The 56,997-nt window shown below is 49.8% G+C and carries 56 protein-coding genes (2 of these 56 only partly in view); 20 read left to right on the forward strand and 36 right to left on the reverse strand.

All coding sequences use genetic code 11. The annotated features are described in order from the left end of the window. On the reverse strand, positions 1–127 hold the 5' portion of the coding sequence (locus HYT76_07540) for a hypothetical protein (protein ID MBI2083409.1). The gene continues 371 nt to the left of window position 1, outside the view; the window shows 127 of its 498 coding nt (coding positions 1–127); the start codon lies at positions 125–127; its stop codon lies off the left edge, out of view. A 109-nt stretch (positions 128–236) separates the two neighbouring features. On the opposite strand from HYT76_07540, the gene HYT76_07545 reads away from it, so the two are divergent. Both HYT76_07545 and HYT76_07550 read left to right on the forward strand, forming a co-directional pair. Further along, on the forward strand, positions 237–482 hold the full coding sequence (locus tag HYT76_07545) for a hypothetical protein (protein MBI2083410.1): 246 nt from the start codon (positions 237–239) through the stop codon (positions 480–482). Then, positions 479–829, forward strand: coding sequence for a type II toxin-antitoxin system PemK/MazF family toxin (locus HYT76_07550; GenBank protein ID MBI2083411.1), 351 nt, complete (start codon positions 479–481; stop codon positions 827–829). Before HYT76_07545 ends, HYT76_07550 begins: the two co-directional genes overlap by 4 nt. A gap of 2 nt (positions 830–831) precedes the next feature. On the opposite strand, the gene HYT76_07555 is transcribed toward HYT76_07550, so the two are convergent. From HYT76_07555 to HYT76_07565, 3 genes are all read right to left on the reverse strand, one after another. After that, positions 832–1,815, reverse strand: a complete 984-nt coding sequence (locus HYT76_07555; GenBank protein MBI2083412.1) for an NAD-dependent epimerase/dehydratase family protein — start codon at positions 1,813–1,815, stop codon at positions 832–834. Beyond that, the gene (locus HYT76_07560; protein ID MBI2083413.1) at positions 1,812–2,171 is read right to left on the reverse strand and encodes a hypothetical protein; all 360 of its coding nucleotides are present in this window, start codon (positions 2,169–2,171) and stop codon (positions 1,812–1,814) included. The genes HYT76_07555 and HYT76_07560 overlap by 4 nt, the downstream gene beginning before the upstream one ends. 113 nt (positions 2,172–2,284) lie before the next feature. Then, entirely contained in the window at positions 2,285–4,231 is a 1,947-nt protein-coding gene (locus HYT76_07565) for a 4Fe-4S dicluster domain-containing protein (protein MBI2083414.1), read from the reverse strand. Positions 4,232–4,320: 89 nt separating this feature from the next. Here HYT76_07565 and rplM point away from each other — a divergent pair, with 89 nt between their 5' ends. Genes rplM through HYT76_07580 form a run of 3 tightly spaced genes read left to right on the forward strand, consistent with a single transcriptional unit; the run spans position 4,321 to position 6,184 of the window. Next, positions 4,321–4,752: a 50S ribosomal protein L13 gene (gene rplM, locus HYT76_07570; GenBank protein ID MBI2083415.1), complete on the forward strand. Its 432-nt coding sequence runs from the start codon at positions 4,321–4,323 to the stop codon at positions 4,750–4,752. Between the two features lie 3 nt (positions 4,753–4,755). After that, on the forward strand, positions 4,756–5,160 hold the full coding sequence (gene rpsI / locus HYT76_07575; protein ID MBI2083416.1) for a 30S ribosomal protein S9: 405 nt from the start codon (positions 4,756–4,758) through the stop codon (positions 5,158–5,160). Between the two features lie 4 nt (positions 5,161–5,164). Continuing rightward, complete coding sequence (locus HYT76_07580) at positions 5,165–6,184, forward strand: N-acetyl-gamma-glutamyl-phosphate reductase (GenBank protein MBI2083417.1); 1,020 nt, start codon at positions 5,165–5,167, stop codon at positions 6,182–6,184. On the opposite strand, the gene HYT76_07585 is transcribed toward HYT76_07580, so the two are convergent. The 6 genes from HYT76_07585 to hemC all read right to left on the reverse strand — a co-directional run bounded on the left by HYT76_07585 (position 6,177) and on the right by hemC (position 12,355). After that, entirely contained in the window at positions 6,177–6,959 is a 783-nt protein-coding gene (locus HYT76_07585; GenBank protein ID MBI2083418.1) for a nucleotidyl transferase AbiEii/AbiGii toxin family protein, read from the reverse strand. The genes HYT76_07580 and HYT76_07585 overlap by 8 nt on opposite strands. Next, on the reverse strand, positions 6,932–7,366 hold the full coding sequence (locus HYT76_07590; protein ID MBI2083419.1) for a hypothetical protein: 435 nt from the start codon (positions 7,364–7,366) through the stop codon (positions 6,932–6,934). The genes HYT76_07585 and HYT76_07590 overlap by 28 nt, the downstream gene beginning before the upstream one ends. Positions 7,367–7,500: 134 nt before the next feature. Beyond that, positions 7,501–8,115 carry a hypothetical protein gene (locus HYT76_07595; GenBank protein MBI2083420.1) on the reverse strand — a complete coding sequence of 205 codons (615 nt, stop codon included), beginning with the start codon at positions 8,113–8,115 and terminating at the stop codon, positions 7,501–7,503. Positions 8,116–8,178: 63 nt separating this feature from the next. After that, positions 8,179–9,774, reverse strand: coding sequence for a DUF4215 domain-containing protein (locus tag HYT76_07600; GenBank protein MBI2083421.1), 1,596 nt, complete (start codon positions 9,772–9,774; stop codon positions 8,179–8,181). Between the two features lie 113 nt (positions 9,775–9,887). After that, positions 9,888–11,420 (reverse strand): uroporphyrinogen-III C-methyltransferase, encoded by a 1,533-nt coding sequence (gene cobA, locus HYT76_07605; protein MBI2083422.1) that lies wholly within the window; start codon positions 11,418–11,420, stop codon positions 9,888–9,890. Next, positions 11,417–12,355 (reverse strand): hydroxymethylbilane synthase, encoded by a 939-nt coding sequence (gene hemC / locus HYT76_07610; protein ID MBI2083423.1) that lies wholly within the window; start codon positions 12,353–12,355, stop codon positions 11,417–11,419. The genes cobA and hemC overlap by 4 nt, the downstream gene beginning before the upstream one ends. A 135-nt stretch (positions 12,356–12,490) precedes the next feature. Between hemC and HYT76_07615 the strand changes: the two genes are divergently transcribed. Then, positions 12,491–13,645, forward strand: coding sequence for a class I SAM-dependent rRNA methyltransferase (locus HYT76_07615; GenBank protein ID MBI2083424.1), 1,155 nt, complete (start codon positions 12,491–12,493; stop codon positions 13,643–13,645). Positions 13,646–13,670: 25 nt separating this feature from the next. On the opposite strand, the gene HYT76_07620 is transcribed toward HYT76_07615, so the two are convergent. From HYT76_07620 to thiL, 6 genes are all read right to left on the reverse strand, one after another. Continuing rightward, the gene (locus HYT76_07620; protein MBI2083425.1) at positions 13,671–13,892 is read right to left on the reverse strand and encodes a DUF2283 domain-containing protein; all 222 of its coding nucleotides are present in this window, start codon (positions 13,890–13,892) and stop codon (positions 13,671–13,673) included. Between the two features lie 231 nt (positions 13,893–14,123). After that, entirely contained in the window at positions 14,124–14,573 is a 450-nt protein-coding gene (locus HYT76_07625) for a DUF111 family protein (GenBank protein MBI2083426.1), read from the reverse strand. Beyond that, positions 14,570–15,319, reverse strand: coding sequence for a nickel pincer cofactor biosynthesis protein LarB (larB, locus tag HYT76_07630; GenBank protein MBI2083427.1), 750 nt, complete (start codon positions 15,317–15,319; stop codon positions 14,570–14,572). The genes HYT76_07625 and larB overlap by 4 nt, the downstream gene beginning before the upstream one ends. Beyond that, positions 15,320–16,564 carry an HlyC/CorC family transporter gene (locus HYT76_07635; GenBank protein ID MBI2083428.1) on the reverse strand — a complete coding sequence of 415 codons (1,245 nt, stop codon included), beginning with the start codon at positions 16,562–16,564 and terminating at the stop codon, positions 15,320–15,322. After that, the gene (locus HYT76_07640) at positions 16,565–17,533 is read right to left on the reverse strand and encodes an HlyC/CorC family transporter (protein ID MBI2083429.1); all 969 of its coding nucleotides are present in this window, start codon (positions 17,531–17,533) and stop codon (positions 16,565–16,567) included. Continuing rightward, entirely contained in the window at positions 17,533–18,438 is a 906-nt protein-coding gene (thiL, locus tag HYT76_07645) for a thiamine-phosphate kinase (protein ID MBI2083430.1), read from the reverse strand. The genes HYT76_07640 and thiL overlap by 1 nt, the downstream gene beginning before the upstream one ends. 66 nt (positions 18,439–18,504) lie before the next feature. Here thiL and HYT76_07650 point away from each other — a divergent pair, with 66 nt between their 5' ends. Further along, complete coding sequence (locus HYT76_07650) at positions 18,505–20,583, forward strand: hypothetical protein (protein ID MBI2083431.1); 2,079 nt, start codon at positions 18,505–18,507, stop codon at positions 20,581–20,583. Between the two features lie 3 nt (positions 20,584–20,586). Here HYT76_07650 and HYT76_07655 read toward each other — a convergent pair whose 3' ends face one another. Genes HYT76_07655 through HYT76_07665 form a run of 3 tightly spaced genes read right to left on the reverse strand, consistent with a single transcriptional unit; the run spans position 20,587 to position 24,025 of the window. Beyond that, the gene (locus HYT76_07655) at positions 20,587–22,494 is read right to left on the reverse strand and encodes a penicillin-binding protein activator (protein MBI2083432.1); all 1,908 of its coding nucleotides are present in this window, start codon (positions 22,492–22,494) and stop codon (positions 20,587–20,589) included. Further along, a complete protein-coding gene (locus HYT76_07660) occupies positions 22,491–23,015 on the reverse strand; it encodes a nucleotide exchange factor GrpE (protein ID MBI2083433.1) in 525 nt (174 codons plus the stop codon). The genes HYT76_07655 and HYT76_07660 overlap by 4 nt, the downstream gene beginning before the upstream one ends. Positions 23,016–23,059: 44 nt before the next feature. Beyond that, the gene (locus tag HYT76_07665) at positions 23,060–24,025 is read right to left on the reverse strand and encodes a hypothetical protein (protein MBI2083434.1); all 966 of its coding nucleotides are present in this window, start codon (positions 24,023–24,025) and stop codon (positions 23,060–23,062) included. 150 nt (positions 24,026–24,175) lie between these two features. Between HYT76_07665 and HYT76_07670 the strand changes: the two genes are divergently transcribed. Continuing rightward, positions 24,176–24,769 (forward strand): hypothetical protein, encoded by a 594-nt coding sequence (locus HYT76_07670; protein MBI2083435.1) that lies wholly within the window; start codon positions 24,176–24,178, stop codon positions 24,767–24,769. Here the strand turns inward: HYT76_07670 and hemW are convergent. Next, positions 24,766–25,953, reverse strand: coding sequence for a radical SAM family heme chaperone HemW (gene hemW, locus HYT76_07675; protein MBI2083436.1), 1,188 nt, complete (start codon positions 25,951–25,953; stop codon positions 24,766–24,768). The genes HYT76_07670 and hemW overlap by 4 nt on opposite strands. Continuing rightward, the gene (locus tag HYT76_07680; protein ID MBI2083437.1) at positions 25,953–27,014 is read right to left on the reverse strand and encodes an Lrp/AsnC family transcriptional regulator; all 1,062 of its coding nucleotides are present in this window, start codon (positions 27,012–27,014) and stop codon (positions 25,953–25,955) included. The genes hemW and HYT76_07680 overlap by 1 nt, the downstream gene beginning before the upstream one ends. 87 nt (positions 27,015–27,101) lie before the next feature. Here HYT76_07680 and HYT76_07685 point away from each other — a divergent pair, with 87 nt between their 5' ends. Then, positions 27,102–28,004 carry a ParA family protein gene (locus HYT76_07685; GenBank protein ID MBI2083438.1) on the forward strand — a complete coding sequence of 301 codons (903 nt, stop codon included), beginning with the start codon at positions 27,102–27,104 and terminating at the stop codon, positions 28,002–28,004. On the opposite strand, the gene nadC is transcribed toward HYT76_07685, so the two are convergent. After that, positions 27,958–28,806 carry a carboxylating nicotinate-nucleotide diphosphorylase gene (gene nadC, locus HYT76_07690; GenBank protein ID MBI2083439.1) on the reverse strand — a complete coding sequence of 283 codons (849 nt, stop codon included), beginning with the start codon at positions 28,804–28,806 and terminating at the stop codon, positions 27,958–27,960. The genes HYT76_07685 and nadC overlap by 47 nt on opposite strands. 198 nt (positions 28,807–29,004) lie before the next feature. Here nadC and HYT76_07695 point away from each other — a divergent pair, with 198 nt between their 5' ends. After that, positions 29,005–29,865: a hypothetical protein gene (locus HYT76_07695; protein ID MBI2083440.1), complete on the forward strand. Its 861-nt coding sequence runs from the start codon at positions 29,005–29,007 to the stop codon at positions 29,863–29,865. A gap of 8 nt (positions 29,866–29,873) precedes the next feature. On the opposite strand, the gene HYT76_07700 is transcribed toward HYT76_07695, so the two are convergent. Genes HYT76_07700 through HYT76_07710 form a run of 3 tightly spaced genes read right to left on the reverse strand, consistent with a single transcriptional unit; the run spans position 29,874 to position 33,688 of the window. Further along, on the reverse strand, positions 29,874–32,453 hold the full coding sequence (locus HYT76_07700; protein ID MBI2083441.1) for a valine--tRNA ligase: 2,580 nt from the start codon (positions 32,451–32,453) through the stop codon (positions 29,874–29,876). After that, the gene (locus HYT76_07705) at positions 32,443–33,159 is read right to left on the reverse strand and encodes a type III pantothenate kinase (protein ID MBI2083442.1); all 717 of its coding nucleotides are present in this window, start codon (positions 33,157–33,159) and stop codon (positions 32,443–32,445) included. Before HYT76_07705 ends, HYT76_07700 begins: the two co-directional genes overlap by 11 nt. Next, positions 33,137–33,688, reverse strand: a complete 552-nt coding sequence (locus tag HYT76_07710) for a biotin--[acetyl-CoA-carboxylase] ligase (protein ID MBI2083443.1) — start codon at positions 33,686–33,688, stop codon at positions 33,137–33,139. The genes HYT76_07705 and HYT76_07710 overlap by 23 nt, the downstream gene beginning before the upstream one ends. 25 nt (positions 33,689–33,713) lie before the next feature. On the opposite strand from HYT76_07710, the gene HYT76_07715 reads away from it, so the two are divergent. Together HYT76_07715 and HYT76_07720 are read left to right on the forward strand one after the other, a co-directional pair. Next, the gene (locus tag HYT76_07715) at positions 33,714–34,331 is read left to right on the forward strand and encodes a YbhB/YbcL family Raf kinase inhibitor-like protein (GenBank protein ID MBI2083444.1); all 618 of its coding nucleotides are present in this window, start codon (positions 33,714–33,716) and stop codon (positions 34,329–34,331) included. A gap of 2 nt (positions 34,332–34,333) precedes the next feature. Next, positions 34,334–34,519, forward strand: a complete 186-nt coding sequence (locus HYT76_07720) for a hypothetical protein (GenBank protein MBI2083445.1) — start codon at positions 34,334–34,336, stop codon at positions 34,517–34,519. On the opposite strand, the gene HYT76_07725 is transcribed toward HYT76_07720, so the two are convergent. The 7 genes from HYT76_07725 to HYT76_07755 all read right to left on the reverse strand — a co-directional run bounded on the left by HYT76_07725 (position 34,516) and on the right by HYT76_07755 (position 45,269). Further along, the gene (locus HYT76_07725) at positions 34,516–36,168 is read right to left on the reverse strand and encodes a Na/Pi cotransporter family protein (protein MBI2083446.1); all 1,653 of its coding nucleotides are present in this window, start codon (positions 36,166–36,168) and stop codon (positions 34,516–34,518) included. The genes HYT76_07720 and HYT76_07725 overlap by 4 nt on opposite strands. Before the next feature lie 6 nt (positions 36,169–36,174). Next, entirely contained in the window at positions 36,175–39,144 is a 2,970-nt protein-coding gene (locus HYT76_07730) for an AAA family ATPase (GenBank protein MBI2083447.1), read from the reverse strand. Positions 39,145–39,261: 117 nt separating this feature from the next. Continuing rightward, positions 39,262–39,693 carry a putative toxin-antitoxin system toxin component, PIN family gene (locus tag HYT76_07735; GenBank protein MBI2083448.1) on the reverse strand — a complete coding sequence of 144 codons (432 nt, stop codon included), beginning with the start codon at positions 39,691–39,693 and terminating at the stop codon, positions 39,262–39,264. Beyond that, positions 39,690–39,935: a ribbon-helix-helix protein, CopG family gene (locus tag HYT76_07740; GenBank protein ID MBI2083449.1), complete on the reverse strand. Its 246-nt coding sequence runs from the start codon at positions 39,933–39,935 to the stop codon at positions 39,690–39,692. The genes HYT76_07735 and HYT76_07740 overlap by 4 nt, the downstream gene beginning before the upstream one ends. 52 nt (positions 39,936–39,987) lie before the next feature. Next, positions 39,988–41,127, reverse strand: coding sequence for a hypothetical protein (locus tag HYT76_07745; protein ID MBI2083450.1), 1,140 nt, complete (start codon positions 41,125–41,127; stop codon positions 39,988–39,990). Then, positions 41,124–43,757 carry a pyruvate, phosphate dikinase gene (locus HYT76_07750; protein ID MBI2083451.1) on the reverse strand — a complete coding sequence of 878 codons (2,634 nt, stop codon included), beginning with the start codon at positions 43,755–43,757 and terminating at the stop codon, positions 41,124–41,126. Before HYT76_07750 ends, HYT76_07745 begins: the two co-directional genes overlap by 4 nt. 120 nt (positions 43,758–43,877) lie before the next feature. Then, a complete protein-coding gene (locus HYT76_07755) occupies positions 43,878–45,269 on the reverse strand; it encodes a glycine--tRNA ligase (GenBank protein MBI2083452.1) in 1,392 nt (463 codons plus the stop codon). Positions 45,270–45,342: 73 nt separating this feature from the next. Between HYT76_07755 and HYT76_07760 the strand changes: the two genes are divergently transcribed. Then, complete coding sequence (locus HYT76_07760) at positions 45,343–46,431, forward strand: efflux RND transporter periplasmic adaptor subunit (protein ID MBI2083453.1); 1,089 nt, start codon at positions 45,343–45,345, stop codon at positions 46,429–46,431. Beyond that, on the forward strand, positions 46,424–47,122 hold the full coding sequence (locus HYT76_07765) for a phosphodiester glycosidase family protein (protein ID MBI2083454.1): 699 nt from the start codon (positions 46,424–46,426) through the stop codon (positions 47,120–47,122). Before HYT76_07760 ends, HYT76_07765 begins: the two co-directional genes overlap by 8 nt. Here HYT76_07765 and rho read toward each other — a convergent pair. Further along, positions 47,119–48,366: a transcription termination factor Rho gene (gene rho / locus HYT76_07770; protein MBI2083455.1), complete on the reverse strand. Its 1,248-nt coding sequence runs from the start codon at positions 48,364–48,366 to the stop codon at positions 47,119–47,121. The genes HYT76_07765 and rho overlap by 4 nt on opposite strands. A 312-nt stretch (positions 48,367–48,678) precedes the next feature. Here rho and argH point away from each other — a divergent pair, with 312 nt between their 5' ends. The 3 genes from argH to HYT76_07785 are packed head-to-tail and all read left to right on the forward strand — an operon-like array spanning position 48,679 to position 52,145. After that, positions 48,679–50,055, forward strand: a complete 1,377-nt coding sequence (argH, locus tag HYT76_07775) for an argininosuccinate lyase (GenBank protein ID MBI2083456.1) — start codon at positions 48,679–48,681, stop codon at positions 50,053–50,055. After that, positions 50,055–51,311, forward strand: a complete 1,257-nt coding sequence (lysA, locus tag HYT76_07780) for a diaminopimelate decarboxylase (GenBank protein MBI2083457.1) — start codon at positions 50,055–50,057, stop codon at positions 51,309–51,311. Before argH ends, lysA begins: the two co-directional genes overlap by 1 nt. A gap of 15 nt (positions 51,312–51,326) precedes the next feature. Continuing rightward, positions 51,327–52,145 carry a diaminopimelate epimerase gene (locus HYT76_07785; protein ID MBI2083458.1) on the forward strand — a complete coding sequence of 273 codons (819 nt, stop codon included), beginning with the start codon at positions 51,327–51,329 and terminating at the stop codon, positions 52,143–52,145. Here HYT76_07785 and HYT76_07790 read toward each other — a convergent pair. Next, positions 52,142–52,846 (reverse strand): hypothetical protein, encoded by a 705-nt coding sequence (locus HYT76_07790; GenBank protein ID MBI2083459.1) that lies wholly within the window; start codon positions 52,844–52,846, stop codon positions 52,142–52,144. The genes HYT76_07785 and HYT76_07790 overlap by 4 nt on opposite strands. A 102-nt stretch (positions 52,847–52,948) precedes the next feature. Here HYT76_07790 and HYT76_07795 point away from each other — a divergent pair, with 102 nt between their 5' ends. Together HYT76_07795 and HYT76_07800 are read left to right on the forward strand one after the other, a co-directional pair. Further along, positions 52,949–53,176, forward strand: a complete 228-nt coding sequence (locus HYT76_07795; GenBank protein ID MBI2083460.1) for a type II toxin-antitoxin system HicB family antitoxin — start codon at positions 52,949–52,951, stop codon at positions 53,174–53,176. Beyond that, on the forward strand, positions 53,173–53,385 hold the full coding sequence (locus tag HYT76_07800; GenBank protein ID MBI2083461.1) for a type II toxin-antitoxin system HicA family toxin: 213 nt from the start codon (positions 53,173–53,175) through the stop codon (positions 53,383–53,385). The genes HYT76_07795 and HYT76_07800 overlap by 4 nt, the downstream gene beginning before the upstream one ends. 44 nt (positions 53,386–53,429) lie before the next feature. On the opposite strand, the gene HYT76_07805 is transcribed toward HYT76_07800, so the two are convergent. Further along, complete coding sequence (locus tag HYT76_07805) at positions 53,430–54,248, reverse strand: hypothetical protein (GenBank protein ID MBI2083462.1); 819 nt, start codon at positions 54,246–54,248, stop codon at positions 53,430–53,432. A gap of 81 nt (positions 54,249–54,329) precedes the next feature. Here HYT76_07805 and HYT76_07810 point away from each other — a divergent pair, with 81 nt between their 5' ends. After that, entirely contained in the window at positions 54,330–55,211 is an 882-nt protein-coding gene (locus HYT76_07810; GenBank protein MBI2083463.1) for a 4-hydroxy-tetrahydrodipicolinate synthase, read from the forward strand. A 1-nt stretch (position 55,212) separates the two neighbouring features. Here the strand turns inward: HYT76_07810 and HYT76_07815 are convergent, their stop codons facing one another. Continuing rightward, positions 55,213–56,997: the 3' portion of a hypothetical protein gene (locus tag HYT76_07815; protein MBI2083464.1), read on the reverse strand. It continues 333 nt past the right edge of the window; only the last 1,785 of its 2,118 coding nucleotides appear in the window; its start codon lies off the right edge, out of view; its stop codon occupies positions 55,213–55,215.

Consider the following 56,997-nt stretch of genomic DNA (forward strand, 5'->3'; position numbering starts at 1 on the left):
TCTCATCATCAACATCCCAACAAGTCCCAGGCTCATTTGGACAACCAAGAAATGCAGCACCGAGTGCTGCCGTTAGAAGCCCTAGGGATCGACCGTCTACAAGACGGCTAAATGGTGATAGGTTCATATAAGACAACCTCCTTAGCTTCTTCATCGCTGAAATAGCAAAATGGGTTGTCAGAAAAGAAGCAATGATATTGACAATTATTAAACCAATTGTTAATCTAATTGTCATCATGAAGGCGGTCACGACGATTCAAATGACATTAGAGGAAGATCGCGAAATTGCACACCTTAAAGAGGAGCTCGGGCTCTCCAGCAAGAAAGAGGTTGTGCGAGAGGGACTTCGAGCCTTACAGGGAATCCTGAAAGATCACAAACGAAGGCGCCAACTCCGAAATGCCTCGCTTTCAGTCCGCAAACAGTCGGAAAGAACCAACCGGGAATGGTCCCTTCTTTCCCCTGCTCTAAAACTACCGTGAGAATCCGCCGTTGGGGAGTCTACCTTGTTGACCTCAATCCCAGAATCGGCACGAAACCGGGCAAGCTTCGTCCATGCGTTGTCGTTCAAGATGATACTCTGAATGAAATTAATCATCCTTCGACCGTCATCCTTCCGATAACCTCAAAAAATGTGACAAAAGAACATTACCCATTGAGGGTCTTTTTACCTGAAGGAGAAGGTGGGCTTGAAACTGATTCTATGGTTTTAGTTGATCAGTTTCTCGCTTGGGATAACGCACGATTCAAAAAACAGTTGGGAGATCTTTCAGGAGACAAACGAGAAGAGCTCGAATCAGCCTGTCGAGATTTTTTTGGTTGGCTATAAGTTTAAACCCACCCGTTCTCACGGTACCACTTCGCTGTCTCGTCAAACCCTTCTTTGAGGGGGTGTGCCGGTTCATAACCGAGAATCCGCCTCGCCTTTGAGATATCGAGTGTCCATCTCTTCTGGATAAAATTACTCATGTTAGCACGACCAAACGGCATCGAACGGCCAGTGATTAGAGTCAGAAGCTCTCCGACGATACCGAGAAGATAGACGATCGGCTTGATTAAACGAATTTTGATCACCTTCTTTTTCAGTGCACGAATCAAGAGATCTCCCATATCCTCCCATTCGTAGTCCCGACGATCACCGATAAAAAAGGTCTCTCCGTTCGAGTTTGGATTCTCTGCAGCAAGAATAAGACCGGTCACGACATCCTGAACATGTGCGATGTTGAGCTGCCTCCCCTTCTCCCCTGGCAAGATCAAGATGCCTCGCCGCACCATCTTAAAATATTTGAGAAGCTGTTCATCCCTCGGCCCATAAATCGCCGGTGGTCGGATGATTGTGATCGGAAACCGATCCTTATATTGCAAAGCGACCTTTTCCTCTTCGAGCTTGCTCCAACCATAATCAGTTACCGGATGGCACGAATCTTCTTCCGTCACGGGTCGATCATCTCGTGCCGGGCCGTGTGCGGCGACACTAGTGACAACAATAACTTTCTTGATCGCAGGATTGACCTTTAAGACCGTTTCGAGAAGATTTCGTGCCCCTTCGACATTGACCTGCTCATAAATCTCCCGACGCGGCGCCCGGATAATCCCTGCCGCATGGAAACAAACATCAACCCCTCGAAGCCCCTCCTCCATCCCTTTCCGGTCTCCGGTCACATCCCCATAAAATATTTTAACGTTCTTTCCCTGAAGCCAGCGGAGATTCGAACTCTTCCGGGCCAGCACATGAACTTCCCATCCCTTTTCCAGGAGACGATCAACGAGGTGACTCCCAAGAAATCCGGTCGCACCGGTAATGAAGGCCTTCATTTAAAAACCTTCGTGGGGCCGTAACTGCGCCGAAATAATTTACTCTGTGAATGTGAACTCTGAACCGTCTGACGGCAATCGTCATGGATCTTGTAATAATCGGCACAGGTCAGGCAGAGCCATTTGGCGACAAGGCTCTGATTGCGATGTTCATAGTACTCGACATCCGGCGAGCTTTTTTTGCAGGCCTCACACTCCGTACGAAGATGGTGATGATGCTTTCCCTCAATAAAACCAGGTTTTTTGTCTCCGCTAGGTCTTCCTCTCTTTGGTGATTCTTGATTGGTCAGCTCCTCAACTTTTTTCTTGCTGACCAGCCCCGCCTTAATCATCGCCTGTTGAAGTGTTGTGGTCATATTATTGGGGGGCGACTTCGTCGACTTCCCCCCCACGCCCCCCGCAGGGATTCGCTCGCGCGAAGTGAATTCGACGCTCGCTCATGACAGAGGTTATACATAATGAGGTCGATTTACAGACTGTCGGCGAGAATTTCAACCACATCCTTTGTCTGGATCTTCTCCTCGACATGTTTATCCCGCGTCGCATCACGAAGCATCGTGATACAAAACGGACAAGCGCTCGCAATGATGTTCGGATTGGCCACCTGAAGGTCTTCGAGACGCTGATGATTGACCCGCTTCCCAACCCGCTCCTCCATCCACATCCGCCCTCCCCCCGCGCCACAGCAACGACCGTTGTCACGTGACTGTTCGACCTCCACAATCTCCGCTGCAGGGATTGATTTCAAGATCTCGCGTGGGGCATCGTAGATATTATTGTAACGCCCGAGATAACAGGAATCATGATAAACAACCTTCCTGAAAAGTGGGCGCACCGGCGTCAACTTCTGCTCTCGAATCAACTCAGCAATAAAATCAGTGTGATGAACGACCTCATAGTTTCCACCAAATTGGGGGTATTCGTTTTTGATCGTGTTGAAACAATGAGGACAGGCGGTGATCACCTTCTTGAACTGATATCTGGCCATTGTCTCAATATTTTTCTTCGCTAGCATCTGATAAAGGTACTCATTCCCAATCCGTCGTGCCGGATCACCGGTGCAGACCTCATCCTTTCCCAAGATCGCGAAATCAACCTTCGCCTTTTGCAATATTTTCACAAGGGCTGTCGCGATCTTCTTATTCCGATCATCAAAAGAACCGGCGCATCCGACAAAATAAAGATATTCCGCCTTCGGATGTTCCGCGAGCGTTCTGACACCAAGCTCCCGACACCAATCAGCACGGGAATCAGAACCGATCCCCCAAGGATTAAAATTAGTTTCCATGTTGCGGAAGGTCGTCTGCACCTCGGTCGGCATCACCCCTTGAGTCAGGACCATATGCCGTCTGGTTCCGACGATCCGATCGACAAACTCGATCCCGACCGGACAGGCCTCCTCACAGGCCCGGCAGGTGGTGCAGGACCAAAAAACTTCTGGATTGATAACATCAGGGGACAAAAGTGGGGCGGGTCCTGTCTGTCTATTTCTTAGATGCTCCCTCTCATCAATATTCAGCTGCTTCGGATTCAGAATTTTACCGGTATCGGTCGCGGGACAGACCGAGGAGCATCGACCACATTCCGTACAGGTCGCAATATCAAGGGTGTCCTTCCACGAGAGATCCTTGAGTGTCCCCATCCCGAATGAGGTCGCCTTTTCATCTTCCAGATTGAGATTGCGAAGTTGACCTAGGGGGGTTGTTCGCATGAAAAAAACATTCGGCAGGAAAGTGAGGATATGAAAATGCTTTCCATAGGGGAGAAAATTCAAGAACCAGAGGATCAAGATGATATGGAAGAAATAGAAAAAGTTGTGGGTGTATCCCAACCACAAATCAGGAAGCCCAAAGGCAAGAAAGAGATTCGCCACAATCCCCGAAACCGGCGCCCATTGGAGATTATCCATCCCCTCCCGTGCCAGTGTGGCACCGTCTATCAGGAAATCACTGATCATCAAAAGCGCGATCATCGCCAAGATCCGGAGCCCCTCAGCCGAAAGAGTGAGCCGCTTCGGTTTCACGACAATCCGACGATAGGCGGCATAACCAACCGCAAAAAGGACCATCAATTCAAAAACATTGAGACTCAGTGTATAAATCCGGCCAGGAAGTGAAGAGAGAAAGGTCGAACCAAAAGACTCATCAAAGCCAATCCCAAAAAGAATGATCGTCCGAAGGGAGATCACCAAAAACCCCCAGAAAATAATCGCATGCATCAGCCCCGCCTTGAAGTCGCGCCGAAGCATCTTGGACTGGCCAAAGGCGATGACGATCAAGTTTTTGAGCCGTTGTTTGTAGTCGTTGAATCGAGGGTCAGGTTGGGCCGACCGTAAAACCTTCCACCAGCGGGAAAGGGTATACCCGAAAAAGCCTAAGGCGAATAAAATCAAAATCCCGACTGGAATTGGGAACATAGATGATCCCCTCTAGCAATCACTGAAACAAAACTTCAATAAAAAACCGCTTGAAATCTCCTTTGTTTTCCAATAGGTATGGCGGCCTCATGCAGAAAACGACATTAGCAAATAAGGCCACGATTGCAAGGAATTGGGTTGTCGTCGACCTGAAGGACAAGATCCTTGGTCGAGCGGCGACGAAGATCGCCAATATCCTGCGTGGAAAAACCAAGGCAATTTACACACCTCATGAGGATACGGGCGATTTTGTGATCGCGATCAACGCCGCCCAGGTGAGGCTCACCGGAAATAAATGGAAACAAAAGAAATACTACCACCATAGCGGGTACCAGGGGGGGATTAAAGAGTTCACTGCAGAGAAACTCCTCGCCAGAGATCCGAGGAGATTGATCCAACGTGCCGTCCATGGGATGCTCCCAAAAAATAAAACCAACGAGCATCTGATGAAAAAGCTCCGTGTCTATGCTGGAGCCGAGCATCCTCATCAGGCACAGCAACCAAAACAGGTCGAGGTCTAAAAAATGGCAACAGCAAAAGCCCCAAGTCGTTATTCCTCCATCGGAAAGAGAAAGACCTCTATTGCGCGGATATGGCTCAAGCCGGGTGAGGGGCAAATCGAAATCAATGGCCGCCCGAGCAACAACTATTTTGGTCGAGAGGCATTGAGGATCATTATCCATCAGCCATTTGAGGTCACAGGAACTGTTGGAAAATTCAATGTCTCTGCCAACCTCATAGGCGGTGGGCTTAGCGGACAAGCCGATGCACTGAAACATGCCATCTCGAGGGCACTACTCTCTGTCAATTCAGACTACCGCAAACCACTTCGAAAGGCAGGGTTCCTGACACGAGATCCGCGAGAAGTGGAACGAAAGAAGTATGGGCATCGTGGGGCACGGCGTCGCTCACAATACTCCAAACGATAATATAATGACTATCAAAGCAGGCATTGTCGGAGCCACTGGCTACACCGGTGAGGAGCTCCTGCGTCTCCTTTCCCGTCATCCTGAGGTCCAGATCACTTTGGCAACCTCAACAAGCCAACCCGGGGAAAAAGTTTCCGAGATCTTTCCCGACTTGAAGACGCTTGACCTCATCTTCGAGACACTCCATGACGAGACGATCGGAGAGAAATGTTCGGTCCTTTTTTCCTGTCTCCCCCATTCCGAATCGATGCAGCATGTTCCCAACTGGTTAAGACAAGGGATAAAGGTCATCGATCTCTCTGCCGATTTTCGTTATCGAACCCCTCAAGCTTATGAAAAATCGTATGGAAGGCATACCTCCCCCGACCTTCTCGCCAAGGCGGTTTATGGTCTTCCCGAGATCTATCGAGAAAAAATCAAAAAGGCGTCACTCATCGGAAATCCAGGCTGCTATCCAACCTCTGCCCTTCTGGGACTTATTCCTCTCCTCAAAAACAAAATGATCTCGGAAGAAGGGATCATCATCGATTCGAAGTCGGGGATGAGCGGTGCTGGACGGTCAAAGGTCGAAGGGGGGTTGCGGGAGGATGTGCAAGATTCCTTCTACGCCTATAGTCTCGAGAAACACCGTCACGCCTCCGAAATCGAGCAGGAGATTTCACTCATTGCCGGAAAAGAGGTCTCTATCCGATTCACCCCTCACCTGCTTCCGATCGATCGAGGGATCCTTTCCACCATCTACGCAAGACCTAAGTGGAAATGTGACACCAAAAAACTCCTCAAAACATTTCAAGATTTTTATAAAGGAGAACCGTTTGTCCAGGTCCTGCCCGAAGGGAAATTCCCGAAGATCAAAGAGACAACGAAGACAAATAATATCCAGATCGGCGCCTTCTATGATGATCACAGCAAACTCGTCGTCATCATCACCGCCCTCGACAACCTCATGAAGGGGGCCTCCTCCCAGGCAGTGCAAAATATGAATCTGATCTGTGGATTTGAGGAAACGACGGGGCTTATCTGATTCTCTTCTGATCCTTAACTGCATCGGCCAACGCCTTGGTCTCCCGAGAAGGTGGTTGGCCCTGTTCATAATCGAGAAGCGCACGAATCAATTTCTTTTGAAGATCGACAATCCTCCGATAGGCCTCGCCGACCGCAGGGCTTGAATCGTCCAGCAAGAAATGACACGATTCCTGGCGTAAAGTGGCTCCCTGCAAACTGATCAGCATCCCTTCGACATTCATTCCGCCATCAACCAGAGTTCCCTTTTCAACAATCTCATCGATGTCAATCATTCCGACTTGATCAAAACACCAGGCGAGGTCGTACAGATCCTTTTCAGAACAACGGCTCAACAGGCAGGCAGCCTTCATGGCAAAAATACTGGGCAAGTCGGCGACAAACACACCATCATCACTCCTTATCGCTCGTCCTACACGATGTAAATTTTCATCCAGTACAACATCCACGGTAAATGCGTGCCCCTTGAGCTGCAGATGTCCTTTATAGAAATTTGGGGTCGATTTCTCCTTTTCAAAAATGACCCCGAGCTTTTTGAGACCTTTGACGGCAAGTACGGTTGCACGATGGGTATCGGAGTCGATGGCAAATAAATCCAGATCATCCGATCGCCGATGCTCGGCGTAATATCCAGCCAAGGCGGTTCCACCGACCAGCCAGAGTCCTTCAGGGACATCCGAAAAGATCTGTTTCAAGACCTGCCGAAGAGGAGCTGGAGTCACTTTTTCAGAAATGGTCTCCCTCGGCTTTATCTCTTCGAGGCGTAGAGCGGCCATAGGACCTCCAACTGTTTTCTGCGAATCGGCTGAATAAATTTCTTATATCGATCAAAAAGGGCGATCACTTTTTTACCGACCACACGAGAGGATTCGTAAAATCCAATCTGTTGAACCAGACGAGCCAAGGCAGGTGGGCGCTTCTGGACAAGCGCCTGAACAAAACCCTCCATAGAGGGGTAAAGCCGGTCCCATAAAAATTCAGTTTGATAGGGAGCTAAATCGGCCACCGGTTTAACCAAGCTTTCGACCGGCACACCCAAGCCAGAGGCCAACTGAAACAGAGTCCGGCTTTCAACATTCACCCACCCTTCCCGATTCACCTCCCGAAACCACTTCGTCACTGCCGCTCGAGAAACCCCCGCCAATCTGGCAACATCAGCCTTATGGTACGAGTTATTGTTCATTAAATTTTTAAGTACTTGTAAATACATATTATTTATAAATATTTGTTAATTATAGTAAATTATTATTCGGGAGAGATCAAGGCTAAAAAAGCGCAAAAATGGAATGATCCAAAAGGTGCACGGTTACTTTCTGGTCAGAGTCCCAACAATTGCTCGATCTCACTGTCGAGAGAGGAATCTTTTCTGGGTGGTGGAGGGGGAACTACTTTTTTCTTCCCCGCGAGTAGGAGCGCCCCTTCAAATACAGGTTTTTTAAGAAATCGCTCTCGATTGAGGTCATCTCTCAGAAGTAGGACATCCTGAATACCATCGCCTGTCAGATCCCCCACAAAAATATGTTCGCCATAGAAAAACGAATATTCCGGAAGGGTAATGGTTGCAAAAGGCTCTGTCACCCAATTCTGATCATCTCTATCCGGACGACATAGAATCCCAGAGTGGAAATGAATCGTCGTCTGGATGTATCGACCAAGGATCTGTCTTATCCCCGCCGGATTAACCTGTTCGAGCCGAAGATAGATATCCTCGCGCTCTGAGTCACGATCGATGTCTCGTTCGATATGATAGGTAGAGGTCGTTCTTAGGGCCTCACTATCCAGAATTGTTTTTTTCGCATGAAGCCCAACCGGTTCTGCAGTCTTGTAGAGGCCACCCGCATCTCTAATTCTTGACAGATCCTGTTCTGTTAATGGCCTTGCCGACTCAAAAGTAACCGTCTCTGTATAGCGACAGTGGTATTGGTAACCCATGATAAGCCTCCTCTTCTCACCTATTTCAAAACTCACTAACAGGATGTTGACAGACTGCTAAGATTATCGAACGAGAAGGGTACAACCTCCTCCTGATGTTGTGGGACTCGCAGAAGGATCAGTTGCTGGAGTTTCCGCAGTACTCGTTCCGCCTGGAGTTGTCGAACCACTACCAGCCCCCCCAGATGAACCACCACCTTCGACAGTCGACGCCTCCTTCTTACAAGAGCTATCACATCCATCCCCATTTGTTGTATTACTGTCGTCACACTCCTCATTTGGGCCAATGATCCCATCGCTACACTTTGCAAGCTGGCAGGAGTTCGTGCAAGAATCAGTAGCGACAGTGTTTGCATCGTCGCATCCCTCACCGGGACCTACAATTTCGTCGCCGCACCGGGCGTTCTGACAAGAGTTAGTGCAGGAATCGGTGTTAGTCGTATTTCCATCGTCACACTCCTCAGCCGCTCCGCTCTGAACGATGGAGTCCCCACAACCGACCTCGAGGGCACCTATGTCACACCGGGCAGTTCCATTGGCATCTCCATCCTTTGGCCGCAGAAAACCTCTCTGATCCGTGGAGGCACATACGCTGTTCCCCTGGGTTGCAGTACTCCCAGCATCAACTGCAGGACTACCTGATTGAAGTGTGTGCGTTCTTCCAAAACCTCCATTTCCGGCTAAAGGAGACAGCTTGGGATCTATAGGACTCGTCGCAGAACCAATGAGATTTATGTCGGGGAAGGAAGGGGAACAAGCATCACCAATCCCTATGAGACTGTAAATAGTACTGACAATGCGCACGCAATCAGGTGCGAAGGTCACACTGCCCGCATCTCCGTTATCCTTATCCGTATTACCCGCAACGATCGTGTTGTTCAGATTGATCCGGCTCCCTTGAGAGGCCCCATAAATTCCACCCCCATCCCCAACGTTATTCGCAGGATAATCATTATCAGCCGTATTATTCGTAACCGTCGCATGGTTGAGTGTGATCACGCCACCCCCGTAGAAGATACCACCTCCATCCCGATCGGCGGTGTTACCGCTGATCGTGCTGTTGGTGACGATCATGTTTCCCTGTTCAATATAAATACCCCCTCCATCTGTCCCTGCACTGTTCCCAGTGATTGTCACCCCCGTGAGTGAGGTCGTTCCTTCATTAAAAATCCCTCCCCCCGGCCCACTGCCAGCAGAGTTAGACTCAATCGAAGCATCTGCCAGATTCAAAGTATCCCCCGATCCAACGTAGATCCCTCCCCCCTCCAGTCCGCCGCTATCAGCGCCCTTTATGACGAGGCGTGACATGGTAACTGTCTGATCGTTTCCAGGGCTGTCGATAACGAAAACGCTTGCTGTTCTATTTGCGTCAACCGTCACAACGGTTGACTCAGGTCCCTCAACGCTGATTCCTTCGGTTATTGCGGGGAGCGCACTTTGAAGCGTTATCGTCGCCGCCGAAACCGAACCGAGGGCAAAACTGATTGTGTCGCTTCCCGAAGTGGAATTGGCATCCGTCAGGGCCTGTCGCAACGATCCCTCCCCCGAATCATTTATGTTCGTTACGGCGAAGGTTGCGGCTCGTGATGAAACTGGCACGAGCAAAAAGGCTAAGGTCAAGAGGATCGCGACGCTGGCAACGTAATTTTTAGTCTTCATGAAAACTCCTTTTTTAATTTCCAAGTTCAAATTGATTATCGTAATTGTGATTGTGACGTTGTGAAAATCAGACTGAAATGGGGCAAAAACTGTTTTCTGGAGAAAACGGGGAGTTATTTAAAATACTCAAGAACCGCTTGGACCAATGCCGGAATCGTGTATTTTTTTGGCTGAAGGATCACGTTGAGACCATGGGACTTGGCGGTCTTTGTCGTAATCGGCCCAATCGAGGCAACTGGAATTTTACAAACGAGATCATGTAGGGGCGACCGGCCGGTTGCCCCTACACCAACCATTTTCATAAAATTTTCGACCGTCGAAGAGCTTGCAAATGTCATCAGATCGATTTCGCCCTTTTGAATCAATTCTTGCAATCGATCAGCCCCCCCTTTGGGCCGGATCGTCCGGTAGGCCTCAACGACATCCACCTTCGCCCCGACTCGCTTTAGTTCTTCAACCAAAATCTCACGCGCCTCTTTGGCTCGCGGGATCAAGATTCTCTTTCCTCTGATCCTTTTGGCAGCCAAGATACGCACAAGCCCCTCGGCGCGATATTCTTCGGCAATCGAGTCAACCCGAATCCCCTTCTCTCGTATCGCCTCAGCGGTTGCAGGACCGATCGCGGCGATCTGGATCCCCTTCAGATCCCGGAGATCCCTCCCCTTTTTCTGAAGCCGTTCAAAAAAATGGGAGACCCCATTCACACTCGTAAAAATAATCCAGTGATACTTCTTCAAAGAAGCCAGAGCATGATCTATCCCCCTCCAGCTGGCAGGAGGCTTGATTTCAATCGTCGGGATCTCGGAAACCGAGGCCCCATATTCCTCCAAGTGATGACTCAGTTCACTGGCCTGTTCCCGCGTCCGTGTCACGAGGATCCGTTTTCCAAAAAGCGGTTTGTTTTCAAACCAGTTGAGTTGCTCTCTTAAACGGACGACATCCCCAACAACAATAATCGAAGGCGGTTTTAAATCGGCCCTCCTGACCTCTTCGGCCACTGTTTTCAAGGTGGCTGTAACAACACGTTGGGCAGGATGTGTCCCCCACCGGATCACCGCAACCGGTGTCTCCGGCGCCCGGCCGGCCTCAATCAATCGTTCCGAAATCTGTTCGGCATTTCCAACTCCCATCAGAAAAACAACGGTGCCGATTTTGGAAAGCGCCTCCCACGGGACTTCTCCTCCACTCCCGGTCTCCTTCTCATGCCCCGTCACAAACGCCACTGTGGATGTATAATCCCGGTGAGTGACCGGTATTCCAGCATAGGCCGGCGCTGCAATCGCCGAGGTGATACCAGGAACAATCTCAAAAGGGATTTTCTTCCGAGCCAAAACCTCGGCCTCTTCACCACCACGCCCAAAAACGAATGGATCTCCCCCCTTCAGACGGACAACGACCTTCCCATGAACCGCCTCTTCCACAATCAGATCATTGATCTCGTCCTGTTCCAGGGCATGTTGATTCCCCTTTTTCCCGGCATAGATGAAGGCAGCATTGGAACTTGCATAGGAAAGGAGCTGCTCATTCACGAGATAATCATAGATGATAACATCCGCTTTCCGAATGAGCTCGACCGCCTTCAGGGTCACCAGTCCCGGATCGCCGGGGCCGGCACCCACTAAATAGACCTTCCCTTGTTTCTTCATTTTTTACTGTGTTCAGATGCTGTGCGTAGTATTTCCCGTGCCCCCTGGGAAAAGAGCGATTTGGCAAGTTGTTTTCCCAAATCTTCCGCCTCTCTAAAATTTCCCTCTACCCGATCGCGAATAAGATCCCTGCCATCGGGTGATGCGACCATTCCTGTCAGCTTCAGCGTCATTCCATGGATCTCGGCAAAGGCAGCCACAGGGGCGCGGCAATCACCACCGATCTCTCTCATATAACTTCTTTCCGCCCCGAGGCAATAAGAGGTTTCCATGTCATTCAAAAATTCAATCGTCTTTGAGACCTCGGTATCTCCAGCTCGGATTTCAAGGCCAATCGCCCCTTGTCCTACGCCGGGAAGCATGAGCGTCGTCGGGAGATACTCTGTAATCTTATCCTGATACCCAAGACGAGTCAGCCCAGCGGCAGCCAAAACAATCGCTGGTGGGTCTCCCTTCATCACCTTCCTCAAACGTGTGTCAACATTCCCTCGGAGGGAAACCACCTCGAGATCCGGTCGAAAATTCCTGAGTTGGGACTCCCGACGAAGCGAGCTGGTCCCGATCTTCGTCTTTTTAGGGAGTTGAAGGAGCGAAGCATATTTTTTTGAAATAAAAACATCCCTCGGATCCTCCCTCTTCAGAATGGCCCCTATCGCCATCCCTTCCACCATCACCGCGGGGACATCTTTCATGCTATGAACCCCAATATCAACCTTTCGCGCCAGGATCGCCTCTTCAATCTCCTTCAAAAATAAATACTTACCACCAAATTCCGGCAACGGTTTGTCTTTTAATTTATCACCAGAGGTCTGAATGACCTTGAGATCAACCTTAAGTCCCTCGTATTCCTTTTCGAGGAGGTCTTTGACAAAATTGGCCTGCCAAAGCGCCAGCTTGCTCCCTCGTGTCCCCAGGATCAGGCTTTTTTTGGAAATAGGCAGGCTTTTTGGTGACATAATGAGGTGAGCCCCCTTCACCAGAAAGGTAACACAATAGAGATGTAAGTCAAGGAAAGCACTTGTAAATTCTTGAATATCCACTATCTAGGAGTCCCTAATTAAGGATTCCCAATGACCGGTAAAGTCACAATCAACAGGCATGGAACCGACAGGGTCCTGAACGGCCATCCCTGGGTCTTCAGATCGGATATTACGGAGACAGAAAAGGCAGAGGCAGGAGAAATTGTTGAAATCCTCTCCTTCAAGAGGCGTTTTCTCGGATATGCCTTTTATAACCCCCTCTCTCAGATCACGCTTCGCGTCCTGACTAAAAGGCGCGAGAAGGTGGATCAGGAATTCTGGAGAAGAAGGTTTGTGAAGGCGATCGATCGTCGTCACTCCGATCCGAATGGTGCCTCACGTCTGATCTTCAGCGAATCGGATCAACTGCCGGGACTCATCGTCGATCGATATCGCGACGTCATCGTTTTTCAAACCCTGTCGTTTGGAATGGATCGATTGAAGGGATTCTGGATTGACCTGATCGAAGAGGGCCTCAAACCATCGGCAATCGTCGAGAGGAACGAACCTGCCGTCCGGGAGAAAGAAGGTCTCACGAAGGAGCGGGGGATCGTTCGTGGAGGTCTCTCAAGTCCTCTCATGATCGAAGAGGCGGGTCGATCACTCTTTGTGGATCCCCTCGAAGGACACAAGACCGGTCTTTACCTTGACCAGTCAGAAAACCATATCGCAGCGGCCCGGTATGCCTCGGGTCGTGTCCTGGATCTCTTTTGTTACCAAGGCGGCTTTTCGGTCCCTGTTTCCAAAAATGCCGATGAGGTTGTCGCGGTTGACAGTTCCGTTCCAGCCCTCCAGATGACCCGTCAAAATCTTGATCAAAACAGGATCCAGAACGTTCAGCTTGTTGAGGCCAATGCCTTTGACACCCTCCGCTCCTATGACGAGAGGAGAGAGAAATTTCAGACAGTCATCCTGGATCCGCCACCGTTTGTTGCCACAAAAGAAGTTTCCGGGGCACGACGAGGCTATAAAGAGATCAACCTCCGTGCGATGAAGATCCTCTCAGAGGGGGGCATCCTGATCACCTGTTCCTGCTCCCAAAATTTTACTCCGCAAATGTTCTATGACATGCTCCTCGAAGCGGCTCATGATACACATAGGGAACTTCAACTGCTGGAAAGAAGGGGGGCAGCTTCCGATCACCCCGTTCTCCTCACATTTCCAGAATCGAACTATCTTCAGTGTTGGGTGTTGAGGGTGATTTGAGGGACAGGTGGTGCGGGTGGAAACGCTATTGATTCACAGCCCGGATATTTTCAAGAATAACTTGAGGAGACTTCTTATTCCCAAAAAGATGCTTTGAGGCTGAAAGGATCTCGATTCCGACGATTCGACCGTCCGGCGCATAATTGACAATGACATCCTCTGAAAGTTCATGAGCCGTCACCTCAAATTTGCCTTCTTCTAAGCGAATGTACGCGGCATCAACCTCTGCATCATAAGACAATTTCATAAAACCTCCTAGAAATAATATGATAGCACCGTTACGACAACAATACCACCTTCATCTTCCTGAGCGATGATGGGGACAACTTGCTTCGTCTTATTGACGACAGTTATGAGCTGCAATACCCATGCCACCAACTATTGTTTTAAAAAATAACATTTCTCATATTTTTCAATTGATTAGAAAATTCCAGCGCAAAAGAAAGGGGCATATCTTTATCATTCTGATAAAGTTTTCTCATTTTGAGAATTCCGCCTGCGCAAGACCGTAGATCCTTTTTATCGGAATTTTTCTTTTTCTCGCCACCTCCAAACACGACTGATATTCGGGGGCGACATTCATGATTTTACCGTCAGGGCCTTTGCCAATTTTTACTCGAACATTTCCGTAGGGAGTTTTTACAGATCGAACCTCACGCTGGAGCTCGTAACGATCCACGGGATAGGATCGAATTCCAAGGGTTGTCGTCTCCTCAAAAATAATCTGAAGGGCCGAGGTCTGCTTTTTGGGTTCGATCAAAACCTGCAGGAGGACTGCCGGACGCGATTTTTTCATCGAGATCGGTATCAGTGTCACATCGAGGGCACCGAACTTAAAAAGCCTCTCCGAGACGAACTCAAACCACTCGGGGTTCATGTTGTCGAGGTTGGTTTCGAGGATGATCAGCTTTCGTTTTAGAAATTTCATACCCGATTCATCAAATGTGCCGCTACCGCCGCCCCAACCCCATTGTCGATATTCACCACCGTAATCCCCGGCACACAGGAGTTCAGCATCGAGAGAAGGGCCGAAATCCCCTGTAACCCTGTTCCATAACCGACCGATGTTGGCACCGCAATAACCGGCCTTCCGACAAGTCCGGCAACCACCGAAGGAAGAGCCCCTTCCATACCAGCGATAGCAATGATGACCGACGCCTCTCGAAGCCGCGGAACCTCTGCCAGCAACCGATGAAGCCCGGCGATCCCGACATCATAGATCGCCTCAACGGGGCTTCCGAGTAATCGAGCCGTACATCCTGCCTCTTCCGCAACCGGAAGGTCAGCGGTTCCTGCAGCCAGGACGACGATCTTCCCCTTTTTCTCTTCCCGATCCTTTTTCTTGCCCATAGCAAAGATCCGGGCCACCGAATAAAATTCGCCCTCCGGAAATTTTTTGGCTAACTCCCTCCCTTTCTCCTCATCAATGCGCGTCACAATCACGACATCGCTTCTCTCCCTCAGCCGTTCCACAATCTTCACGATCTGCCCAATCTCTTTCTTTTCACCAAAGACGATTTCAGGAACGCCAGTTCGGAGTTCACGATGATGATCCAACCGGGCAAAACCTAAGTCTTCATACGGCAAGTCTTTCAGGTTTAAAAATGCTTCGTCCGGAGAAAGTCTCCCAGCAGAAACATCCTCCAATATTTTTTTTATCTTGTCTGGTGTCACTTAAGTCTTTTCTTCGATTTCAATAATGATTTCATCAACACTGCGTGGGGTAGCCTCCTTCACCATGAAAGTCAATTGGCCGTAGTGAAGAATATCCCCCTTTTGAGGAATGCGACCAAACTGATCAATCATAAACCCAGCCAAGGTTTCACAACGATTTTTTGGAAGCCCCCAGAAAAAAGTCTCATTAATCTCATCCAAACGGGTTCTCCCTCGAAAAACATAGCGATAAGGAGAGACCTTGTTCCAATTTTTCTTGCCGTGATCATATTCATCCCGAATCTCTCCAACAACTTTTTCAAGAATATCCTCTGTAGTTACCACCCCTACAGCCCCACCGAACTCATCGACCACAACAGCAAAATTATTCCGCTCCTTCCGAAGGAGGAGGAAGAGATCTCTGACACTCGTCAATTCGGAAACATAAAGGGGGAGTTGCATCAGCTCGCTAACCGGCACTGTCAACTTGCGTGCCAAGAGGAGATCATAAACACTCACAACACCAACAACATTATGGGCACGGCGCTGAAAAATAGGGATTAAGGAACGATTTTCACCGGAGGCGAGATGCAGCGACTCCTTGACGCTCATCGTATCCCGCAAGGAGAAGAGATCGACCAGGGGGGTCATGATCTCGTGGACCTTTCTCTTCGGAAATGAAAGTGTACGCATCATCGTTTTCTTGAGATCCGGAGACAGTGCCTCGGAGATCTCCGCATCCTTCAGAAGAAGTTCGAGGGACTCCGAAGTGACTTGATGGCCAGCGAGTAGTGTCCCTTTAACCCCCCCCAGAAGCAGCATCGTCAGTTTTGAGAGAGCCCAAACAATCGGATAAAGAAGATACGAAAAGACCAAAATAAAAGGAGAAACGAGGGTTGCAAGTTTGTCCGCCCTTTGCTGAAAAATCGATTTGGGAACCGCCTCTCCAAAGATGAGAATGAGCGGGGCAAGCCCCAATCCGAGGAATTCATATTCATAACCAAAATGTTTAAAGATGAAAAATGTCACGAGGACAGAATTCCCGACGATAAAAAGATTCTGGCCAAGAAGCGTCGTCGAAAAAAACCACTCCGGCCGCCTGGCCAACCACAAGGCGATCTTCGCCCCTCGTTCGCCGCGAGCGGAACGATGGGTGAGTCGTAATTTGTCGCACGAGACAAGGGCAAGTTCTGCCCCGGAAAAAATAGCTTCCAGAACAAGGCAGAGGGCTGACCAAAGGGAAATCTGTATGATCTCTGAAGTCATCTAGGAAAATATCCTCCCCAAGAGGTCATCCATCGTCACAAGACCCACACAAAATCCTTCTTCATTTCGGACAATCCCCATGTGAACCCGTTTTTGTTTGAATTCCTCGAGAGCCGTGGAAAGCTTCTGCTGTGGTTTGATTTCAACAAAAGGTTTCAGGAGCGACGGAATTGAAATTTCATCCGCTGCCGATAATCGAAGCCGAATCAATTCCTTTACGTGAAGAATCCCGATCCAATGGTCGATATTTTCTCTGTAAACAGGGATCCTGGAATACCGATGATTTCGAAGAATTTCGAAAACCTGTTTCAAGGAAAAACTTTCCGGGATCGCAACAATCTCCTGCCGTGGCGTCATGATCTGGGCCACGGTCATTGAGGAGAAATCGAGCATATTCTTGATCAGGGTGCCTTCGAGGTCAGCCAGCGTCCCCTCTTTCTGACCCATCTCAAGAAGCGTCTGAAATTCCTCTTCAACAATTAACCGCCGTTGAGGATCGGCCCCAAAAAGACCGACAAGACGATCCGTGATGTAAGTCAGCACAACCCGAAACGGAGTCACAAGCCAGGCGAAGAAATTATAAGGAAAGATCAAAAATTGGGAAACAATGACCCGGCTTCGAATCGCCACATTTTTGGGAATAATCTCTCCAAAAACAAGGACCATAAATGTGGTCACAACGATCGCAACGACATAAACAATCCGGATATCGTAACCTCGAAAGAGTTCTAAAAAAATCCCCCCTCCGAGGATGGAAATCGCGACGTTCACAAGTTCATTTCCTAAAAGAACGGTGGTCAGCAACTCACGAGGTTTTTCCAAAATCTTTCCGATGAATGGAGAAAGCCCGGTCCCGGACTGCAATCGATGTTTTTCAAGTGGGGATAAGGAAAAAAGGGCGGTTTCGAAGCTGGAGAACGAGGCCGAGAGCCCCAGGAGGGCTAAAATGATGATAAAGGTGGTTAACATTAAAAATGAAGGAAGCCGGTTTTTTTCGGCCAGCGATTTTTTTGCCCGTTCGGATCGATCATCCGGCGACCTTCCTTTAAGGGGAGTATTGTACCAATGAGGGTGGCCGGGACTCCATGAATTTTCTTGGGAACCTTGACGCGTGGCGGCACAGTAAAGAGGAGCTCATAATCTTCTCCACCGGAACATCTTAATTTTAAAGGTGATTTCCCTGGAATGCGGTTGGCCTCAATCACGGCACCAACCCGGCTCTCCTCCAAGATATGTCCCAGATCCCCCAGTAAACCATCGCTCACGTCGATACAGGCGGTGGCAATCTTTCTTCTTAAAAGAAATTGTCCAATCGCGAGTCGGAGTGGCGGTTCATGATGCCGTCGCCTTGAAAGTGCTAGGGCGGCGTCTCCCAATCGGCCGGTTACATAAATACGATCCCCGGAATGGGCACCCGATCGGGTCAGCCCCCTTCCCTTTTCCACCTCACCCAGGAGGGTGATATTGAGAATCAGTTTTTCAGACCGGTTCGTGTCCCCTCCGACTATCATGACACCGGTCTTTTTGGCGATCTCCTGAACCCCTCGAAAAAGTTCCTCCGCATCTTTCACCGAGAGACGAACTGGCAATCCGACCGAAATAACCGCAAATCGTGGCACTCCCCCCATCGCAGCGATGTCCGAGATGTTCACGAGCATCCCCTTCCGTCCGATCTGTCGCATCGATAACCAGCCAGTCCGGAAGTGATGTCCTTCAATTAGCATGTCAGTCGTGATCAGGAGGTCTTTTGTCTTTGAGAATGGAATAATTGCACAATCGTCCCCGACCCCGAGCCGCAAATATCGGTTCTTCTTTGGAATCCTCGCCGTCAGTCTCTTGATTAACCCAAATTCACCGAGTGATTTGAGATTCATCTGGTGAGGATAACCAACCCCATAAATTCCGCAACCTTTTCAAGAAGATGACGAAAACCAATCCGTATGGCCGTTATTCAGTCCCAAAACGACGAACCGCTGCTAACCAGAATCGGAAGGCTCTGGGATCAGCTCATGGGAACCACTCCTCAACAGGAAGTAGCTACTGAGTCTCAATCAGGCACCGTTGGGTCGGGTGATTCGTACCAAAAACCGACTCCCAAAGAAAGCTCTGGGGTTCTTCAAGCCTCAGTTGGCCTCACCCTGGTGGTTGCCGCTGCGCTCACGATAAAACTGAGACCCTCCCATAACCTGAACAGGCTTGTCCGGTCCCTTGAAAGAGACATCCTTCTGTTCGTCACCGAAAGGGCATCTCCTCCGAACCTAGGCAGGGCAGAAAGAGAGGCACTTCGACTCCATTTAGACAACCTCCTCATGCAACTCTCTCAGACTGAAAATGATCTGCCGATTGCCAGACAATTTGTTCGACAAAGGGGCAAAGAGATTCTCTTTTCAGGAATCCTCCCAAATTTCCGATTGGCAGGACGAATCCGAAGGGGCCCTGAAGGGAATACCCTCCTGACCCTGCTCGTCGAGGCGCCTGAGAATACCATGCATCCGAACCCTCGTCTGCGACGGATGGTCATCGATATCCCTGTAGAAAAACGAAAGGGAGTTTGGGGACATATCATTGATCTCCCGAGAAAGAATCAAAGTTGCAGTCGTACCTTTATAGATGATGACATCCAGCTTCCGCTCCGTGGAAGTTCCGCGATCCGTCGATCCCACCTTGGGTTGGCCGAAGGAGAAGATCCGATGCTGACCTTGTCAGCAGAGAAGGGGTTTCGATTTGTTGCCTTCGATAAAGAAGGGCTCGAGAGATGGAGCCCTCTGCTGGCCGAAGCGACATGGCCTACCGGATTAAAAGGGGTCGGTCATTTTCCACAACCGGTTTATTATTCGAATCAACTCAGTTGTATTCCGGGTGGCATTAGGGTTTCGCCTGCTAGCGCTGCAGAGGCGGAGTTCTTTTTCCCGGTTGCCTCAACAACCCCAACCCCTTGGGCAACAAATAGAGAAGTCGTGGAGTGTGGAGCTCTATACCAATTCAACCGGCATGGAAGGCTTCAAGGAATAGCGCTCGTAGAAAGAAACGCCGCTGGTGAAATAAAAACTCTCCTGGGAGCCGAGTATGTCGGTGCTGAACTAAGACTAGACCTTCCTCTCGGTCAAACACACCCCTCCCCTGTGATCGGGTTGGGCGAGTTGGAAGCGTTGGTGTCCCCTCATCTCGGACCGTTTCTACCAGTGAGTTCGGATGGGCTTCTTCCCCATATCCGTCGGCGTTTGAGAGAGCTCCTTCTCCCAGCACTCCAGAGAGAAGAGACAACACTCCCAGTTGGATTTAGCGTCGTCATCCCCTCGACTCGAATGCGCCCTACAGAAATGGGCGTCTTGAACATAAGCGGCTCCTATCAGCAACGTGAAGGCCAATGGCACCTTGACATCGCTATCGAAAGATTGATCCAGCCTCACCCCGGTGAACCGATTCAATCAACGTCCGCTTCCATGAGTGTCTCTATCAGGAGAGTTAGCGGTCATCTGAGCCTGAACGACCTGATAGAAAATCGACCCGCTCCCCAACAATTTGAAGATCCACTAAGACTTCTGACTTCAGGCTATCTCCTGGAGGCAGGAGGAAGAGAACGGGTCGTCTTCCGTCGATCTCTTTTTGGCAGTAGGGCAACCGAGCTCCACAGGTTTTACACAGCCACCGGCCTCACCCCCCGCTTCAGCGAGGATCTTTTCTTGCGATGGGGAGAGGCGATTGATACCTCACCGGTCAGGGCATTCGTCATGGACGAGGGGAGGCGTTTGCCAAACGTCGTCCAGACAACTGATGAGATGGCGGGAATCCTTAGGACCGCTGGATTCCCTTACGATCGTTATGCTTCAACACCTCTTGCAGACGGAAGCCGGCATACCTTTCAGCTCGCGACGGTTGATCCCCTTCCCTGGGCAACGAGTCGAGACCCGATCAGACTGCAGTTGATTTATGAATTTGATGCCCAAGGGCGTTTCAGAAGCCTCTCGCTCGCTGAGGCCAAAGGAAACCAACTCACACCAGGACTGGTTCTCTCTTAAAAATCATCTCAACTCCTGAATCGTCCCCTCTTTCACCGTCAGCACAAACAACCTCCTCCTCGCATCGCCGACCCGATCAAACGAGATATTTCCGGTAACTCCAGGAAAATTTTTCAGATCGGCAAGCTCATCTTGGAGGTCAAAACGGGAAACATCCGGTCGTCTCTTTAAGATATCGATCAGGAAACGCATCGTGTCGTAACCATACGCCTCGAGCAGGGTCGGTTCGATCCCATAGGCCGCCTGAAACGAGGCAACAAAATCCTTCGCCACAAACTCACCCGAATCAGGAAAAAAACCATCCACAAACGTCATCTCGGTAAAACCCCCTGTGCTGACCTGCGCCAAGTCAGGGTGGTTCCAACCGGCTCCTCCCAAGAGGGCAAAACCGGTCATATTGAGAAACTGAAGCGAGCCGATCAGATCGGGAACCCTGCGAAAGGTATCCGGGAAGAAGAGCGCCTCAAAAGAAACCTGGTTCGAATCCACGGCATAACTTTCGCGAGAATTTTTCAGGGCCCGAAGGGGATTCAGAAGGTTGTCCGAGGTCGGTGTATAGGCCTCTTTTCCGACTAATTCACCCCCGCACTCCTTCACCTGCTCTTCGAACTGTTTCAAGTACTCTTCGCCCACCTGATTTTTGGCGTAAAGGATCGCAAACTTTTTGAGTCCTTTTTTGTTACAGGCATAGTCAACAAGCGTCGCCACCTGATCCGCAACAGTTAAAAAATTCCGGAAGATGAAATCCCCCTTTGCCGGAAGATCCATGCTCTGGGACAACGCAATCGTCGGGATCTGCAGTGATTCGACAACCGGTGCAAGCTGCTCTGATTCCGCCTGAGACATCGGGCCGATCAAACCGATGATCTCCGGATCTGCCGCAAGTTCTTGGGCGATCTCGATCGCCTTCTTGGGATCCCCTTCGCTATCTCGAACCTCGAGAACCACCTCCGTCTCACTCCGACAAGGGGCATAGACCCCTGCCGCACACTCGATCCCATGAAGGGCAGACTCTCCATAGACTGAATATTTTCCCGAAAGTGGAACTAGGACACCGATACGTGTATGGACACCGGTCTCTCTCTTCCCTAACTCCGCCAAGAGCTTCTGGGCCACTCGCACATATTCATGCTTCGGATATCTTTCGAGATACGATTGGGCGGAATGGGCAGCCGATTCATAGTCCCCTCTCTCGTGAGAGACCTTCGCCAATTTCCAAAGCGGATAACCACCAACACCCCTCTCCTGAAAATGCTTCTCGGTTCTCTTGACTTCCCGGATATCGGTCCCCTTCGCATCGACCCATCCCCTCACCGCCTGGATCGCCTGGGGTTGATCAATGACCCACGCAAGCTCACCGATCTGCCATTCCGAAGGAGACAGGAGCGAATACCCCTCCACCAATTCGAGATGACCTTTGATCTCTTCAAAACTATCCTTTTTCTGTCTCGCCGCCTTCACGCGAAGTGACCCTGCCTTCACCCAAAGCTCCGCCTCGGTATCCTTCGGCAAGCGATCGAGCATCGCAAATGTCTCATTGTAATTTCCAAGCCGGTAGTGACAGATCGCCAATTGATAAATCGATTTTGTCCCCCACTCCGGGAATATCCCCCTCTTCAGAGATTCCCGATAGTGAGGAACCGCCTGACTCCACTCCTCCCGCAACAGATGAAGCTCGCCAAGGCGGTAGTGGGCCTTCGGCGTGTAATAATTATACGGCGTGGTCTTGATAAAATTTTGGTAGGCTTGGGCCGCTTCGTCCCGTCTCTTGTCAAAAAGAATCTGTTCCGCCTTCTGAAAGGACTGTTCAATTTCGGGGGTCTTAAGAAGACGCGTGTAGGTCGGCTGCTTCTGCATCGACGCACAGCCGACGAATAAAAAGAGGACAATGATTTGAGAAAGAAATTTCAATGATTCTTTTCTTTGGAGACAACAACACGTGCCGGCCTCAAGAGCCGACCATTAAAAAGATACCCCTTCTGATGTTCCTGGATGACCTTCCCCCCTTCCCCGTCCACAACCTCCTCATGAATCGCCTCATGAAAATTGGGATCAAATTTTTGCCCAATAGCAGAAAGTTCAGAGACACCAAATTTTTCCATAAACTGTTGCATCTGTTTCAGTGTCAATTCCACACCATCATGCAACGTTTTGATATTGGTCGCCCCCTTCGCATGATCGAGGGCAAGCTCCAGATGGTCTTTCACATCAAGGAGTTCACGCAGCAACCGCTCACTCATAAATTGAACAAACTCGTCTCTCTCCTTCACCGCCCGTTTCTTGTAGTTATCCAGATCGGCCCGGGCCAAGAGATAACTCCCCTTCATCTCCTGAAGACTCTTCTCGAGTTCCTTGATCCTTCCCTCAAGGTTGGAGATCTTCTGATCCGCAGCGGTTGGTGGCATCACAGGATTCGCAGGTGGTTTTTGCATAGGGCTGAAATTTAAGCAGGAATGTTGAGAAGGTCAAGATCAGTTCATAAGAGAAATCCGTGGATGATTAGGACCCGCGGATCGGGGATGATATCAGGCCTTGCCATAGTGGTTGCCACCCAGACAGCAAACCCTCCTCCATTCGGAAAGAACTTGTCGCGAAAGAGGTTGATGTTGGCCGGCTCGTTGTCGATGCAGGCGACCACATTCCCTAATGGTCTCACCTTTTCTATCGCCCATTCCTTAAAGGCAACATCGGACCGATGTGCCAGCCTGATGATCTCATCTGGCGGCATTCCAGAATCACGATGCGGATCGAATTCGGGCGTCTTCAACATCAGAGTCACCTTTCCCTGATCCGGTGTTGGGAAGTGATGCCGTCGGAGAGATTGGACTGTTCCCTCAAGCATCCTCGCCTCAGAGCGCCCGGACATGTAGACAATATGCGCCCCTGCCTCATGGAGCTGGCGAACATATTCGGCGGCACCAGGGAGAGGGAGGTCATGGGCAATATAGGAATTTGTGAAAAAACGACTCCGCCAAAACTCTTCGATCTCATGCTCATGCCTCGCAAACCAAGTAGGATCGAGCCCCAGATTATCGACCAGGACTTTTGATTTATTCCAGCTGGTCAAATGCTCCGGCCCGATCAACTCCATGAGAGGAACCTTATGTCTCCTCCCATACTCCCTGAAAATCGCAACGTGGCGCCAAAGCATCGCGAAGAGGGTATCATCGAGATCAATCACAACAACCGGTCGTTCGGTGGTTCGAACAGCTTTCAGAATACGTGTCAGGATAATCGTCTGCTCCGGGGATCGCTCATGAGTCCTCCAGATCGGCCTCCCGACAAGTCGCAAGGCCCTCGCCGCAAAACTGTCGAAAAGAGGATGGGCGATCCTCTCGACCCTTGCCAACTCTGAAGAATCAAAGACCCGTACCGCCGCCGCCTCTGCCACCTCAATAACCCTTGAGGCTGATCTCGCCGCCGCCGCGATAACCTCAGGCATCCTGTCAGGATGGGAAAGAAACGGGTGTAAGGTCTTTAGAAGTAAGGGTCGCACACCCGTACTCTCGTGGGGGAGTTAAAAAGGTTGTCAGTTAGTGAAAAAAGACAGGAACTTTCTCAGGAAAGAACCGATAACTATTAAGGATATCTTATGAACTTTGTTGGCACTCTTTCATATCTGTTTGGTATCGTTGATTGGAATACCGCCTTAAGGTTTGCACGTGTGGCCGATCAACTGATGCTCGAGATACAAAGAGACTTCCGTGGTATTGCCGAAGCACTCAAAACGAGTATCAGAGATTCTACACCCTTCACCCCTCAGATCTCTCTGGGAAAGATCACAATGAGGGAACGATTATTATTTGGATTGTTTAGAACCGGAAATATCTTTTTAAACACTCATAGCAATTGTGGTCCAATGGGACGAGACATCGGAGATGAATTTCAAGGTATGGAGGGGAGAGCCTTAGGAATACAAGGAAGCATAAATTTGAAAGAAATTGGCTCGTCTGTGGGAACAGTTGCCACTCAAGAAATGATGGGGAGTGCTAATGCCCTTGTCGCCGGAGCGAATAGCATTGAGCAGGAAAGACAGGTCTTAAATAAAGTGATCAATACTGTGAAAAGGACGAGAAGAGAGATCGTCATAAGAAATAACCTTTATATCGGCGCCTTTCTTTTGTTTACAGCTTGTCTGATTAGAATGATGACAATGCCTATTACCGAAGAAAATTCCGAGCCTTAAAATCTCTGCAAAATCTCATTAGCCACAGGAAGCCCCCTCGTCGTTAGTCGCACCCTTTGATCTCTCTTTTCAATCCATTCCCCTTGAGATAAAAAAGAAAGCTGATCGGGAAATGTTTCTTCCAGAGATTGTCCAAAGAGTTCCGAAAATCTTTTTAAAGATACCCCCTCCATTTTTCGAAAACCCATCATCAAGAATTCACGCATTGCGGTCTGAAGCGGGATCACTTCCGTCTCCTGTTCCCACTGACCAGCAAGATATTTTTTCAAGTCACGAACATTTTGGTGGCGAAGACCAAATCCCCCCTTCCCCCCTTTGCTAAAGGGGGGTATTTCAGAAACTCCCCACTTTGAAAAAGGGGGGCCGGGGGGGATTCTTATAAACGACACCGCCCCCGCCCCAAAACCGATAAACTCCCCATAATCCCAATAATTCAGATTATGCCGGCACTCAAACCCTCGCCTTGAGAAATTAGAGATCTCATACCGATGAAAACCTTCCAGCTCACCCACCCTCTCAAACATCCGACACTGTTCTTCTTCACTTGGAAGCGATAGGAGGCCCGACCGATACATCTTTTCAAACGGGGTCTCCTGTTCAATCGTCAGATTGTAAAGTGAAAGATGATCAGTCTCCAGGGAGAGCGCCTGACTCAAATCCAACTCAAAATCCTCGAGCGTCTCTCCCGGAAGGGAATAGATCAGGTCGATGCTCATATTGTGAAACCCAGCCTCACGTGCCTCATGAACTGTCTTCTTCGCCTCTTCCCCCGAGTGAATCCGCCCCATCACCTTCAGAAATTTGTCTTGAAATGATTGAACACCGACGGAGAGGCGGTTAACGCCCAACGAACGAAAATCTCTTAAGCGCTCCAGAGAAACTGTCTTCGGATTCGCCTCAAGGGTGACTTCGGTCGAGGCATCCCATGAAAAATGTTGATGCAATGCCTCGAAAATCGATCCCAGATATTTTGGGTGCAGAAGTGAAGGGGTCCCTCCTCCAAGAAAAATCGAGTGGATCGGCTCTCTGGAGAACTCTCGGGCTCGTTCGTGAATTTCAGCGATGAGCTGATGGGTATACTCCTTCTGGAGATCAAACTCCTCATGCCCGCGCGGAACCGAAAAAAAATCACAATAGCCGCACTTCACCTCACAAAACGGGATGTGAATGTAGAGACTTTTCATTAATAGATTTCGGCGTAACTCGCGACGGTCCTCAAGACAGGATGTGCCGAGGGAGGCAGGGAGTGCTCCGCGTACCATTCATCAAACGCCTCACAGAAATAATCGATCCGGTCTTTCTTGTATTCCACTGTACTGTAGAGGATCAGGTACTCCTTGATCCCGCTCGCCTCTGAGATCTCCTGGATGATCCGTTCGCAATCCTCCTGCTTCATTCCATGCACCATGGTGTAGAGGGAGTAGTCCCACTCGGGATAAGTCGGTCTCTGATAACAATGAGAAACCCCGCGGTAAGAGCCCATCTTCCACCCAAGCTCCTCGATCTTCTCTGCCGGCACCTTCCAAACCCCCATGCCATTGAAGGCAAAGCCGGCCTTTCGATGATGGAGGACACCGGCGAAGCGGCGCATGATCCCTTCATCGGTCATCCGCTTCATCAACTCGAAAACTTCCCCTTCTGAAATCCCGATCTGTCGGGCAGCCGGCTCAAAGGGATGTGAGATGAGTTGAAGATCTTGTTGGAGCGCCTTCACGATCTCCCGCTCCTCAGTTGAAAGCGTCCGACGTACTCGCTTGAATTCCTGGCGCCCTTCCTGTTCCAGACCGTCTGACTTCCCGGTCACATCGAGCCTTACCCCAATCTTGAATAACTTAAGTGTGGGAAGGATAAGAGTCGTCTCAGCCTCCGCCTCGCAGGCCATGATCCGAACCGTTTCATTCAAATCCCTTCCCGGCGGGACCGCAACGGTGAACCAGAGGTTGAAGTGATTTTCGCGCTTGTAATTATGACTGACCCCCGGGAAGGCATTAATCATCCGCGCCCCTGCCGATAGCTTCTCTGACGGTATCCTCATCGCGACAAGGGAGCTGGTGTAGCCCAAATTTCTGGTGTCGAAGATGGCGCTGATCTGGCGGATCACATTCTCCTTACGAAGCTGCGCCAGTCGGGCAATGATCTCCTCCTCCGTCGTCTTGAGCTGTTCGGCCAGACGCAGATAAGGGCGCAAATCTAATGGGAAATCGAACTGGATCTTGGTCAGGAGTTTTTTATCTAAGTCATCCACAATAGAGACTCCCTATCTTTCCGATCAAAACAAGTCAATTGACGAAAAAACTTGAAAAGCAGGGGCGAAGATATAGTAAAGGGCCGTATGTCTCTCGCTGAAAAGTTGAAAGACCTCCTCACCGTCGAGAAATCTCATTATGACAAAGGGACCTTGAAGGCGAAGGTGATCTCGATCTGTAGTCAAAAAGGGGGGGTCGGCAAGACGACAACGACCGTCAATCTGGGAAGTGGCTTAACCCTCTTCCACAACAAAAAAGTCCTCTTGATCGACCTCGATGCCCAAGGACATGTCGAGAAATCGCTCGGCGAATTGATCGACGAAAGCGCTGAATACACCCCCCTCTCACAGATCCTTGCCTCCAAGCATGGTGAACTGCTTGACGGGATCGTCAAAACCAAGATCGATAACCTCGATATCACCCCCGGAGACCGTGAACTTACTAGCTCGGAAGCGGTCATCAGTCAGCGCATCGGCCGGGAATTTATCCTGAAACAAAGCCTGGAGGTGGCTCGTACGCTGTATGATTATATTGTTATCGACTGCCCGCCCGCCCTTGGAAATTTGACACTGAATGCCCTCTGCGCCTCTGATTATGTGATTCTGCCGTGTGAAATGAGCGCCCTCGCCTTCGAAGGGGTGAACGGCTTGATCGAGATGCTCGAGGAAATTAAGGAACGACTGAATCAGAAGCTAAAACTCCTCGGTGTCCTCTTTACACGGGTTGATCACCGCAATGTCACGATGAATGAGTTGATCGTTCAAAACATGAAGAAGTTCGTCAATGGCCAACTTTTAAAGACCTCGATCGCCGTCAATACGGCAATCAATAAGGCCCAGTTGAATGGGGTCCCGATCTTCCAGTATGCCTCCTCATCGACGGGAGCTGAAAATTACCAGGCGCTCGCTGTGGAAATTTTGAAGAGGATGAGGGGAACAAGCGTCAATCGATCTCAAGAGAAAAATCGACCGCTCGCGCAGAGTGCGTAAGAGCCCCGATTGAAATAGAGTCTACACCGGTCTTTGCGTAATCCATGACATTCTCGAGGGTGATACCGCCTGACGCTTCCAGTAGGGGCGACCGGCTGGTAGCCCTTACATGTCTCCGGACGGTTTGTACAATTTTTCTCAATTCCTTTGGCGAAAAATTGTCGAGGAGTAAAATATCCGCTCCCGCCGCAATCGCCTCCTCGATCTGTCCTTCTGATTGAATCTCAATTTCAATCGGCACCTTGTTTGGATTTTTTTCCTTGGCCTTTCGAATCGCCTCCGAAATCGAAACCGCTTGCAGGTGATTGTCCTTGATCAAAAACCGGTCATAGAGACCCAAGCGATGATTCTTTCCACCCCCCATCCGAACCGCATGTTTTTCCAACGCCCGCATGCCGGGTGTCGTCTTCCGTGTATCGAGAATCTGAACCGGAATTTTTTTGACCTTTTCAACAAATTGGTGCGTGAGCGTCGCGATCCCGGAGAGGTGCTGCAGGAAGTTCAGAGCGACCCGCTCGCCTTTCAGAAGGCTCGTGAGTCGCCCTTTGATTTCGGCAACCTTTTGTCCTTTTTTGACAAACGCGCCATCTTCGAAATACCGTTGCCAAGCAAGATGGTGATCGACTGTTAGAAAAACCCGCCTCGCGATCTCCAGTCCGGCAATGACGAGATCTTGTTTCGCTAGAATAACAGCCGTCTTTTCAATTGGTTCTTGACCAAAAATCGCCTCAGTCGTGATATCACCAGTCCCGATATCCTCCTGAAGCGCAATCTCGATCAACATTTGAATCTGGTCGGGCATAAATTAAGCAATTTCAATTACTTATAAAAGCCCCGACAATTTACTCACTTAATTGAGTAAATCAAATGCCAAAATTTTCCCGCATTTTTTGTGTCGAAGCAACTCAAGCAACCCTCTCACCCGATATTTAACTCGTAAGGGTAATCTTTCCTGTGATCCTTGGGGGAGTCGCGGTGTTAAGACCCTAAAGGAGGTCTTATGAGCGGCGTCAATTCCCCAGGTGGAGTTCCACGAATCAAGGCAGTTGGAGTAGAACCAAGGCCCCATGAAAAACAGCGGGCTCGCCATAAAGAAGCGGCAGATCCATCAACGCCCCCTCAAATCGAGGTTCAGGATGAAGGGTTTAAAGGGGTCCTACAGACCGATGACAAGGTAACGATCAGACAGGGGGGCGCTACCAGCACGATGACGGTGGCAGATTATGTCGCCAAAGATCACTTCGGAAAGGGAACGACCCCGGAACAGAGACTTGCCGAACTCGCAACGACTGGAAGCGGGTTTTCCGTTGCCTGGTCGCTTCGTCGTTTTGCCGGCAAGCCATCTCCATCCCCCATCGTCGTCAAAAACCTGAGCGATAGTGGGCAGAAAGAAGTCATCGATTTAGATGCCGATAAGGTAAACATCGAACAAGGAGACCAGACTTATCAGGTTCCGGTCCGGGAATACCTGACTTCTGCAACCTTTGATAGTCATGGTCATCCCAGCGAGCGGCTCGCCAAGTTGACTCAACTCGGGAAGGGATTCGCGGTGAACGAACGGGTCAGGGCCTTTATCGACAAAACCTACTCGGAGGACGAAGGGCCGATCGTGGGCCTCAAAGAGGAGGGACATCCGGGCATCCTGCAGCCGTCGGATCGTGTCGTTGTGAACAACGGTGATAGTACCCGCGAGATGACAGTTGAAGAGTATCTAAGGTCTGATGAATTCGCCCATCATGGTTTGCCCTCGGACCGTCTCTGGAGGATTGCGAATCGGGACGGAGGGTATGCGATCTCGGAACCTCTTAGCAGCCTGATGAGACAGATGGATCAGGAGGCAGCTTCGAAAAGGAAGCCTTAAAATAATTCTCAGAGATTCTGGAACGTCTCTTCCATTCTCTGGATTTTTTCTCGGATGACCTGCAGGTGTTCCTTCTCCAATGAAATCACCTCAGGTTGGGCATGCTGAAGAAAGCCAAGATCGGACAGCTTCTTGTTTCGTCGCTCCTCATCCTCCTTAAGTTTCTTGATCTCCTTCTCGAGTCTCTTCTTCTCCACCCCCAGATCCACAAGCCCACTCAAAGGAACATAAACATCCAACCCACCCAATGAGATATGGGCCATCTGTTTGGCAACAACCTTCTTGTTTGAAAAAATGACCTTATCAGATCGGGTGAGCCGTCGAACCATCTCCTCCTCTCCCTGAAACCACCGAAGCTCCCCTTCATTTTGAAAAGAAATCGTCGGGGAAAGAGCTGCAGAGACCGGAATCTGATTCTCACCACGGATCGTCCTGAGAGCGGTAATCACCTGAATCATCCTCTCGACCGGTCGGATCTCATCCTGATAGTTCCATTTCTTCATCTCAGGAAACGAAGAAACGGTGATCGATTCCGACTCCCCCTTCTCCCGAAGTGACTGCCAAATCTCTTCGGTGATAAACGGCATAAAGGGATGCAGGACCTTCAGAGACTCGGCAAGGATCTCCCCGAAGACAGATTGATTCGACCTCACCTTTGAAAATTCAACATACCAATCACAGAAGGTATGCCAAAAAAATCGGTAGATCGCCTTCGCCGCCTCGTCAAACCGATAGGTCTCAAGGGAGGAGACAACCTGTTGCAGCGTATAATTCCACTGCTGCAGGATCCACTTGTCGTAGAGACTCAAGACCTCGCGAGAACTCTCCTGCTCCTGACTCAAAAAATATCGGGTAGCGTTCCAGATCTTGTTGCAAAAATTCCGGTACCCCTCGATCACCTGAGGCGAGAGTTTCACATCACGCCCGGGTACAGCAAGCACAGCAAGGGTAAAACGGAAGGCATCGGTTCCATATTGATCCATGATCGAAAGAGGATCGATCACATTCCCTTTCGACTTGCTCATCTTCTGTCCTTCGGCATCACGGACCAGCGCATGGATATAGACATCCCGAAAAGGGACCTCTCCCATAAATTTCATCCCCATCATCATCATCCGGGCGATCCAGAAAAAAATAATATCGAAGCCGGTGATCAAGACAGAAGTTGGATAAAAGGTTTTTAACTCCGGCGTCTGGTCCGGCCAACCTAATGTCGAAAAGGGCCAGAGAGCCGAGGAGAACCAGGTGTCGAGGACGTCGGGGTCTTGTTGGAGATTCGTGGAGCGGCAGGCAGGACACGAAGTTGGAGTTGTTCGAGAGACGATCGGTGGACATTTTTTATCGCAGTACCAAGCCGGTATCCTGTGCCCCCACCAGAGCTGGCGCGATATACACCAATCCCTGATCTCATTCATCCAATTCTGATACGTCTTGGTCCATTGATCCGGGAAAAATTTTGTCTTCCCATCTTGAACCGCCTCTAATGCATTTTTCGCCAGTGATTTTGTCCTGACAAACCATTGCTTCGAAACGAGCGGCTCCACAACAGTGTGGCAACGATAACAAAGTCCAACCGCATGTTTATACGGCTCGATCTTTTCGATCAAACCAAGCTCTTGCAACTCCTCAACGATCTTCTTCCGGCATTCAAACCGGTCCATGCCGGCATATTTTCCGGCGAGCGACGTCATCTTGGCGTCAAAACCAATAACGGTACGAACGGGAAGGTTGTGTCTCTTGCCGATTTCAAAATCGACCGGGTCGTGTGCGGGGGTTACCTTGACGACGCCCGTTCCGAACTCAGGATCGACCGCCTCATCAGCCACCACCTGGATCTGGATCTTCCCACCGATCGAATCGATCTCGAGTGTCTTCCCGACATATTTTTTATAACGTTCGTCATCGGGGTGAACGGCAATGCCCGTATCACCAAGCTTTGTTTCCGGCCGGACAGTCCCCAACGTCAGGGGACCGTATTTAATATAGACAAACTCGGCCGCTCTCTCCTCGCGTGTCACTTCGATATCCGATAAAACCGTTTGGCAACGGGGACACCAGTTCACGATATAGTCATCCCGCTCGATCAATCCCTCTTCGTACAACCGAACAAACTCCTCACGGACCGCACGCGAGAGACCATCATCCATCGTAAATCTCTCACGAGACCAATCACAGGAGGCGCCGAGCCTCTTCAGCTGATGGATGATCTGATTCCCATGCCTCTCTTTCCATTCCCAAACCCGTTCAATAAACTTCTCCCGCCCCAGGTCATGGCGCGACTTCCCCTCCTTCTTCAACTCCCGTTCGACAACATTCTGCGTCGCAATTCCGGCATGGTCGGTCCCCGGCATCCAGAGGACGTTAAACCCCTTCATCCTTTTATAGCGGCAGAGAATGTCCTGAAGTGTATTATTGAGGGCATGCCCCATATGGAGCGAGCCGGTCACGTTCGGCGGAGGAATGACAATGCAAAACGGAGGCCTCGAAGAGGTCGCCTCGGCATGAAAATACCCCTTTTGAATCCAGAATTCAGACCACTTCTTCTCAACTTCATGTGGCTCGTAGGCCTTTGGGAGTTCACGAGGCATGGTATTGGTAGATAAGCTGCAAACCACGCAGGGTCAAGAACGGATCAACTTTTTGAATTTTCTTGGACGATTTTGCGACCCATGGGGCAAGTCCACCGGTCGCGATCACTTTCAGATTCTTCCCTTGCTCCTTACGAATCCGTCCGATCATCCCATCCACAAGCGCTCCATAACCGTGAAAGAGACCCACCTGCATGACCTCAATGGTATTATGGCCAAGAACCTTCTTTTTAACCGCCAAGGGAACCTTTGGAAGTTTTGCGGTCTTTTCATGAAAGAAATTATTGCAAATCCCTGGCCCAGGAAAGAATGACGCCCCGACGATCTCTCCCTCTCTGTTAATCACGTCGAAAGTCGTGATGGTGCCTATATCAATAACAATGACAGGACGTATCGGATATGCCGCCACGGCATTCGCTATCCGATCGGCACCCGACTGGGGTCTTCGTTTTCGAATTTTTATGGGCCCCATTGTCTTCGTTGTCACAAAGAGCGGTTCAATCTTGAATCTTTTCCTTAAAAAAGATCGGAGGGGTTTGTTGAAACGTGGGACGACCGATGAGATGATAACCGCATCTAATTTTCGGTGAGATATTTTCTTGAGTAGGGGCGTAGCACTACGCCATACTTTCTTTAACTTTTCTCCCTGAAAGAATCCAAACTTGGTGGAACTATTTCCAACGTCAATGACCAGCAAACTCTTCATAATGCTCCCCAAAAACTCCGATCAACTTTTTTAAAACCCCCTCGCGATCGAACTCCCTCCCAAAAGCGATCTTCAGAGAAGTCGCCGTCTCCCGAACCTCGGGTGAAAAATCCTCGGGGTCCGTGTTGACGTTAATCCCGATGCCGACCACCACCCATGACGTCTTGTCACCTTCAGAGCTCATCTCACAAAGAATTCCCGCTACCTTCTTACCATCGATCAAAATGTCGTTGGGGCGTTTGATAACCACCTCTCTCCCCAGCGTCTCCCTCACCACTGCCGCCACCATTTGCGTAATCTCCACCGCCTCCACCGGCCTTACCTCCGGCCGCAAAAGAAACGAGACATAAAGATTTTTCCCTGCAGGGGACTCCCACCGCCTCCCCTCTCGGCCACGTCCCTCATTTTGCGAGTCGGCAACAAAAACAGAGCCGGCCGGTTCTCCATCACGGGCACGCCGGATCGCCTCCGCGTTTGTCGAATCAATTTCGCGAAAACGGTAGATCTTAAACGCCCTTGTCTTCTCCATAGACTTCGGTTAGATAAAAACCCATATGTTAGCGATCTACAACCATAAAGTTGTTTTTTTAGCCCTGTTGATCCTTCTCTCGATCGGTGGTTCTTTCGGGGCGAGTAGCAGCGGCTGCGGGACCAATACGACGACGGATGACGGGGATAATAGCACATCGGATCTTACCCTCACCAGTTCTGAAGCGGGGGATGGATTTAACCCTAATGGCAGCATCCCAAAAAAGTTTGCCTGCCCGGATACAGGAGGGACTGACGAACTACCAACGCTCTCTTGGTCAAACGCCCCGAGCACGACCAAGAGTTTTGCCCTCACGATGATCGACATCACGACAGAACCGGACACCATTCATATGGTTCTCTTTGACATCTCCAAATCAGCTACCTCGGTAACCGACGAGGATGATTTCAATGACACGAATTCTGCGGTCAATTATAGCGGAACCCGCAGCTATGCAGGCCCTTGTCCTCCGACAGCTGATGCCGCCCATACCTACGAATTCACCCTCTATGCGCTGGATGTTACCACCTTGGTTTCCGAAACAAACGCCGATTCGACAAATGCAAACGACACCATTGCGAAGATCAAAGAACATGATGTCGATTCTGATAAAATTTCAGGAACCTTCAAAGCGGAGCAATAACTATGTCCCTCACCCAAAAATATACCTGGAAAGACCACCTCTCTGAATGCGGTAAATGCAGCCCAAAAAAAGGGAAGCGACCGAAGAGAACCTCAAGAGAAGCGAATGCTTGTTTTGAAAAAGCCTGCCAGGATCATATCAAGAAGCTTGTTGCCAAACGGCAAGAGGCCAACAAAAAAGCAGCCTAAAGCGTACTCTCTCGATCCGGGAGCGCGGCACGCACAATAGCGTATAGCTTTGTGTTAACGCGTCTGAAATTGGAGAGAAGATCGAGGTGAATGGAGCTCGTCTCGATCGTTTCTTTCAAACCACGATGGAGCCTCTGGAGATGGGCCTCTCGGTACTTGGCCTCAATCTCGACAAGTCGCTTCTCATGTCGGGCAACTTTTCGCGCGAGAGTTTCATCCTCTGTTGTGATTGTGGAAATAGCGATCTGAAAATTTTCAGAAACCTTCGAATGAAAATCACAGATCTCCTGCCATCCTTCCTTTGAAAAATGCCGATTCTTGATAATTTTTTTCTGGGCAAGCTCCAAAATATTCTTGTTAATAATATCTCCGATCTCTTCAAGATCACTCACAATCGCAAGAAGACTGAGTTGCATATTCGCCTGTTCTGGAGTCAGGCTTTCCTGAGAGATCTTGGCCAGGAAAAGTTTGATCTCACGATCGAGAAGATCTACCTTGTCATCCTGATCTTCGATATATTTTATCAAGTCGAGATCATCCGTCTCGAAAACCTTGAGGACATTTTGATACATCTCGCAAGCGATCTCCGCCATCCGAAGGATCTCCCTTTTAACATTCGCAAATGCGAGGACTGGTGTCTCGAGAGCTCGAAGCTCAAGATATTTTGGCCGAAAAATCTCGTCCTGGGGAACAAGAGGTTCGGGAATCAGCTTTCGAACCACCCAAGCCCCCTGTTTGATGAAAGGAAGAAAGCTCAAAGAGAGAATTAAATTAAAAAGGAGGTGGGCAAGCGCAATCTGAATCGCGATATTGGTATTGACCCCATGAAGCCAGAAACTCCCTTTTGCAAAGAAAGAGTGCAGATGGGTCACGAAAACCATACAGATCATCGCTCCCGTCGTCTTGAAAACAAGATGCGATAGGGCGACCTGTTTGGCGGGGCGTGTCGATCCAACGGAGGCAAGCAGAGAGGGCATGCAAGTCCCAACATTTGCCCCCAGAACAATCGGAATCGCCTGCGAAAGGTCTATGAGACCTGAAAATGCCATCGCGATCGATAACCCGAGAGTCGTCGCCGCATTCTGGGCAAAGGCGGTAAAGAGAACCGCCCCAATAAAGGTATACCAAGGCCTCAAGGTCAAGAGAGAGAAAATCTCTTGAAGAAGATGACTCTCCCGCAAGGGAGAGGTTGTCCGGATCATTAATTGCATTCCGAAGAAAACAAGCCCAAAGCCGACAAAAAGCATGCTGATATATCTTGTCTTTTTACTTTTGGAAAAGAGATCGATTAACACTCCAAGAATCAAAAGGATCAAGGCGTAATCAGCAACGCCTCGCAAGGAAAGGAGAACCACAACAAAAGTCGAACCGATGTCAGCCCCCAAGATAACCCCCATCGCCTGGATCAATGAAATAGTCGCATTCGCTGAAAGTCCCACCAGCATGACGGTTGTCGCTGCAGAGCTTTGGAGAATGAAAGTCACGACAATACCGGTGAGCAGCGAAGAAAAACGATTTTCCGTCAGCGAGGAAATAATCGAGCGCAATTGATTGCCAGCCAAAAGCTGCAATCCAGCCCGTGATTGGCGGATACCGTAGATGAAAATAGCAATGGCCCCTAGAAAAGCGAGCCCTGAAAAGGCTTCCATTAAAATTTATGAGGCGAGTGGTAAATTTTCCGCAAGCTTCACCGAAACAATTTTAGAAATCCCAGCCTCTTCCATGGTTACCCCATAGAGGAGATGACATTGCTCCATTGTTCTTCGATTATGAGTAATCAAAATAAATTGAGATCGCGGGAGCATTTCCGACAAAAGGATATGAAAACGACTGACATTCAGATCATCCAGAGGAGCGTCGACTTCATCCAGAATACAAAAGGGAGACGGCTTGATCAAAAAGAGGGAAAAGATAAAGGCGATCGCAGAAAGGGCCTTTTCTCCTCCTGAGAGCAGCCCGATATGAGAAAGTTTTTTCCCAGGGGGTTGCACAAGAAGTTCAACTCCACGTTGAACTCCCTCATTGCCGTCGGTCAATCGAAGCTCGGCACGACCGCCATGGAAAAGGCGTGGGAAAAGGACCTGGAATTTCTCGTTCACAAGATCAAAAGTCTCCTCAAACCGACGTCGTGTTGTTTCATTAATCTTCGTGATAGCCTTCTTGAGCCCACCAATTGCCTCTTCCAGGTCCTGAATCTGCTTTTTCAGGAATTCTTCCCTGCCTTTGAGCTCCTCGTATTCTGGGATAGCCCCCAGATTCACGTCCCCTATCTTATCCAATCTCTGCTTGAGCTCCTCCAAACGTTGTTCTTCCAAGACACGATCAAAATTCTCGCCTTCTTGAAATTCGCTAGCCACCTCTCTTAAGGCAAGTCCGTACCTCTCAAAAATCTGACTCTCCAGGTGCCGCAGATCAGACTCCTGACGCGAGAGAGTCACCCTCAAATCCCCCGTATGACTTCTGGCAAGATCATACGACTTCCTTAAATCCCGAAGAGCGGTCTCTTTCTTCCCCAACTCCAGTGAGATCGCTTCATAATCACCTTTCGCCTTCTCGTTCTTCAAGGCAAGCTCTTCGAGCATCTTTTGGAGAGCTGACATCTCCAAAACAGCCGCTTCCTTTTCGGAAGACAAGGCGGTCATTTTTTCTTCAATAAGACGAATCTTCTCCTGTTCACGCTGCAAGCGATCGAGTTCTTTCTTCAAACCATCGCATTCCTTCTCTAAAGAAATTTTTTCCAAATCTTCCTGAAATTCCCGTTTTTTTAAATCCTCCATCAAAAGCCCGAGCTCGGAAAGCGATCCTTCGTATTGACTTGCACTATCCTCGATCAAACTGATCTCTTCCTCGAGAACGGCGACCCTTCCCTTCAGCTCCTTGATCTCCCTTTTCTTTTCCAACAGAAGCTTCCCGGGCAATCCAGCCGAACCACCACTGACAATCCCATACGGATCGACAACCTCTCCTTCGGGAGTCACGAGGGTCTTGTGATGACCATTGGATCTCCAGAGTGAAAGGGCCTTTTCCAGACTTTTCACAAGAATCACATCCCCCAGGAGATAAGTCCCGATCTTCGAGTAATCGGAACGAAGCCGAACCAGATCAAGAAGCGGACCAATAACCCCTTCATCTTTGTAAGGAAACGGCTTTGGCTCTGACTCCCGAATGTCGAGGGTAATAAACGAGCTCCGACCGGAGGCCTGTGTCTTCAGATAAGAAACCGCCTCCACCCCCTCATCATGGCTTTTCACAATGACATACTGAAGTTTTTCTCCCAATGCCGCACTGACAGCGAGCTCATATTCAGGAGGGGACTCCACAACATCCGCAACAACACCCAAAACTCCCTGCCCCTGCATCTCCCCCTGTTTCTTGGCCTTGAGAATCGTCCTAACCCCCTCCTGATACCCCTCAAAATTTCTTTCAAGATCGATGAGAGACATCAAGTGCGATCGCTTGAGACTCAGCTCCTCGCGTCGAACCAAAAGTTCTTTATCAAGATTTTCCTTTTTTTCTTTTTTGGAAACGATCTCCGTCTTGACCCTCTCAAGCTCCTCTTTCAAATTTGTCGACAGGCTTCGCAAGGAAGAAAGCTGATTCTGAATTTCTTCGACCTTGCCCTGCAGATTTTCCCCCACCTTCAAATTTTCAAGACTCTCTTTTTTCTCCTCTTCGAGACGCTTCCTCTCCCTCTCGTGAAAATCCTGCTGTGTCTGAAGAAGTTTGTATCGGCTAGAGGCCTCAAATGTCCGCTCCTGTAACTCAGACAACTCCCTCTCTTTTTCAATCTGACTGAGGCGCTCCTTCTCCCTCCCCATTTCGATCGTTTGCAAATTCCCCTGAGCCTCGCTCTCCTTCTGAGTCCATTCCTCCAGAAGGGTACCCAGTTCGGCCACTTCTTTTGAAGACTCCCGATGAAGAGCGGCAGAAAGTTTAAGGTCTAGTTGCTTGTGTTCTTCTTTTAACTGCCGATATTTTTCAGCCTTCTTCACCTGACGGTCCAGGGAGTTGATCTGACGGGTCACCTCGACCAAGATATCTTTCAGCCTCAGAAGGTTCTGTTCTGTCCCTTCCATCTTCCGAAGCGCCGCCTCTTTCCTCGCCTTGAACTTGGAAATGCCTGCAACCTCTTCAATCAGATAACGACGGTCCTCCGGTTTTGCGTTGATCGCAAAATCGATCTTCCCTTGTTCGATCACCGAATAGGCGCGATGTCCCACACCAGTCCCGAGAAAGAGATCGACGATGTCACGAAGTCTCGCAGGGACCTTGTTGATCAGATATTCGCTCTCTCCATCACGAAAGAGCCGGCGTGTAATCGAAATTTCTGTAAATCCGGCATACTGGGGAGGGACAAGCCCATCTTCGGTGGAAAAGGTCAGCGTCACCTCTGCCATCCCAACCGGTGGGCGTGACTCAGAACCGTTGAAGATGACATCCTCCATCGCACGACCACGCAGGCTCTTCGCACTCATCTCCCCCATGACCCAGCGAATCGCATCGACAATGTTCGATTTTCCACACCCATTGGGACCAACAACCCCGACCAAAGGACGGTCAAATTCGACAACGGTAGGATCGACAAAGGACTTGAAGCCCAGCAGTTCTAATCTTTTGATCTGCATTTTTCCTTAAGTGAAAAACCCCAAGCGTTTTCAGTTAGTTATAAATTTAGCATGGCCTATGATCCCTGTAAAGATGAAACATATGGTCATGACGATAGGTAAGTAATTTCGCTCTGATCATTTTTTGGATCGTTGACTCAGTAATGAATTGAGGCCTTGGTAGAATTCAGCAGGGGAAATAATTCGAAATCCAAAGGGATGCTTCAAAGGGAGAAGATGGGCCTTGTCTCCTGTAACCAGAAAATCCGCCTGGCAGGAAAGGGCGCACTCCAAAATCCTGTTGTCCTCCTGACACCCCTTCACGAGCGACAACCCTTTTTTTGGATAAACAAGAGCCCCTGTGCCATCAACCCAACGCAAGATCGCCTCCCTTTCATGGAGTGTCAGATCAAATTTCGTTTCAAGGACACGACGGAGCTCTTCCAGGATCTCGGGAGAATAAAACAGGTCAAACTTTTTATCCCGGGCGAGGTCCACCAATCGAGAGGGAATCCCTCCCTTAAAAAGGTGCCCGGAGATATAGACGTTGGTATCAAAGACAACTTTCACTTGCGGGTCTGATGGCGCACCTTGTGGATCAGGGCGACAACATCATCATCGGATTCAATTCCCATCGCACGGGCCTTCGCCTGCATCTTCTGCTCAATCGGCTCAATCTCTTTTCTTTGCAGGTAGTCCCTCAAAGCTTCCTGAATGAGTCGGCTCTTGGTTTGCCCCCGTAACCTGGCAAACTCCCTCAGCTTCTCCTCCATCTCCCGCGGCAGGGAAAGGCTGGTGACAACATTTTCCATATAAAAATATATATGAAATTTAGTAAAAAAAATCAAGCTGATTTTTAAATGGTCAATTCGTAAAAGTGGCAACGACACTATTCGAACTCAGATCAATCACTGACATCGTGTTGGCAGCTATGTTGGTCACATAGAGATAACTTGTTCCATTCAAGGCGGTAAAGGCGGAGAGTCCGAACGGCTCATCTCCTACCTCTATCTTTGTTTCGACTGAGGTATTAGCCAGACTGATGACAGAAATGGTATCGTCTCCCCGATTTGTCACAAACGCCTTATCGATCAGAAAGACAATCTCCTGCGGATTGGTTCCCAAGGAGATCGTCGCCGCTTCTATGGAGCTAATCGTCATCTCTTTCATTGCCTCCGAAGAATCCAAAACAGGGATAGAAGAAAGTGGTATCACACGCAGGAGGGGTAAAGCGGAGGAACTATCAATGATATAAAGGCTCCTCCCCCGCGGGCCATCTCCATCTGGATCAGCGGCCTCTGCCAATAAACCTCGTGGAACACCTACTTGAGTCAGGACATAATCAATCGAAAGATCAGAGGCGTTGACCACATAAACGATCCCCGCCAGATCTGAAACGAAAATCTGATCAGAGGTCACAGCGACTCGTGTGGCCCCTCGCCCCGAAAAAATAGCGGTAGAAAGCACAACTCGAAGAGAGATCGATGTTTGAATGGACGGATCATTGGAATCAAAAGCGACCAGAGATCCTGCATTCGTCGTCACAAACCCACGCCCTGAGGCATCACAACAGGCAATCCCAAACGGATTTTCCCCAATATTAAAACTCTCAACCTGACCAAATGGAGAGACAGCTTCATCCAAGGCAATTCGAAGGAGGGGATCAGCAAGATCGGTTTTATTTTCCGAGGCACGATTGGGTAAAAAAAGCAGTCTCCTCGCCGGATCGAGGTAGGCCTGACCTGAAAAATTGGCCAACGGAATTGGATTCGGACTGACGGCTGTCAGTCTCTGAGGGGCGGCAGGGTTCGAAATATCAAGAACCAAGAGAGAACCGTTTTCGTAACGCAGTTCATTGTTAGAATTAACGAGGTAAGCCCGCTGATTGGCAGGATCGACAGCGACAGAAATCGGCTCAGCGAGATTGGTCCCCAGCTCCTCAAAAAGATCACCGGTGCAACTAATCAACAAGAGTGGCAGAAAAAACCAACGACACTTTTTCATGAGCTTTGTTTCAACACCGCGTGGGCAGCCGCCAGGCGCGCAATCGGAACTCGATACGGTGAACAACTGACATAATTAAATCCCACCTCATGACAAAATTCGACCGAGGACGGATCCCCCCCATGCTCTCCGCAAATTCCCAATTTTAGATCAGGACGAACCTTGCGCCCCTTCTCAACAGCAATCCGGATTAAGCCTCCCACTCCATCACGATCGATCGAAACAAAGGGGTCGGTCGGATAAATCCCTTCTTTGAGATAAAACGGCAAGAAATGGGCGGCGTCATCGCGAGAAATTCCAAACGTGGTCTGGGTAAGATCATTGGTCCCGAACGAAAAGAAGTCGGCGACCTTGGCAATCTCATCTGCCGTCATGGCGGCTCGAGGAAGTTCGATCATCGTCCCGATCAAATATTCCAGTTTACATCTCCTCTCCCTCAAAATTTGATCGCAAATCACTTCCGTCTCTTTTCGCATTCGCATCAGCTCATTCACGTGACCGACCAAAGGGATCATGATCTCCGGAATAACCTTAACCCCCTCCAGAGTCAGCTCTGCCGCCGCCTCCATGGCGGCACGGACTTGCATGCGATAAATCTCTGGATAGGTAATTCCCAAGCGGCACCCTCGATGACCCAGCATCGGATTCAGCTCTCCCAAGGCCTCAACCTTGGTTTTCAATTTTGAAGTAGAAAGGCCCATCACTTTGGCAAGCGCCTCAATCTCCCGATGGGTCTTTGGAAGAAACTCATGCAGCGGTGGGTCCAGAAGTCGGATCGTCACCGGATACCCCTCCATTTCCCGAAGGATTTCCCTAAAATCTCCCTTCTGCATCGGAAGGAGTTTTGCCAACGCCCTCTCACGCGTATCGGTGTTATCGGCAAGGATCATCTCGCGAACCGCCTCGATCCGAACCGGATCAAAAAACATATGCTCGGTCCGGCAGAGACCGATCCCCTCAGCCCCAAACTCACGCGCCACCTTCGTATCATGAGGCGTATCGGCATTGGTACGGACCTTCAGCCTCCGATACTTGTCGGCCCATTTCATTAATGTGGCAAAATCACCGGAGAGTACTGGTTGAACGGTACCGACTTTCCCCAAGATCACCTCTCCTGTGGACCCATCAAGACTGATCCAGTCCCCTTCATGAACTGTCTTCCCACTGGCTCGAAAAAGATTTTCCCCCATCTCAAGGTCGGTACAACCAGCAACACAGCATTTCCCCATCCCTCTCGCAACAACAGCGGCATGGGACGTCATGCCTCCTCTCTCGGTCAAAATCCCCTGGGCCACATGCATCCCATGAATATCTTCAGGGGAGGTCTCGAGCCTGACGAGAATGACCCTTTCCCCCTTCTTGACCCATTCCTCAGCATCATCGGCCGTGAAAACGACGCGCCCAACAGCGGCGCCGGGAGAGGCCGGCAGCCCCTTCGCGATCACCTCTTTTACCGCCTTTGGATCGATCATTGGATGGAGAAGCTGATCCAATTGAGAAGGATTAACCTTCAAGATCGCCTTCTTCTCATCAATCAAACCTTCTCTCACCATCTCAACCGCAATCCGCACAGCTGCCTGCGCCGTCCTTTTCCCCGTCCGGGTCTGAAGCATCCAGACCTTCCCTTTCTGGACCGTAAACTCGATATCCTGCATCTCTAGAAAATGATGCTCCAGCCTCTCCTGAATCTCCATCAGATCGCGATAGGCCTTCGGCATCTTCTTCTCCAATGACTCCGAAGTCTCATTAATCGGTTGAGGGGTTCTGATCCCGGCGACGACATCCTCACCCTGGGCATTGATGAGATATTCTCCGAAAAATTTCTTTTCCCCTGTCGAAGGGTCGCGCGTAAAGGCAACCCCCGTGGCACAATCATCCCCCATATTTCCAAAAACCATCGCCTGCACATTAACCGCCGTCCCCCAATCACCGGGATAACCATAGATACGACGGTAGTCGATCGCTCGACGACTATTCCATGACTTGAAGACGGCACCGATCGCCCCTCTCAATTGAAGCCACGGATCAGACGGAAACTCATGTCCCAATTGTCTCTTGACCAATTCGAGATAGTTCCCAACGACCTCTTCCAGGTCTTTGTGATCGAGCTCGGTATCTAACTTCACCTTTCTCTTCTTTTTTTGATTGGAAAGAACCTCCTCAAACTGGGCATGCTCCAATCCTAAAACGACATTTGAATACATCTGGATAAAGCGCCGGAAGCTATCGTAGGCAAATCGGGAGTTTTTCGTTCGCGTGAGAAGGCCTTGAACCGTTTTCTCATTGAGTCCCAAATTCAGAATCGTATCCATCATCCCCGGCATACTGACCCGCGCACCGGAACGGACCGAGAGAAGGAGCGGATTTTCCGAAGATCCAAATTGAGCCCCCATCACCTCTTCGACCTTCAGCAGGGCCCTCTTCGCTTCCGACTCAAGACTGGAGGGGATTTTCTCTCCCAGCTTGTAATATTCGGCACAAACCTCTGTGGTAATCGTAAATCCCGCAGGGACAGGAATCCCCAAATTCGTCATCTCCGCTAGACCGGCCCCCTTGCCACCCAGAAGCTCCTTCATCTTGCCAGAGCCTTCGGCATGGCCAGCGCCAAAGAAATAGACCTGTTTTGACATTGAGCGGTTAGATAGTCGACCCCCTTTTCAAATTCAACCAAAAAGCAACGATTTGGCGAGGGCAACTTTCTTTAAAAAAGACACGATCTCGGATCGGCATATGGTGGTGTTTGGGGAGATTTAAAACTTTTCCCTAAGATAACTCTCGACTTGATCAATCGAGATCCGGTCTTGCTTCATCGAGTCCCGATCGCGAACGGTGACCTTCTTGTCATTCTCGGATTCAAAATCATACGTGATACAGAACGGAGTCCCGATCTCATCCTGACGCCGGTACCGTTTTCCGATCGAACCGGTGTCGTCATACTCAACAATCCACTTCTTGCGAAGCACCTCCTCGATACGATGCGCCCCGCCCTGAAGTACTTCTTTTCTAGAAAGCGGAAACAGCGCCACCTGAACCGGGGCCAGGTGGTACGGGAGTCTTAACACCGTCTCGATCTCCTTCACGCTCTCTGTCGTCATCGTCCGCCCCCCTTCCACCTCATGATACGCATTCAAAAGCGATATCAGGACGGTCCGCGTCAGACCGAAGGTCGGCTCGATCACATGTGGAAAGAATTTCTCGTTGGTTAAAAGATCAATGTAGCGGAGATCCTTCCCCGATTTTTCGGAGTGATTCCGAAGGTCATAATCGGTCCGATAGGCAAGTCCGAAAAGCTCCTTCCACCCCATCGGGGTCTCATACTCGATATCAACTGTGCGGGTGGAATAATGAGAAAGCTCCTCTTTTGAATGTTCTCGAACGCGAAGCTTTTCCTTGGAAAACCCCAGCTCCCGCGTCCACTCCCACATCTCACCCAGCCAATACTCAAACCATTTCTCCCATTCCTTCGGGTTCACAAAGTACTCAAACTCCTGCAGATCAAACTCCAACGTGCGGAAGGTGAAATTTCCGGGGGTGATCTCGTTCCGAAAGACACGTCCCGAGGCGGCAATCCCGAATGGAAGCCGCATCCGACTCGACTCAACGACACTCTTGAAATTCACAAACATCCCCTGCGCCATCTCGCCACGAAGATAAACGACCGATTGTTCCCCCTCCAGAACCCCAAGAAAGGTCTTGAAAAGAAGATTAAAGACACGAGACGGAGTAAAGTTGCGTGTCCCACAGTGCGGACAGGCGACCTTGCTGCTTACAAGCATCTCATCAAGCTCTTTCAGAGATTTTCCTTCTACCTTTGCTGCGGAATCTTTTTCCTGAATCAGATGATCGGCCCGCCAGCGATGCTTGCATTGCTTGCAATCAACCTGGGCGTCATTGAAGTTCGCCACATGCCCGGAGGCCTCCCAGACCTTTGGATTCATGAAGATCGCCGGGTCGATACCGACGATATCGGACCGGGAGGCGACAAATCGTCGCCACCAGGCCTGCTCAATGTTCCGTTTGAGCTGAGAACCAAGCGGACCGTAATCCCAGGAGTTCGAGAGCCCCCCATAAATCTCGGAACCGGGAAAGACAAACCCTCGTCGTTTGCAGAGGGAGACGATCTTTTCCATAGTAACAGACATTTATTCAGAGTTATAAAATGAGAAGGCGGTTTGCAAGACTTGCTTTTTCAAAACCCTCTCCTATAATTCCCCCATGCGTTTACTTTTTTCTCTTCTAACAAGTCTCATTTTTATCATCTCCTGCCAATCTGAAGACTCCAGCTCCTTCCTGGAGAAAAAAACCAGAAAAAAAATTATCCCGATTGAAACACTGATGATTACAAAAAAAGAGATCCCGCTCACCGTCCAGGAAAAGGGACAAGCAGAGGCCCCCGATCGATTCGAACTTGCCGCTCCAGAAGGAGGAGGAAAGGTCGCACAGATCTTTGTGGAAATAGGACAAACTGTTGCCGAAGGTGATCCTCTGATCCGTTTTGACGACGAAGAACTAAAGCTCAAACTCGATCTTGCCAGATCCCAGATTGACGAGGCGGAAGCAGGGCTTGAAGACGCGCGTTACAAGGAAAGAAACCGCCAGAGGCTTTTGGAGGCGCTGTCATTGACTGAGGCCGAATCGGAGGGGCTCGAGGAAAAGATTGCCCATTTCGAGGCCCAGCTGAACCGTGCCAAGAACGAAGTCGAGCTGTTCGAGAAACAACTCCAGAATATTCAGGTTACCAGCCCTATCTCGGGAATCGTGACAAAACGGAGTGTCACGGTCGGGACACCTGTGGAGAAAGCAGAAAAGCTCCTTGAGGTGATTCGAATCAGCCCGATCTGGTTTACCTTCTCTGTCCCGCTGGAAGTGGTCGGGGCCTTTGAAAAAGGGAACCTCGTCACCATCCGGATCCCTGAGCTTGAAAATCGGGAGCTATCGGGTGAGGTCCTTGTCGTCGGTGCGGAGGCCTCGACAGAAGGGCGCGTTCAGATCAAGCTTTCGATTCCAAACGAAAACATCCTTTTAAAGTCAGGGATGGGTGGTGAGGTGGTTCATCGTACCTCGCTGAAAAAGACGATTATGACTATCCCGGAAAAGGCCTTGATTCGGACCGAACGATCGACCTACGTCTACAAGGTCATTGGAGAGCGGGTCAAGAAAGCGGCTGTGAAGATTGAAGAGGGACAAAACAACGAGGTCACCCTAACGCGGGGGCTCTCCGAAGGAGACTTGATCGCGATCTCCAATATTGAAGAGTTGAAGAATGGGGCGATGGTCGAAATCACAACAGCATCCCGTGAATAAAACATTTTTCTTCATCCTTCTATTTTTTTCTCTTTGCTTGCCTCTTGAAACGCTTGCTTGGAAACCACTCCAAAAAGGATGGGATTATCAGCAAGAAGGATCTCGGATCCATCTTTTCCAAATTGATCCTCGGGAATATCGCTTCGATCTCTTGGTCGCTCGTGACAATAACACACCCACATTAGCGGCCAAAACTTATCGAGAAAAAAGTGGTGCCCTTCTGGTCGTTAATGGAGGTTTCTTCGATGAAAACTTCCGTTCTCTCGGTCTCCTGGTCAAAAAGGGGAAAATACTTAATCCGCTGCGGAATTCCGAATGGGGAATCTTCCAGATCCGGGATAAAACCCCCTCCGTGATTCATCGTCGTGATTGGAACCCGGAAAAAGTGGAGATAGCGATTCAGGTCGGTCCAAGACTTGTGATTGATGGTCGAATCCCTTCATTTAAACCAGAGGAAGAACCTCACCGAAGGTCTGCGATCGGCGTGACGAAAGAGGGCAAAATTCTGATCGCGATCGCCGATGAACCGATCGAGATGAAGAAGTGGGCCGAGCTGATCCAGAGATACGCCCCCTTTGCGATGAATCTCGACGGAGGAGGTTCTTCGCAAATTTCTGTTCGATTGAAAGATCTTTCGCTGGAATTGATCGGAACGACCGCTATTCCAAATGCCGTGGCAGTGTTCCCTTAACCACTCATCGAATCAAGAAAGTCCTTATTCGTCTTTGTGTTTTGCATCTTGTCGGTCAGGAATTCCATTGCATCGATGACATTGAGGGGGGCCAGAACCTTTCGGAGGATCCAGACACGGTTCAAGACATCAGGTTCTAAAAGAAGCTCTTCTTTACGAGTTCCGGATCGGTTCACATCCATGCAGGGGAAAATCCTCTTTTCCATGAGCTTCCGCTCGAGATGAATCTCGGCATTGCCGGTCCCCTTAAACTCCTCAAAAATAACCTCATCCATCCGGCTTCCCGTATCAATCAAGGCGGTCGCAATAATCGTGAGGCTACCCCCCTCTTCAATATTCCGGGCCGCCCCAAAGAAGCGCTTCGGTTTGTGGAGGGCATTGGAATCAACACCTCCCGAAAGAATCTTTCCGGAAGGCGGAACGACGGTGTTGTAGGCACGCGCAAGCCGAGTGATCGAATCGAGTAAAATCACGACATCTTTTTTGTGTTCGACAAGACGCTTCGCCTTCTCAATAACCATCTCCGCCACCTGAACGTGCCGGGCAGCCGGCTCATCAAATGTCGAAGAGACAACATCCCCTTTGACCGATCGCTGCATGTCGGTCACCTCTTCCGGCCGCTCATCGATCAAAAGGACAATCAAGACCACATCGGGATGATTTGCCGTGATCGCATTGGCGATATTCTGCATCATCATCGTCTTGCCGGTACGCGGCGCCGCAACAATTAAGGCCCTCTGACCCTTCCCTATCGGACTCAGCAAATCAATCACGCGTGTCGTATAATTCTTCGGGGCATATTCAAGATGGAGTCTCTGATTCGGGTAGAGGGGAGTCAGATTATCAAAAAGGATTTTTTCTCGAGCCACCTCGGGCGATTCAAAATTAACCGATTGAACCTTGATCAAGGCAAAATAACGTTCCGAATCCTTCGGCGGCCGAATTTGGCCGGTCACCGTATCACCGGTCCTCAAGGCGAATTTTCGGATTTGCGAGGGAGAGACATAAATATCATCCGGTCCCGGCAAGTAATTATAATCAGAGGCCCGCAGGAAACCAAAACCATCGGGAAGTATCTCCAGAATCCCATCACCGAAGATCATTCCATTCTGATTTGCCTGGGCATTGAGGAGGGCAAATATCAACTCCTGTCGACGCATCCCCGCCGCCCCTTCAATATTGAAGCTATGGGCCATCTCGACCAGCTCACTGATTTTTTTCTTCTTCAGGTCGCTCAAATACATGACCTGCCCCTGAATATCTTCAGGGGAGATGGTATCTTGTGGGTCTAAAGCAGGCATAGGGGCTCCATTGGCAGGGGGGTCCAAACTATGGTCAGGCCGAAAGGCCTCACGCGGTCGATTTCTTCTGGGACGATTCATTTTTTAAAAGGCTTTTGGCTAATGAGGAAATCCTTGTTGTTTCTGATGAGTTTTTTTCTGAAAATTTTCTGAACTGGAGGCATTATCTAGAAAAGGGGTTCCCCTGTCAAGTGGTGTTTCTTGCTTTCTTCATATCCTTAATGTTAACTCACGCGGATCAAACGAGGAGCAAACATGGCAAAAAAGAAATGGAGTGGGCGATTTGAAAAGGGACTTGATCCCCTCGCCCTCGATTTTACCCAATCGGTGGAGTTCGACAAAAAGCTCTATTATTACGATATATTAGGCAGCATGGCCCATGCGCGTGGACTTGCGCGGGCCGGAATCCTCTCCAAGAAAGAGGCAAAAAAAATTGCCGGGGGACTCCATGCGGTTGTTCGCGATATTCAGTCTGGAAAATTCCAGTTCAAAGAAGAGCTTGAGGATGTGCATCGGAATATCGAATCAGCGCTGATAAAAAAGATTGGTCGAGTTGGAGGAAAGCTTCACACAGGACGGAGTCGAAACGATCAGGTCGCCCTTGATTTTCGTCTCTACTGTCGCGACCGGCTAGAAGAACTCCACGACTCCCTTGTCGGCTTGGAACGGGCAACGCTTAAAAAGGCGAAAGAGACAGTCGATATCTTAATGCCAGGGTACACCCATCTTCAAAGGGCTCAACCGATCCGCTTTGCCCATCACCTCCTGGCCTATATCGAGATGTGGGAAAGGGATCGAACTCGCATCCTTGAGGTCTTTCGCCGCATCAACATCAGTCCCTTAGGCTCTGGAGCCCTCGCAGGGACCGCATTCCCTGTAGATCGAGAGGGGGTCGCCCGTGACCTTGGGTTTACAGAGGTATCCCACAACAGCCTGGACGCCGTTTCTGATCGAGACTTCGCAATCGAGATCGCTTCACTCTCCTCTCTTCTCATGATGCATCTCTCCCGCCTCGCTGAGGAATGGATCCTCTGGTCGACGACTGAATTTAATTTCATCCATCTCCCCGACTCATTCTGTACCGGTTCCTCCATGATGCCACAAAAAAAGAATCCCGATATCCTGGAACTGATCCGTGGGAAAACCGGTCGTGTTTATGGTCATCTGATCTCTCTTCTCACTGTCATGAAATCACTCCCGCTCGCCTACAATAAAGACATGCAGGAGGATAAAGAGGCGGTCTTTGATCTTTTCGAGACAGTGATTAACTGTATCGACATCCTCGCTGCGATGATGCCAAAGGTCCAGCCGAACCGAACAGCGCTTCAGAGGGCGGTATCAGACAGTTTCCTCCTCGCTACCGATTTGGCCGATTGGCTCGTCAAAAAAGGAGTCGATTTCCGCAGCTCTCATGAAATCGTCTCGAAGGTTGTCCTCTTTTCCCTTCAAAAGAAAAAAGAATTACATGAATTGTCACTTGCCGACTTCAGACGTTTCTCAAAAACCTTTAATCAGGAGGTTTACCAGATCCTGAAGCCTGAGATTTCTGTAAACTTGAGACGCACCACTGGGGGCACCGCACGACAAACTGTCCTGAAAGAGATCAAACGGCTCGAGGAAAGGCTCCCCTGATGCATCACTTTCACTACAAAAAAAACGAGCTTCATTGCGAAGAGGTCCCCTTGCAAAAAATTGCCGAAGAGGTCGGGACACCGACTTATGTCTACAGTTCTGCCACCTTCGGAAGACATTTCCGTGTTTTTGATGCCGCCTTTCAGGGGATTTCGCATCTCACTTGTTTCGCGATGAAGACCAACTCGAATATCGCGCTCCTGCGCGCGGTCTCCAAATGGGGAGGAGGGGTCGACATCGTCTCCGGAGGCGAGCTGTTCCGCGCCTTGACGGCCGGGGTTCCAGCACATCGCATCGTCTACTCGGGGGTTGGAAAGACAGAGGCCGAAATGGAATACGCCTTGAGGAGCGACATTCTTCTCTTCAATGTCGAATCGGCGGATGAGCTGCTCACACTGGCAAACGTCGCCAAAAGGATCGGCCAGAGGGCCCCGGTCGCGATCCGGGTCAATCCTGATATCAATCCCAAAACCCACCCATATATCTCGACAGGGCTCAAAAAAAGTAAATTCGGGATCCAGATCAAAGAGAGCCTCAAGTTATATGAGGCCTCTAAAAAATACGACAGCCTCATCATCCGTGGGGTCAGCTGTCACATTGGATCCCAAATCACACAACTCAAACCGTTCATTGATACCGTCCGAAGACTTCGGGACTTCGTCCAGCTTTTGAAACAGAAGGGGTTTGACATTCAATACATCGATTTAGGGGGCGGACTCGGAATCCCGTATAAAAATGAAACCCCCCCTTCACCAGCTCAATATGCCGGAGCGCTTAAGAAAGAGCTTAAGGATATGAGGATCACACTGCTCCTCGAACCGGGTCGGGTGATCGCTGGAAACGCAGGGATCTTGTTGACCCGTCTTTTGTATCGAAAAAAACAGGGGAACAAAAATTTCGTGATCGTCGATGCGGCGATGAATGACCTGATCCGTCCTGCCCTCTACGGTTCTTATCATGAAATCCTTCCGGTCAAAAAACGAGGTGGAAGAAAAGAAAGGGTCAATGTCGTCGGGCCGGTCTGTGAATCCGCGGATTTCTTCGCAGAAAATCGTCCCCTTCCGGTTTTACCCGCCAATGAACTCCTCTCCATCATGAGCGCAGGGGCGTATGGGTTCACGATGGCCTCGAATTACAACTCCAGGCTGCGGGCTGCTGAGGTCCTCGTCCATGGCAATGAGTTTTACGTGGTGAGACAACGTGAGGAATATAAGGATTTATTAAAAGGAGAACATGTCCCGAAATTTCTTGTGTAGGGTTGATATATGAAAATCAATTTTGTCAAAATGCATGGCATTGGGAACGATTTTGTTTTTATCAACGGGATTCGTCTGAAGTTTCCCAACCCGGAGAAAAACTCAAGGCTCCTTTGTGACAGACGAAAGGGGATCGGGGCCGATCAGCTGCTGATCGTGAAAAAGTCAAAGAAGGCCGATTTCATGATGGAGATCTATAATGCCGACGGAAGTTGTGTGGAGATGTGCGGAAACGGCATCCGATGTCTCGCCAAGTATGTTACCGATGAAAAACTGACCTCCAAAAAAGAGCTGACAGTTGAGACCCTCGCCGGGATTCAGAAGATCCGGATCCTCTCAAAGGATCGTTATGAAGTGGATATGGGGGAACCGATCCTGAAGGCAAATCTGATCCCGATGAAACTAAAAGGGAGGGTCATCAATCGACCGATCCGGCTAGAGGGGCGTGAATACCGTGTGACCTGCGTCTCGATGGGAAACCCCCATTGTGTCCTCTTTGTCGACGACCTTCCGAAATATCCGGTGACGCAACTGGGTCCTTTGCTCGAGCGGTTTTATCTTTTTCCGAAGAGAACAAACGTCGAGTTTGTCGAAATCGATTCCTCGTCAGAGATTCATATGAGGACCTGGGAGCGGGGCGCCGGAGAGACACTCGCCTGTGGTAGTGGCGCCTGTGCCGCGGTCGTCGCGAGCCGCTTGAACCACCTGACGGAAAACAAGGTTCACGTCAAACTCCTGGGGGGGAGTCTCGATATCGAATGGAGCCGTTCTGACAATCACATCTACATGACCGGCACTGCTGCGACGGTGTTTAAAGGGGAAATCGAGATTTAATCGTTTTGCGGATTGTAGGTCATCTCAGGGCAAACAAGCTTTGGGGCACTCAGTTTTACTGTCCTCCCCGTATCCGTTCCAACAACAACCAGTCCTCTATCCTCTTCCTTCACTTCCTCACTTCGATCCTCAAGTGGGTTCGGGGCGCGAAAAACAAACTCCTCCTCTGCCTCGTCTGCCAAAGTTGTTGTTTGACGAGCCTCACAGTAAATTCGAATACCTGACTCATTAAATATACCGGAGTAAGAATCAAATTGCACCTGATGAGAATCTCTGGGCTTAGTGAGAATATAAGCTCCGAAGAGACATCCATCCGACCAATCCGATGGACAATAGGTGACGAGTGCAATTCCACTGATCGGGAGACAAGAGTCGGTTAGCGAATCTATCGGTAACCGAACATATTCCCAAAACTGTCTCCCTCCTTCTTTCGTAAAACCAACCAAAATTGCCTCGTCATCGCCCTCCCTTATCTCAAAGCGAAGCGCGTTCAAACCATCAAGAGAAGGGGGAAACAAACGACTCTGTTCGGCCATTAAAAAAACATCCCCTCCAGGATTTTCACCTAAAAAGACCCTCTTCGTTCCGCGTAGTCGCTGTTCTGCCTGGGCCTGCGCCCGCAACCATGCCCCAACAGCCAGTGCGGACGCTAAACCAGTGAGACCTAATGCGGTAAAAAAACGTGTCGCGCTTGTCCTCATAAAGTATCCTCCTCAAGCCCCCTACTAATTACCTCGCTTATCAGTTTTTTTAGGGAAAAGTTTCTTGTTTTCTTTCGGAGCCATTTTGCTAATATAAGCATCATGGCTCTTCGTTTTGCTATCGATGTTATGCCTGAAGAAGATGGGGAAGGATATTATGTGGTCGTCCCTGCATTGCCCGGTTGCTTTTCTCAAGGTCGCACCGTTGAAGAGGCAATGAAGAATGTCAAAAAGGCCATCTTTCTTCATGTACGTGCCCTTAAGAAACAGGGTGAATTTGTTCCCACCGAAGAAAGAACATTCCACACGGTTGTCGAGTTACCTGCTTGAGCTCACGTCTTCCTCGCCTTACGGCCAAGGAATTAATCCGATTCTTGAAAGGTCATGGTTTTGAACCTTTCGACTCCAAGGGATCTCATCAACATTTTGTCCACCCAATAACGAAACAAAAGGTTACCGTGCCTGTCCATTCAGGAAAAATCATCGGCCCTGGCCTTCTGAAGGCAATACTCAAACAGGCTGGCCTTGAGTGGAAATAGAAAGTGGCAAGGTGAACGTCAAACTCCTGGAGGGAAATCGAGATTTAGTAACTTAAAACATCGCAGAAAGTAGGCAACCTCAAACTTTGGCTAATACCTGCCGATGATTTCGGAACAAGAAAAAATTCTGTCCCATCATAATTGCTAGGAACAGGGCTTCGAAACCTGTAGGCACCGTCTTCTTCGAAGACGGTATCATTAGGCTCCGTACGGCAAACTTTAATTCCCATGCCACCGCTCTCCAAAAACCCATTAAAAAGCAGCAAGCGGTGTTGATCGGAACCTTCGCGAGAATAGAGAAGATAGGCCCCCCACTTGCAAGCCCATTCCCCACAGGTCAGTCCAACTGCTAAACCCTCTATCTCATCTGGCTTCAGTGGAACCCCATGGTCGCTAAATAATTGAACAGGAGCCGACCCTTTGCTCCCATCTGGGTAAGAAAATTCAATGGTCAGAGGGACTGGAGGAATCCTGCCAGAATTTGTGGGCTGATCTAATGGATCAAAAGACTCATCCCCATGCGGTTCATAGTCTCTTCTGAAGATCTGGACGGCAAAAGGTTCACTGCCTCGAACCGCTTCAGGTAATGAAGCGATCGGAACAGCAGCAGACCAGAGGAGATCTCTGAATCCCTCTATGCCAACAAAAAAATCCCGAGGGGGATCCCCTCGGGAATAGGATTGAGGAACTGTCCCCTTTTCTCCTTCTGCATCGCATCGCTTGGGTCTTGAAGAAGGTCGAGTTGGCTTGATTAAAGTCGGAAGAGCCACCGCCACTCCCACGAGAGCAGCACCAATAGAGATCTCGGCAATATGCCTCAAACAAAACCCTAGCAGAGAACCTTGGGTGTTGATGCGTACCATAATAAGTTAACACCGCTGTTTTCGGTCGAACGACAAAAAAGATGCTTGTTTTTTCAAGGAGTTCTTGAGAGTTGAAGCGCCATGAAACATCCCTTTCAAGGCTCGATCGTCGCCATCGTCACCCCATTTAAGGACGGCAAGGTCGATGAAAAGGCATTACGCGCCCTGATCGATTGGCAGATTGCGGAGGGGACCGATGCAATCGTTCCGTGTGGCTCTACCGGTGAGGCGGCGACTCTCTCCTACGAGGAGCATGACCGTGTGATCCAGATCACGATCGAACAGGTTGCCGGCAGGGTCAAGGTATTGGCAGGGACCGGCTCGAACGCCACCGCCGAGGCGATCCAGATCACGAAAAATGCCGAGAAACTAGGGGCCGATGGGTCGCTTCAGGTCGCACCTTACTATAACAAACCGACCCAGGAGGGGCTCTATCGACACTTCAAGGCGATTGCCGAGTCGGTCGCCCTCCCGATCCTCCTTTATAATGTCCCTGGCCGAACGGCAGTCAACATCCTGCCGGAAACAGTCGCCCGTCTTGCGAAGATACCGAACATCATCGGAATCAAGGAGGCGTGCGGAAATCTCGAACAGATCAAAAAAGTCGTCGATCTTTGTGGGCCAGAATTTGCCGTCCTCTCCGGAGAGGATGCCCAAAATTATGACATTCTGGCACTCGGTGGTTGCGGATCGATCTCCGTCACGGCGAATATTGTCCCCTCACGAATGGCGAAGATGTGGGATCTTTTTGCCTCTGGGAAAAAGAACGAGGCGAAGAAGGTCCATGAAGAACTGATGCCGCTCCATGCCGCGGTCTTTTTCGAAACAAATCCAGTCCCGGTCAAGACCTCCCTCGCCTTGATGGGAAAATGTCGTGAAGAGTTTCGACTCCCGCTCTGTGAGATATCACAAGAAAATCGGGAGCGTCTCATCAAGGTCCTGAAGGAATACCACCTGATCTGATTTACCTAATGAACATGTGGTAAAGATCAACGTTTATCGCCATCCCAATTCTCCATCCCTTCACACCGCCCCCCTGAAAATAGTCACCGCTCAGGAATAACCCAAATGCCCCATCCAGAAGCGCCGCACCTACCGCACCCCCTACCGACAAGCCATTCCTTCTGGGCCCCACTCCGGGGTCAAGCGATCGGAAACCAACGGTAGGCTCCAGCAAAACCATCGCCCCAGCACGTCCTCTATTCTCCCTCATCAACTGACCCCAAAGACCGATCTCTTCGTGTAACCCAAAGGCAAATGGCCTCTCAGGATCCGAAGGAGAAGGAGGTGAAACTGGACGGCTAGAAAAAAAACCTTGTTCCAACTTAATTCCAACCGCCTGACTCCTGAATCGATAGCCGGGACGGAGACTAAATTCAGGACCCGAGATCGTCGGAACCGGTCTTCCGTAATCATTCATCTCCCCCACTGAAAATCCCACGCGTGTATGGAGCACGGGCCCCTTTCGGTCCAGCACCCAGCGCATCTCCGGCGTCCGTCGAAAATCACCGACCTCTAATTTCTTCCCTTTCATCGACTTCAGGTCGATCCCGAGAACCTCTCGAAACGCCTTTTCCGAAAAAAGCTCTTCCCTTTTTATCCCACCAATTTCGGAGACCTGATACTCGTCCATCAGATAACCGAGGGCCATCAAGACGATGAGGGGATCACGGCTACGAAGTTCATGGAACGAAACCGGCTGCGCACCGCGCTGTTGAGGGGCCAAGAGCTCCAAAAAGATCGCTCGAACCTCGGCGTAGTCCTCATGGGGCTCCAACGCCTGATCCTGTATCCCTCGTGGCCCCGCGAGGGCGTAAGTGGAAAGAAAGTGACGGGAAGCTGCCTCATGAAAGCGGTCAATAACCTGCCCAAGAAGGTCATAGTCAAAACCATTAAAATCTCGCTCGCTATTCATTTCCTTATAGAGCCGGAGTGCCTCTTCATAGGCGGCGATCTGATCGGGTGTCGCCACTTTCTGAACCTTCCAGACATAATAATCCCGCAGCGCACTCTGGTCGGGCGAGGTAATGACAACTAAATTTTCTGGGACACGAAGGTCAGCATCGGCATGACCTCCGATCTCATGAAGGATCGAATTCAGAGTGGGATCCCCCTCACCGATCAAACCAAGCCAAGTAAAGTTTTCGCCGGAATGATAAATTCCGGCAACAGTATTAGAAGAGTCTTGAGAGATGAACCCACGTTTCATCGCCTCCTCTCGAGTCGCGAGTACGATACGAAGCGCCTTTTCTTCCCCTGGTGGCGGATTTAAATAGTGGGCGATTTCAGAGGCAGGAAGGGTTCGAAACGTCTCTCCGATTCGAAAGAGAATCTGTTTTTTTTGATCGGGGGAACAGCTTTCAGGGAAAAAGGCAAAAACGGTGAGAATATGACCCAAGACCCCGATCCGGTAGAACTCAGGCTGAGGAGAACTGTTATCCACGATTTGGTGAATGACGACTTCCGGCTTCTCTGGCTTATGAAAAACCTTGTCTAGAATTTCATTCCCTTTCTGATCATAAAATTGGAATCGAACTTGGTTCTCGGTTTGTGTCACAGCGACCAAAGGGGCATCCTTAAAAAAATAGACGGTCGTGAGTTTATTATCTTCCTTGTAAACGGCGCGCGTTACACCATTTGCTAAGAGGAATGACTCCCATTCTGCCAAGAGATAGGGATCGGTCCACGGGACATGCTGGTCCGGGTGACCTTTGAGTGTCACCTGATGAAAGGGGCTCAAGGAGGGAGG

The sequence above is a fragment of the Deltaproteobacteria bacterium genome (assembly GCA_016180845.1).
Lineage (GTDB): Bacteria > UBA10199 > UBA10199 > JACPAL01 > JACPAL01 > JACPAK01.

What these genes read in the sequence shown, in the direction of transcription:
- HYT76_07705 (MBI2083442.1), bottom strand. Translation starts at nt 33,159, where the DNA reads ATGAAGAGTTTGCTGGTCATTGACGTTGGAAATAGTTCCACCAAGTTT.
- HYT76_07745 (MBI2083450.1), bottom strand. Translation starts at nt 41,127, where the DNA reads ATGAAAAAGTGTCGTTGGTTTTTTCTGCCACTCTTGTTGATTAGTTGC.
- HYT76_07790 (MBI2083459.1), bottom strand. Translation starts at nt 52,846, where the DNA reads ATGAGGACAAGCGCGACACGTTTTTTTACCGCATTAGGTCTCACTGGT.
- cobA (MBI2083422.1), bottom strand. Translation starts at nt 11,420, where the DNA reads ATGAAGAAACAAGGGAAGGTCTATTTAGTGGGTGCCGGCCCCGGCGAT.
- HYT76_07580 (MBI2083417.1), top strand. Translation starts at nt 5,165, where the DNA reads ATGACTATCAAAGCAGGCATTGTCGGAGCCACTGGCTACACCGGTGAG.
- HYT76_07755 (MBI2083452.1), bottom strand. Translation starts at nt 45,269, where the DNA reads ATGTCTGTTACTATGGAAAAGATCGTCTCCCTCTGCAAACGACGAGGG.
- HYT76_07650 (MBI2083431.1), top strand. Translation starts at nt 18,505, where the DNA reads ATGGCCGTTATTCAGTCCCAAAACGACGAACCGCTGCTAACCAGAATC.
- HYT76_07625 (MBI2083426.1), bottom strand. Translation starts at nt 14,573, where the DNA reads ATGAAATTTCTAAAACGAAAGCTGATCATCCTCGAAACCAACCTCGAC.
- HYT76_07545 (MBI2083410.1), top strand. Translation starts at nt 237, where the DNA reads ATGAAGGCGGTCACGACGATTCAAATGACATTAGAGGAAGATCGCGAA.
- HYT76_07730 (MBI2083447.1), bottom strand. Translation starts at nt 39,144, where the DNA reads ATGCAGATCAAAAGATTAGAACTGCTGGGCTTCAAGTCCTTTGTCGAT.
- HYT76_07560 (MBI2083413.1), bottom strand. Translation starts at nt 2,171, where the DNA reads ATGACCACAACACTTCAACAGGCGATGATTAAGGCGGGGCTGGTCAGC.
- hemW (MBI2083436.1), bottom strand. Translation starts at nt 25,953, where the DNA reads ATGAAAAGTCTCTACATTCACATCCCGTTTTGTGAGGTGAAGTGCGGC.
- HYT76_07565 (MBI2083414.1), bottom strand. Translation starts at nt 4,231, where the DNA reads ATGTTCCCAATTCCAGTCGGGATTTTGATTTTATTCGCCTTAGGCTTT.
- HYT76_07710 (MBI2083443.1), bottom strand. Translation starts at nt 33,688, where the DNA reads ATGGAGAAGACAAGGGCGTTTAAGATCTACCGTTTTCGCGAAATTGAT.
- argH (MBI2083456.1), top strand. Translation starts at nt 48,679, where the DNA reads ATGGCAAAAAAGAAATGGAGTGGGCGATTTGAAAAGGGACTTGATCCC.
- HYT76_07715 (MBI2083444.1), top strand. Translation starts at nt 33,714, where the DNA reads ATGTTAGCGATCTACAACCATAAAGTTGTTTTTTTAGCCCTGTTGATC.
- HYT76_07725 (MBI2083446.1), bottom strand. Translation starts at nt 36,168, where the DNA reads ATGGAAGCCTTTTCAGGGCTCGCTTTTCTAGGGGCCATTGCTATTTTC.
- HYT76_07620 (MBI2083425.1), bottom strand. Translation starts at nt 13,892, where the DNA reads ATGAAATTGTCTTATGATGCAGAGGTTGATGCCGCGTACATTCGCTTA.
- HYT76_07740 (MBI2083449.1), bottom strand. Translation starts at nt 39,935, where the DNA reads ATGGAAAATGTTGTCACCAGCCTTTCCCTGCCGCGGGAGATGGAGGAG.
- HYT76_07640 (MBI2083429.1), bottom strand. Translation starts at nt 17,533, where the DNA reads ATGTTAACCACCTTTATCATCATTTTAGCCCTCCTGGGGCTCTCGGCC.
- HYT76_07810 (MBI2083463.1), top strand. Translation starts at nt 54,330, where the DNA reads ATGAAACATCCCTTTCAAGGCTCGATCGTCGCCATCGTCACCCCATTT.
- HYT76_07590 (MBI2083419.1), bottom strand. Translation starts at nt 7,366, where the DNA reads ATGAACAATAACTCGTACCATAAGGCTGATGTTGCCAGATTGGCGGGG.
- nadC (MBI2083439.1), bottom strand. Translation starts at nt 28,806, where the DNA reads ATGCCCGACCAGATTCAAATGTTGATCGAGATTGCGCTTCAGGAGGAT.
- HYT76_07700 (MBI2083441.1), bottom strand. Translation starts at nt 32,453, where the DNA reads ATGCCTCGTGAACTCCCAAAGGCCTACGAGCCACATGAAGTTGAGAAG.
- thiL (MBI2083430.1), bottom strand. Translation starts at nt 18,438, where the DNA reads ATGAATCTCAAATCACTCGGTGAATTTGGGTTAATCAAGAGACTGACG.
- HYT76_07670 (MBI2083435.1), top strand. Translation starts at nt 24,176, where the DNA reads ATGAACTTTGTTGGCACTCTTTCATATCTGTTTGGTATCGTTGATTGG.
- HYT76_07795 (MBI2083460.1), top strand. Translation starts at nt 52,949, where the DNA reads ATGGCTCTTCGTTTTGCTATCGATGTTATGCCTGAAGAAGATGGGGAA.
- rpsI (MBI2083416.1), top strand. Translation starts at nt 4,756, where the DNA reads ATGGCAACAGCAAAAGCCCCAAGTCGTTATTCCTCCATCGGAAAGAGA.
- HYT76_07660 (MBI2083433.1), bottom strand. Translation starts at nt 23,015, where the DNA reads ATGCAAAAACCACCTGCGAATCCTGTGATGCCACCAACCGCTGCGGAT.
- HYT76_07760 (MBI2083453.1), top strand. Translation starts at nt 45,343, where the DNA reads ATGCGTTTACTTTTTTCTCTTCTAACAAGTCTCATTTTTATCATCTCC.
- HYT76_07595 (MBI2083420.1), bottom strand. Translation starts at nt 8,115, where the DNA reads ATGGGTTACCAATACCACTGTCGCTATACAGAGACGGTTACTTTTGAG.
- HYT76_07750 (MBI2083451.1), bottom strand. Translation starts at nt 43,757, where the DNA reads ATGTCAAAACAGGTCTATTTCTTTGGCGCTGGCCATGCCGAAGGCTCT.
- HYT76_07695 (MBI2083440.1), top strand. Translation starts at nt 29,005, where the DNA reads ATGAGCGGCGTCAATTCCCCAGGTGGAGTTCCACGAATCAAGGCAGTT.
- HYT76_07585 (MBI2083418.1), bottom strand. Translation starts at nt 6,959, where the DNA reads ATGGCCGCTCTACGCCTCGAAGAGATAAAGCCGAGGGAGACCATTTCT.
- HYT76_07665 (MBI2083434.1), bottom strand. Translation starts at nt 24,025, where the DNA reads ATGCCTGAGGTTATCGCGGCGGCGGCGAGATCAGCCTCAAGGGTTATT.
- rho (MBI2083455.1), bottom strand. Translation starts at nt 48,366, where the DNA reads ATGTATTTGAGCGACCTGAAGAAGAAAAAAATCAGTGAGCTGGTCGAG.
- HYT76_07600 (MBI2083421.1), bottom strand. Translation starts at nt 9,774, where the DNA reads ATGAAGACTAAAAATTACGTTGCCAGCGTCGCGATCCTCTTGACCTTA.
- HYT76_07685 (MBI2083438.1), top strand. Translation starts at nt 27,102, where the DNA reads ATGTCTCTCGCTGAAAAGTTGAAAGACCTCCTCACCGTCGAGAAATCT.
- HYT76_07615 (MBI2083424.1), top strand. Translation starts at nt 12,491, where the DNA reads ATGACCGGTAAAGTCACAATCAACAGGCATGGAACCGACAGGGTCCTG.
- lysA (MBI2083457.1), top strand. Translation starts at nt 50,055, where the DNA reads ATGCATCACTTTCACTACAAAAAAAACGAGCTTCATTGCGAAGAGGTC.
- HYT76_07720 (MBI2083445.1), top strand. Translation starts at nt 34,334, where the DNA reads ATGTCCCTCACCCAAAAATATACCTGGAAAGACCACCTCTCTGAATGC.
- HYT76_07635 (MBI2083428.1), bottom strand. Translation starts at nt 16,564, where the DNA reads ATGACTTCAGAGATCATACAGATTTCCCTTTGGTCAGCCCTCTGCCTT.
- HYT76_07555 (MBI2083412.1), bottom strand. Translation starts at nt 1,815, where the DNA reads ATGAAGGCCTTCATTACCGGTGCGACCGGATTTCTTGGGAGTCACCTC.
- rplM (MBI2083415.1), top strand. Translation starts at nt 4,321, where the DNA reads ATGCAGAAAACGACATTAGCAAATAAGGCCACGATTGCAAGGAATTGG.
- HYT76_07805 (MBI2083462.1), bottom strand. Translation starts at nt 54,248, where the DNA reads ATGGTACGCATCAACACCCAAGGTTCTCTGCTAGGGTTTTGTTTGAGG.